The following is a 56,435-nucleotide window of genomic DNA, read 5'->3' on the forward strand; positions in this document are numbered from 1 at the left end:
CGGCTAACAGTTAATGGTTTTTCTTTCATATTGATTTGCTAAATTAAGCAAATCGACTGTCCGTATTTACTAGAGCATCTCATACACCCTGTCGGTGGTTTACGGGTTAAAGAGGTATAAGCGGTGCATCGCCGTCAAAGGCCATGGCTCGCCCGAGATGAGCGTCTTCCGCTATGGGCTCGACCTTTGGCAGAACCACCTGCAGAGCTTTGCACTTTTCCTCAAACACCTCTTTACCTATTATAGAGGGAGAGGAAAGCAGAAAAGTCTTGGCCTAAACCTAAATGTACCGTAGTATGGCTAGTATTATAAACGCTAAACCTTTTGGATGTACATCTGCCATAGGTTTTATAGAGCAATCCTTTGTAATATATAAAGAGGTTTAGTACTGCCAAGTAAATGCACTATTAACAATATAGTGCATTTACTTTAATCTAAATTTTAAATGATTTGGTCAACTACCAACGGTACTTGAGTTGCTGCCATTGCTATTGTTCTGTTTCCGTACAAATATCTTGTATGGACCATAATGTTGCTCAAAGATTGAATACAAGTACCTAAGTCTCCAGATGTTTGTAGTTATTCCATCAAACTTTTCTGCCGAACCATCATAAATAGCGTAAGAGTTCTTTAAATACATCCCACCTACAATTAAGGATTGTTCTAAATCTTTCGAAATTGGATCTTTGATGATTGCATAGTCAACCTGAAACAAAATTTTCTCAAGGGTTTTCTGGTTTAGAGGCTCGCCTATCCCAATATAAGGAGAGTACATTTCCCAGCCTAAGGAGCGGCCAGAGTAATAAAGTTCAGTTGTATGCAACAGCAAGACTTTATGATCGCCTGATCCAATCAGTGATTTGGCAGCTTGATTCAACAAATCCCTGTCTTGCCCTGTATTGGCATCAAAAGCCATGAAAGTGCGAACTACCAACGACAGCCCAACCGACCAAATTAAAAGTGCACTTATCATCCCCCGCCTTACCGGCAGGGGAAAAATTTTATTAGCTTCTTTTCCGAAAAGAGTAGAAACGCAAACTATTAAATAAGGCAATAGATACAATACTCGATGCATGTACACAATAGTCGAAATTAGCAACAGTATCGTAGTTATAAGCACCAAAGACGGTCCTATTAGCTTATTCTTTATAATGCCTACCAAGGACATAATTACCAACACCGGGGTAAACTTGAGGCATGTGATGATGCCTCTTAAAGGAGCAAACTTTACATCTGCTCCCCATTCAGGTCCTGCTTGAGTATTGACTTTGAGGCTTTCTATGGCATTACTTATCTGAATTGTAAGTTGTGATGCAATGGGTGCCAGCAAAAGAAGAGTAAAAAGTACTGCCCCAAAAAGGAATGTAATCACAAGCCTGATTAAATGGCTGCGGTTATCCCCATGCTCTCTACTGTTATAAACCAAGGAAAATAATTCCAGCGCAATCAGAGGAAACAGAAATACAGCAGAGGGCCAAACGAAGAAGGCTAAGCATGCCAGTGCACCCGACAGCAACAACCGGACATAAATATATATAGGAGTAGAGGATGGTAAACTGGTGCTTCTTAAGGTCCAGCAACAGGTTAAACATAAGGCTATTGTCCATCCATCTAGACGGCCTAAAGTAAATGCCTGAACAAACAGAGGATCCATCAGGAAAATCAAACCAATGAGAATGGATGCACCGCGGGAAGTGCCTCTTGCAAGCAGCCATCCTACTAAAGCTGTGGCTGCCGCAAGCGCGCCAACAAGCCCTGATATTCTCGGACCATACTGCCCAACATAATCAAAGGCAAACTCATGTAAAACAGTTCCTACATAAGAAAAAAGGAACACAGGCTGTTGCTTATCCACCAACCAATTAATAGACCAATTTGTGGTAGGGTTAAGAATAATCCTTCCAAGATCAACAATAATAAACTCATCCATGTGGAGGTAAGGAGCTACTTCCATCGTGGATATAAAGATAAGTGAGGGGAGGGCCAAAGCTAAAATCCACCTCAACCAGTACTGCCGAGCAATGCTGATATTGATGCGGGAAAAGGCAGTTATTCTATCTGAAGAATTAAAGAACATTGATTTTATCATTCCTTCATTTTACGCAATAATCATTTTAATCCTTATCTTGTATAATGCTCTTAACAAGGCTTGTCCATTATATTATATTTAAAATGAAACTATTTATGTCGTTGGGGAGAGGGAAAGAGATAAATAGTTCATGAATCATCTATATTCCGATCCCTATGTTGGTACACTAAATAAAGAAACGTGGTAAAGCTTAAGGAGAAAAATGAAAGCTACTGTTTAATAATAAAATACAATAAGAAGTAATAAAGGTTTAACATATTATTAAAAAAACTTATAAAAGCTAAAATTATATTAGTAAATAAACACAATATGGATATAAATTTCTTTAATAATGTATTTAAAGGTATAATGAGGGGCTGAACTATCCAACCATAACATCCCCCTTTAAAAATTAGCCAGTCGAGAGTAGAGCATAGGACATAGATTTCTCTATGTCAATGAACTCCTGCGGTGCTAAATCACCAAGAGAACTTGTGGCCGGAAGCAATTCTACTCCTGCCGCCAAGCCTCTATCTTCTCCTGTGCGTTCTGCAAAGACAGGAACCAGTGCACGATCAGGCACTCATCCCGGAAGCTGCCGTTGAAGGACTCAATAAAGGCGTTGTCTGTGGGCTTTACCGGTCTTGAGAAGTTTAAGACCACGTTGTTGTCATAGGGCCCACTTGTTTAATGCAATTGATATAAACTCGCTGCCGTTATCCACCAGCACTTTTTTGGGCTTGCCAACCATGCCGCACTTTAAAGCTTCCATCACCTCCACCACCTGATCACCCTTTATACTCTTGTCTATATGAATTCCTAGGCAGTTGCTGCTATAGTTATCCACTATAGTCAGTCAAGCCCGTCGAATAGCTGATCGGCCACATAATCCATGCTCCAGCACTCATGCATGCCAGAGGCCTCACGGTGGGCGGCGGCCCTGTTTCTCCTCGGGCGCTTGTTTCGCAGGTTCAGCCCCTCCAATTTGTATAGCCGGTGAACCCGCTCGTGATTGACCTTCCAGCCTTCCTGCCTGAGCAGGACTAGGATCCGCCACATCCCATAGCGGACGCGAGCGGAGGCAATCTCCCTCATCCGCAGAACCAGCTGTCGGTTGTCCCGCGGATGAGGTTTGTACTGGTAGGTGGTGCGCCTCATGTCCAGCACACGGCAAACACGGCGCTATGACATGCTGTAGTCCTCGATTAAGCTTTGGGCCAGTCCCCGCAGTTGAACTGGCCTCAAAGCTTTTATTTCAGCACGTCGTGTGAGCATCTGCTTGTCCAGGCTCAGGTCTGCCACCAGCTTTTTCAGTTGATAGTACTCCTCCTCCAACTGCCACAGTTTGCGCAATTCAATCACCCCTAAACCGCCGTATTTCTTTTCCAGTTGTATAAGGTGGCCTTTTAGATGCCCATCTTGCGGCACACTTCTTCAACAGAGACTCCTGTCTCTGACTACTTGAAGGCAAAGACAATCTGCTCCTCGGTAAACTTTGATTTCTCGATGGCTATTCGTTTTGTGTTAGTACGACAAATTACCCGTTTCCTCTACTTTACAATGGTCCGGTTTTTCGGGGAGAGGTCACTGGTATGGATGAGCCAAGACCGAGTCATTGAAAACTTCTACGTCCTGCAGAGAAAGCTATTTCAGCAAGTGCAGAGAGAATGCATTCAATACTAAGCATAAATCCAATGAAAAAAACATTTTATATTAATTTTTAAGCTTTAATTTATCTTTATCGTATACATTACAGTTACCACATTGAAAAATTCACTGTTTTGCCATTAAAGCTTTAATTTAATAATGCTAATAATGCTAAAATTTTATGTGAAGTTGCGTGAAATGTGATGGTGAAATGATAAAATTTTATTAAATATTAAATTGGCATTCGCTTTAATTTATTCATCATGAAAAACCTATTAATAAAATCTTTCATTCTTATAGCTGTTTTATTTATTACTGGAGTTTCAGATGTTGCCGCACAAAGAAAGGGCAACGGCATCCCTCCAGGGAAGAACAAACCAGGTAATCCAGGTACCTCAACTGGCGTACCAATAGATGGTGGTGCAAGCGTACTTCTCGCTGCAGGGGCAGCCTATGGGTTAAAAAAATTAAGAGACTATAGAAAGAACAATATGAAAAATGATCATTTGAGTTGATACCTATGGAATGGGTTTGCCCTCATTTGATGTAATATATATGAAATTATATATGAAAGAACACAGAAGTGTCCTGCGCTTCCTGCTTTATTCCTTGGGTTTATGCTTTGGCTGGTTTATGCTTTACGACTTTTGGCTTAGCAACTTTGATGGTTGGCTCACCCTGATGGTTGTTGATAGCAGTGTTTACTTTCTTAACCTAATTGGTTATAATGCTGAAGCAAAGAATGTAATGGTCCAGATAGATGGCAGGGATACTGTCTTTGTTTATCATGCCTGCAATGGAATGATATTGATGGCTTTGTTCACTGGATTCATTCTATCTTTCCCTGGCCCGTTTAGAAAGAAGCTTTTATTTATACCTGCGGGCATTCTTGTGATCAATATGCTTAATATCATACGGGTTGCGGCGCTAGCGTTAAACGCTTATCATTACGAACAGACACTCAATTTCAATCATAAATATACCTTTACCCTTATTGTTTATGCTGGCATATTCTTTCTTTGGATGCTTTGGGTGAAAAGATTTTCGGGGTTAGGGAAGCATGTCAGTAAAGATGAACACAAAGTCAAATCACAAGCTGCTTCAGTTTATTAGGTGGGCCCTGATAGCCGTATTAGTACTAGTTCTAATTATAATAGGCCACATTGAATCTTCTTTAAAAAGAGATTTTGCAGTTTTCCTGAATTCTTGGACCAGTTCGCCAAACCTGTTCCCATACAATCAATACCTAACCAGCAATGTGAGCAGGCTTGTGAATTTAGCCTATAGAATAGTTTACATAATTTTATTATTCTCTATTACGCATTTGTATTTCATGGATTTTAATATATCGAAGTTTGCTATGTTGTTTTACACATCGCTATTTATATTTACTTTTATACTATATGTAATTGCTTATGAAGCACAATCAGCTCCTCTCCATGTCGTAGCCTTCAGAATTGATTCATTCTTAGTCTCTCCTATGCCAGTTATTTTACTTATACCCGCTTTTTACTTGACCAAACATCATTAATAATAAATATATAGCATATATAATTACCAATATAATTATAAAAATCCACAATCAATTAGGTATAAAATCATTAAACAATCATATTATATTATTCTTATATATATCAATTTAAATGCCCCATTGATTCTGCAGTAACCATTCCACTAAGCTTTCCTTTTGCTTTATTTTATTCAAATTATTATTGATATAATAAAAAAAGATTCTTTTACCTCATTTTACCTGCCATTGACTAATTAATAGTCCTTTATTGAATCTCCTGTGCATAAGACATGTATATTGTATAAGGTTTTCTATTTATTTTTATAATATAATTATTTCACACCCTCCAATATAATTATATATATAAATATTAATTGTTATTCATATTCAATATATATAAACTTTTTATTATTGCCTGTAAATATTTATTGGTCTTGGATTTATAAATTAAATAGTTTGATATGGCTCATAAGTATGCTACCTTATTTAAATGGTTAAATGTTGTAGTGGATTATGTCCTCTTGAACGGTACTCTGTACGCATCTTTCCTTATGGCAGATCATTCTCCTGTCTGGGTAGACGTGTACGACTATAGACTTACGATTCTACTTCTTAATTTCTGTTGGTTTTTCAGTTCAAGCACTTTTGACCTGTACAGCCAAGTCCTTAAACGTGACGCAGTTCCAACTATGTCTGCCAACATCGGTTCACTGTGTACTTACATATTCCTGGCGATCCTTATAAAATTAGTGCTTCCATATATTTATATCCCCCCTACCCCCTTTGTTTACTATTTTGCTTTATTTCCTGCGCTACTCTTGATTTGGAGGCTTTCGTTTCTTTTGATAAGAAAGCATAAAAGAAAGTTCTGGTTGGGCGCGGACAGCATTGCAATTGTGGGAGCAGGCAATGTGGGTATAGACTTATATAACTACATTGTGTCTAATCCCGATATGGACTATCATATAGCAGGTGTTTTCGACGATAACCCTTTTAAGGTACCTCCTCACATACCATATTTAGGAAAGGTAGAGGATTGCATCAGTTATGCGAGTACCAACAAGTTAAGCGAGTTATATTGCGCACTGCCATACAACGAAGCCGACAGAATAGAAGCTTTGTTAGAGGATGCTGATAAGCATATGGTGCGCTTACGGCTTGTACCTGATGTAAAGGGCTCCATCCACCATGACTTTCTGGTAGAAATGTTTGGTTTTGTTCCTGTTCTTAAACCAAGGCAGGAACCATTGGAAAACAAAGCCAATGAGTTCCTGAAAAGATTGTTTGATTTACTTTTCTCATTTTTTGTAATAGTTCTGGTCTTGAGTTGGTTGATACCTTTACTTGCCTTGGTTATAAAGTTAGATTCGAAGGGGCCCGTTTTTTTCAAACAATTGCGTTCCGGAAAGAACAACAAACCTTTTTACTGCTTAAAGTTTAGAAGCATGGCGGTTAACAGTGATTCAGATAGTTTACAAGCCAGTAAAAATGACGCCAGGGTGACAAGAGTTGGAAAGATCCTAAGAAAGACAAGCCTGGATGAGTTACCTCAGTTTATTAATGTGTTTAGGGGTGATATGTCGGTCGTGGGGCCCCGCCCACATATGCTAAAGCACACCCAAGATTACTCCCATTTAATAAACAATTACATGGTCAGGCACTTTCTAACACCGGGTATAACGGGGTGGGCCCAGGTTAATGGGTTCAGAGGCGAAACAAAAGAGACATCCGCTATGCTCAACCGTGTCCAAGCAGATCTTTGGTATCTGGAGCATTGGTCGATTCTCCTTGACTTGAAGATTATTTTCCTTACTCTTTGGCAAGGTCTGAGGAATAATGACAACGCGTATTAATTTTTTTAAGTCTAAAACTCTGTCACATCACAGAAAACCATATCTGTACTTACCTTTTCTGCTGTGTTCATTGGGATAGACGTTTGATGAGCATCGAGATTGACAATTAAACGATGTAGTGTAAATTCAAATCAATCAGCATTGGCTAAAGCTTCCGGCTTCTTTTTCAGCCTCCAAAGCAGCTAAAAGCATTCAATCAGGATCACGATTGATGCTTTGGTTTGGTCCTTTTAAGGTCTTAATGAGGTATTCCAAAGCGATACCGACGCCGAATAGAAGTTAGTAGGAGTTTTGCTTAAAAAGGATACAGCTCGACTCTGCAATTGCTTCATCTACATTCATCTAAAGAGTGGCTGATAAAGTGTATACTTTAGGAAGATTGAATCGGCTGTATTAAGGCATATAAAGCATAGCCGATGCCACCATTTGTAGCTGCGGCACCTTCTTCCTCCTGGTTGGTATCCTGGAAATCCGGCACGCCGTCCACATCCTCATCTTTCGGGCAGCCTTTGTTATCGACTTTCACATCCCTTGGCGTGTCCGGGCATATGTCATCTTTCTCAACTACACCGTCACCATCCAGGTCATTGCTGGCTTTCGTGCCCTGACAGGATGTTAGGGGAGATACCGCACATACTTCCAGCAGCAGCAGTATATAAAAACACACGGTTTTCCTATTGATCATACAGAGCGGCAAATAAACGTGAGGTTATAATTCAATGATTATATAATAGGGAGTTATACATAACTAAGGCTGATAAGGTTGAGGGAGGTATAGACGCTCAGGTTTTAACCCTCTATCGAAAGCAATGCACAAGCGGGAAACTCAGCGGCGACCACTACTTCCCTTGCTACTGCAAAAGGTGATGAGCGAGGCGCAGCTCGAGCACAACAACTTAGAATCAATATACAGCGCCTGCGCTGTGGAATAGCCAATACAACCTTTCCAGCGTAATTCCCATATTGGCCTGGATTTTCAGCGAGCCCCGCGCATTTAATGCCACTGTGTAAGCCCTTCTTAAGATCCGGGACGGAACGCCCTCTTTCCTACCTGTGGAGGGGCATTGGATGAATGAACTGGTAATCCTGTATAAAGAATTCCTTACAGAAAATTTTCACATATCCATGGCCTTCCCTGTAGCCCTTACTATTTCAGTTTTGTGAAAACAGGAAGTCCTATTCAGACTCATCCACGCACAAGCCACCAGCATTGATATGGGCTTGCGCAGCCATATGGTTGCGTGGATCAGGTGAAGGAAAACGTTTGAGAATTTAGAATTGCAACAGTTTACAGGAAGGGTACACTACGAGAGCCAGCCCTTCCTGCGGAACCACAGGTAAATGGCGAGCGTCACCAGCCCCATCACGGCCAGCACCGCCGGGTACCCGTACGTCTTCTCCAGCTCAGGCATGAACGTGAAGTTCATCCCGTAGACCCCCACGATGAAGGTGAGCGGCAGAAAGAAGGCCGAGAAAACAGTGAGCACCCGCATCACCTCGTTGGTCCGCTGGGAGGAGAGCGAGAGGTAGGTGTTGATCAGGTTGTTGGTGCCGTCGTTGATCTCCTCGAACTGCGTCTCCAGGTGCACGTACAGGTCCCGGATGTCCTGGACCGCTGTGGGCTGGAAGCTCCCGTCCTGTTGCATGCCGCCGAGGATCACCTCCGAGAGGCGGAGCACCCGCCGGCACACCGTGGCCTTGCGCTTCAGGTGGTAGAGGCCCTTGGTGAGCGGCGGCATCCTTTGGTTGAGGAACGTTTTCGCCTCGTAGAAATCCAGCTCCCCGGCCAGCTTACCCGCCGGGGCCTCAAACGTCCGGAAAACCGCCTTGATCAGCTTGACGAGCAGGTCCGCGGGTGTCTTTACGAGCCCGGTTTCCACGTACTTCTCCATTACCTCCCGGATCGGGCCGGCCGGATGGCGATGGATGGTGATCACGAAGCGCCCGGAGAAGAAGATGGCGATCTTGTTGGTGAGCTCCTGGATCGTGTCCGCATCCCGGTGGGCACCGTCGTCATAAACCCGGGCGATCATGAAGGCAATCTCCCCGATAGGCTCGTACTTGGGCAGGTGCTCCGGCTGCAGGGAGTCGATGACGGAGGAGCGGTGCAGCCCGTACTGGGCGGCCACCTCCTGCAGTTCCTCGGCTGCGGGCCCCTCCAGGTCAATCCACTCCCAGCCCACGGCGTCCAAGGATATGAGTGTGTTCTTCATAAAAGTGTCTGTCTTTGTCGTGAAACCCGCCCGCCGAACCCGACTACCTGGGTTGGAAGGGGCCGTCTGCAGCGGCAGGGTAAGCAGGGAGCGCCGGGGGTATACCCCGGAGGTAAAGCGGCTTTCTATCTTCTGAAAAGCTTCCGTTCCAGTTTTATAACCAGGAAAACCAAACTACCCGCGGCAACCGAGATGAGCAGGTCCTCCACCGGCAACGGCACCAGCCGGAAGAAACGCTCCATGAAGGGCACGTAAATCACGGCGAGCTGCAGCAGGACAGCGGAAAAAACGACCACGGCCATCAGCGGGTTGGACGCGGCGGCAAACGCAGAGTGGGCGGAGGAGCGCAGGGCGAGCGCCTGGAACACCTGGGCAAACCCCACGGTGGCAAAGATCATCGTCTGCCAGGTAAGGTCTCCCGGATCCGAGGGGTTGTAGTAGTACAGCCCCAGGCCCAGCGAAACCGCGGCGATCGTGGCCCCGACAAGCCCCAAAGGCAGCGCGTCTTTCTTTTCCAGCGCCCCCTTCTCGGGGTTGCGGGGCGGCCTGCGCATGGTGTCCGCCTCCGCGGGCTCTGTCCCCAGGCCAAGCCCCAGCAGGCCGTCGGTCAGCAGGTTGAGCCACAGCAGCTGCAAGGGCTGCAGGGCGATCGTCATCCCAAAGAACGGGCCCACGAGCATGATCAGGACCTTGCCGATGTTCCCGGCCAGGGAGAACCTGATGAACCGGAGCAGGTTGTCGAAGATCACCCGCCCCTCCTCCACGGCCGCCACGATGGTGGCGAAGTTGTCGTCCAGCAGCACCATGTCCGCCGCCTCCTTGGCCACGTCCGTCCCGGTGATGCCCATGGCGACGCCGATGTCCGCCTTCCGCAGGGCCGGTGAGTCGTTCACCCCGTCCCCGGTCATGGCCACCACCTCGCCTCTTCTCTGGAGGGCGTCGACGATCCGGAGCTTGTCCTCCGGGGACACCCGGGCGTAGATGGCGGTTTTTCCGGCCAGGTCCATCAGCTCCTCTTCCCCCGCCTGCTGCAGCCGCGCCCCGGTTACGGCTTCCAGCTGCTCCCCAAAGTGCAGCTCCCTGCCGATCGCGGCGGCCGTCAGAGGATGGTCCCCGGTGATCATCACAGGCCGGATGCCGGCCAGCCTGCAGTTCTCGACCGCTGCCTTCACTTCCTCCCGCGGCGGGTCGATCATGCCCACCAGTCCGAGGAAGGTGAGCCCCTGCTCGATCGCCGCTCCGCCGCCGGGAGCATCCAGCGGACGAACGGCCAGGCCCAGCACCCGCATGCCGTTCCGGGCCATTCCCGTGTTTGCCGCCAGTATCCTTTCCCTCCACGCATCCCCCAGCGGCTCCTGCGCCCCCTGCACCCATACAAAGTCAGATACCGTCAAAAGCGAGTCCGGGGCCCCTTTGGCGCAGAGCAGAAAGGGCGCCTCCGCGAGGGATTGAAAATAACCCGGCACCCCGCCTTCCACCCGATGAACGGTGGACATTCTCTTTCTGTCACTGTCGAAGGGGACCTCGTTCACCCTTGGCAGCACCTGGTGCAGGTCTTCCCGATGGATGCCTCTGCCGGCCCCCGCTACCAGCAAGGCTGTCTCGGTGGGGTCGCCGATCAACTGCCCCGAACCGGGCTCCGCGCCTTTGGGCAGGGTGGCATCGTTGCAGAGCACGGAGACCGCGAGCGCCAGGTCAAGTGCAACCGCTACCTGCCCGTCGGGCTCGGTGTCGGTTGCAGGTTCGAGCCCTACTGTCTGGTCCGGCAGGTCCACCACCGTCACTGTCATCCTGTTCTGGGTCAGGGTGCCGGTTTTGTCCGAGCAGATCACAGTCACGGAGCCGAGCGTCTCCACGGCGGGGAGCTTCCGTATAAGGGCGTTTCGCCTCAGCATCCGCTGCCCGCCCAGCGCCAGCGTGATGGTGACCACCGCCGGCAAACCTTCCGGCACGACAGCCACTGCCACGCTCACGGCGGTCAGGAACATGTCCGCGGCGGCCTCCCCCAAGAGCACGCCGATCACCAGGATCAGGGCGGCGGCGGCTACGCCGAACAGGGCGAGCATTTTGCCGAGCTTGTCCAGCTTTTCCTGCAGGGGGGTCTTGCCCGACTGTACGGTGCCCAGCAGGTTGGCTATCCTGCCCAGCTCTGTTTCCATCCCGGTGGCGACAGCGACGCCCACCCCCCTGCCATAGGAGACCACTGTGCCCAGGTAGGTCATGTTCCTGCGGTCCCCGATCGGCACCTCCTCCCGCGCCAGCGGGTCGGCTTCTTTCTCCACGGGCTCGGACTCTCCCGTCAGGGCTGCCTCCTGCACCTTCAGGTTGTAGGCTTCCAGCACGCGCAGGTCCGCGGGAACTACGTTGCCAGCCTCCAGCTCCACGATATCCCCGGGCACCAGCGCTTTGGCCGGCATCTCCCGCACGCTCCCGCCGCGCCTCACCCGCACCGTGGGAACGACCATGCGCTGCAGGGCCGCCATGGCGCGCTCCGCCCGGTACTCCTGGAAAAACCCCAGGAGCCCGAACAGGAGCACAATGGCCAGGATGGCTACCGCTTCTGTGGTCTTGCCCAGGAAAAAGGAAAGGAGCGCAGCGACAATCAGGATAACCACCATGGTTTCCGTGAACTGCCGCAGCAGCATCCTGAAGGGGTTTTGCCGTCGTTTCTCAGCCAGCGCGTTGGGCCCGTGCTTGCTGAGTCGCTCCTCCGCCTCCGCTTCCGTGAGGCCCTTGGCTGAGGAAGTGAGTTGGGCTAATACTTCCTCTTTCGAACTTGTATGCCAGTTGTTCATCCTGATGCTTTGCCGTTAGCTGACTTTATCCACGTCATACGTAATTTTCAGCAAACGGAGGCCTCAAAGACACCACTTGTCCCAGCCAGGAGATTGACTAGCAGGCAAAAACAGACCGGCGGCGGGCACTGATCCCTTCCCATTGATAGGGGAGTTGCTTCCTTTGAATGAGGCTTTCGACAGGCAAGTTCAGGTAAATCACTTTTTTGGTTTCGTGAGCAAAGGTGTATTTGACGCCTCCTATAAGCGGATGGTCATTGGCGCGTCCTATGCGAGGGGCTCGCATAGGGGCAGAAAGAGTTGAGGCAGGCGCAGCGCGATATATAATAAAGCGGTGAGCATCATCTCCAGGAGAGACGGTCGGTAAACGGATTCATAAAAGGGCGCCGGAACTTGTTTCCACGTCTTAGGAGATATATAGAGCCTTAACTGTCAGCATCAGCGGGTACTACCGCAGGCTCGAGTACTCAGTGATGCGGGAGCAGGAATAACCATAACTCATGGGAGATACCAAAGATGTCTATGCGCAGAGCAAACGCCACTATGGTTGTCCTATAGTTCCCGCCGTTGTTGGTGTTATCACCAACAACTAAACCACGATAGCCCCGGATCTTTGAGCAACAGCATATAAGCTTCTTCACTGCAACCATACTGGAGTGGAAGCACCTGCTGAAGCCGGACAATTATAAAGATATCATCTTGAAGAGCCTGCGGTTTCTAATAGAACAGAAACTGGATTACATGCACAACAACCAGGTTCAGGAGAACCGGCAATTGGCGGCGCTGCCGGAAGAGTTACACAACTCATCAGCCCGTTATTATTTTGACAATGTAGATGAGTTTAGGTTCCTGACGCACTACAGGGACTAATATGATGGCTTGCGGATTAAGTTGTTGGTGATAACACCAACATCGGAAAAAATAGGTTCGGAAGAGGCAAGGTGCGCGTGGCGGCACAGGGAGTGGACAAGGCCTGGCAGTTGCGGAGCGACATGCTCACCTGCTACACCACCCGCTTTAGCGAATGTCATTCGGCTTATGTGAGGTAGGTACTCATGCAAAGCAGGCTGTCTCCTACCTCTGCTGCTTTCCTGGCAGTCTCTTTTAAATAATTGGGAGCGATGTTGCTGGCAAATTGTGTGCACAAAAAAAGCACTTACAAGTTTTATCTCATAAGTGCTTGATCATGAAGTGCCCCCCGATCCTGATCTTCTCTGTCCTGGACTCGGCAAAGCTGGTCAGAGAGGATAGCATCAAAGCCACGCTGGCCATAGCCGTGCGCTGCAGAAATTCCTAGCGGGAAATAGGTTTCTCCATTTCTAATAAGGTTTACCAAAAATTTAATCAAAGGGCAGGCTTGATAGGGCAACCTATCCTTGTATTGTTTTATATATACCGCAACAATTGTCAGTAAATCTATAGAGGCGATATCTCTGAATACTAAAGGTCACGGGTAGATCGATCTGCAGCGCCATCACTTTGTAAGTTTCTTTTGCTTAAAGCAGCTTTTGAAAAGGAATAAAGCCGGGCCGGATTTTTAATAAAGATATTATCGTAATACTGGCCTAACCCCATCTTTTGCAGCTCATCTTTGAAAGTGGTTAATAAAAAGTTCAGCCCTGGTTTGCCGCCGTAGGATTGCCAGTAGCTGGTTTTGGCTGCATCCATACCCATGGTAATCTGGTCCGGAAATTCAGGCAGTAAGGCCTCCAGAAGCTTATACGTCCAGTTAGGATTTTCTTTCCAGCGAAAGGCGCTGTCGTACTCCACCCTTACGCCTGTTTGCAATAATTCCCGGTTATACCCTAAATCCTGGTGCCGGTCTACATGGGAAATAACCACATGCTGCAGGTCGGCACCCAGTTTCACAAATAATTCTGCCTGGTCTAGGGCATGTTTGCCAAAATTGGTATGGGTTAAGATAGGTGCCCCGGTCTCTTTATGGGTATTGACAACCGCCTGAAATATTTTTTCCTGATGCCCACTAATGGGTTCGTCTCCGGTAGCCAGTTTGACCATACCGGCCTTATGTGTGGTACGCTGCACATAAGGCCCATTATAGTCGTGGGCATCAATGCCTGTTACCACATCTGCTATAAACAAAGCTGTTAACTGCTCTTCTGTATAAGCGTAGCGCCAATGGTTAGGCAGGTAGTACTGCTCGAGATGGATGCCGGTCGGGGCAATGATGTTTACCCTGGTGCGGCGGGACACGTCTGCCAGTTTAAGAACGTTTCTGCCACAATCAGCCGGCATAGTGTCTACCATCGTTCTTCCTCCCGCTTCATAGAAGCGCTGCAGTTCCTCCGATACTTTATCTGTATCATTGAGCAGGAACAAGGGGTTTCCAAGGGTAGGGTAGCTTTTCTCGATTATGATATGCTCGTGAGAATAGGTCAAGCCCATATCTTCAGGGGCTATATCCCCCAGCACCGTGCGTACAAATGGCAAGTCAGATAGCTGGTCCATATGAATAAAATCGATGTTAAAGTGCTGCTGCTTTTCCAGCAGGGAAATTGTTCAACCAGCCGTTCCGGCTGGTGTCTGCCACGGCATCGGGGTACTCCAGAACAGCTCCTAATTGCTCCAGTTTGGCCTGCAGTTCAGAAACTTCCAAGGCATTCGCAGCCATATCGGCATCCAATGAGAGCACTGCAGCCAAACCGGCTGCCTGCCCCATCGACATGGTCTGGGCCATTGACCTGCAGGAGGCATGCGCATCATGGGTAGCAGAAAAACAGCGGCCCACGACCCAGGCACGTTCGCTCCCTTTGGGGACAATTGTGCCATACGGCACCCCGTAAACCCCATTGTCAGGAATGTATTGCCAAAACGTTTCATCTTCCCCGTCTTTCCCTGCCCGATGGTCTTCAATAGGTGCTCCGCAAAGAAATATGCGGTCGGTCGGCATAAGTCCTGAAAGGCAGTCCTCTTTGGTCAGGCGGCTTTCGCCATATACACGCCTGGTTTCCCGTACCCCGATCTGATGGGAAAGGCCAATGATCTTAGATGCTTCATAACCCGGAACTTCCTGGCGGAAAAACGCCTCGTAAATAAAGGCCTGCCTTCTTCCTTCTATCTCCGCCTGGGTCAGTTCCTCTGCCTGCAGGGCCCTGAAATCGCTTACCTTAACAGCCACCGTAGAGATACACCCTGGCTGGCACATTTCATGCGCGGAGCCTTCTTTCCGGGGCAGCGGATGTTTCCCGGTCTCAACAGCTGCTTTCATCTTTTCCTTCAGCATTTGTTTGCCGCCCGCCTGCTTAAACTTCTCTAAGTCCACATGACACATGCGGAAAGTGGTGGTCATACTTTGGGCAGGTTCTGCTTCACCGGCCAGTTCATAGGGATATCCGGCTAAATGGCAAAAGTCAGCATCACCGGACGCATCAATAACCCTTTTGGCTCTTACCTTCCAGAAACCGCCCTTGTTCCAAAAGACACAGATCGTTTCCCCGGCTTCCTCTATTGCTACATCCACCAAAGTAGTGTGCAACAGCAATCGGATGCCAGCCGCGATTAATTTTTGGTCCCAGACCTGCTTCAAACGTTCGGGATTGTAATTGACCCCGGTGCCTGCCCCGTAGGTATTAGGCCTTAAAAAAACATCCCCTGTTCTATAGAGTTCATCCACAATGGTATCCGGTAACCCTGCCACAATCTTTCTGGGTGCCTCACCCGGCGTAAAAAACCCATAAAAGGTATCCAGCATCTGCGTGGACGTGCCGCCGGGAAACCCATAGCGTTCCACCAGCATCACCTTATATTTGCCGCTATGGCGGGCAGCCAACGCCGCCAGGCAGCCAGCAGAACCTGCGCCAATCACCAATATATCGGTTTCGGCCAGGAGGGGTATTTGTTGATGGTTGAGGAATCCAAGCATAGTGTTTGAAATGTTTACCGTTTATGTACTAGACACACCCGCCCCTACGGATTGGTATAAGCCCGCCAGGCGGTGGGCATGCTCATCGTACGCACTTTCAAATAACTGCACAGCCCTTTCAGCACCTACTATCACTGCACCACTGAGTACTTTTGGGGGGTGTCCGGCCTCGGTTAGCAGGCGGGCCACTTCTGCTTTGATAGCATTCACCAGGATAGCCCCGCCTACTGTAGAACCAGGGGATACCGGCGTATCCAGCTTAGGGATTTTCACCATCGCATCGCCTGCCGGTGCGCCTGTGTCCAGGACCAGATCAGCAAAATCACTCAGCTTTTTCCCGTCCTGCCTCTTGCTGGTGCTTCTGGCAGAGTGCTCTTTGGTAACTAAGGCTACTACTTTGATGCCTTTCATTTGAAAATTCTCTGCTATTTCAATGGGGACCACATTGCACCCACTCGAGGAGATAACCAGGGCGGTATCCTGACTGCTTAAGTCAAAGTTGCGCAATATCCTTTCTGCCAGGCCCGGTACATTTTCCAGGAACATCGCCTGCCGTTGCCCGTTGGCCCCCACCACCAGGTTATGAAAGGTAAGAGACAGTTCCACGATGGGGTTAAACCCTGGAAACGAGCCATACCGGGGCCACATTTCCTCTACCATGATCCGGCTGTGCCCGGACCCAAACACATGCACCATGCGCCCGGCAAGAATAGTAGCTGCAAACCAGGCAGCGGCTTCCCTTATTTCCTCCTGCTGTTTCTCTATTACCGCAATAATCTGGCGGCATTTATTAAGGTAATCGTTAACTACATCCATGTTGGCCTGATGACAAATTGTAAAGTTGGAAATTAAACACACATTTTGGCTGAAAACAGGCAGGAGTTACTCTAACTGGGAGCAGAATGCTCTGTCCAGGGCAAAACCCGCAGCGCCCACTGCGCCCGCCATATTAGTGTAGCGGGCTTGCTGAATTGGGGTACTTTTACCTGCGCTTTTCCACTCATATACCGCTATGAAATCAGCCAATGGTTTATAGAGTGCGTCGCCCGCCTGCGTGATGCCCCCGCCTAAAATAATCTGGTCAGGCGACAGTAAGTTACACAACGAACAAAGGCCGAGGGCAAGTTTACGCACAGAATTCAGCCATATATAGGTGGCAAATGCGTCTCCCTGCCGATAGGCCTCTACCAAGGCAAGTGTGGTCTGATATTTCCCAAAAGACCTTTTGGCTACGGTAGCATCCCCAATCGCACTTTCCAGCGTGCCGGGCATGCCGGTTATTCCGGCATCCTCCCTGTCAACATCCAGTGTCATATGGCCCAAGTGGCCAGCCATCTGGTAATTGCCCTGGTACAGTTCCCCATTGATGAGGATACCCCCTCCCACACCTGTTCCCAGAGTGAGCATGACGATATTCCTGAAGCCCTGGCCAACGCCAAACTTTGCTTCAGCCATCAAGGCGGCATGGGCATCGTTCAGTACCCACACTTCCTTTTCATGAAGGTAATCTGACCATATAAGATTCTCCAGGCCTTCGAGCCTTTCCGGCATAATGCGAATGGCCGAATTGGCATCGTTCGGAAGCCCGGGGGCGGCCAGCCCGATCGCGTCTACTTCCCCACTGCTTTGAGATTTGAGTACCCGGACTACCTGCGCCACCACCTGCTGCCAATGCCGCTCCTGTCCATTGCTGCTACCTGCAGGGAGGGCCGTGGCCTGTACTTCCTGGTGGAGGATCTCTCCGGTATCGTTCACCAGAACACCTTTCACATTAGTACCCCCTAAGTCAATTCCTATTGCTGCTGCCATAGCTATATAGGCTTTGTAGCTGTTTGCCCTTCACTCACACTCCACCCTCCATCAACGGCCAGTACCTGCCCCGTGGTAAAGAAAGAGCCGTCAGACATAAAGTAACAGGCTGCCTGGTCCAGATCTTCCGGCCTGCCGATCCTTCCGCCGTCCAGCGGCTGTTTGGTTTGTATATAATCCACAATGGCTGCATCCCGGGCGGCGCGTTGTGCCATGGGTGTTTCTACCAGACCAGGCGCTAACACATTTACTCGTATATTGTCTTTGGCATAATACGCAGCTATAGACTTGGAAAACCCGATAATAGCGGCTTTAGCGGCAGCATAGGCATGTGTGGCAAAGTATTGTGGTGCCGGTGAGTACCCCAGCACAGAACCCATATTTAAAATGGGTCCTCCTTTTTTAGCATCCAGGAACGCCCTCACCGCAGCCCTGTTCGAAAGCATGATGGAGGTAAGATTCAGTTCCAGAGTTTTTTGCCAGCCTTCCAGCGTTATTTCATGCAAGGGCCCGTCCCCCATCCGCCGGCCACTGCCGCCCGCCACATGGTAGAGACCATCGAAGCTCCCCCATTCCCGAAGACAGAGTTCAATTGCCTGGGAAGCCGTGTCTTCCTGTATGGCATCCCCCGTCAGCACCGTCCCCGAACTCCCGAATTCCTGCCGCGCTAGCTGGCTGCTCTCGGGATTCCGGCCAACGGCCACCACTTTTGCCCCCTGCTGAATAAATGCCTTTGCGGCCGAAAGCCCTAAGCCGGTTGTGCCTCCGATGATGACGATTTTCTTGTTCCTAAGCATTGGCGATTGATTTTAAACATGTACACCAGGGATTGCATATGGCTTTGAAGCATTCTATAGCTCCTGCCAATTCCTGCTACTCCGTCACGTGTTGCACCAATTTCCCTCCTGCTTTCTCTTTCAGGATGAGTTTTTTCCTGCCGTCAGGCAACAGCTCTTCCTTAATCAGGTAATGGTCCTGATCGTACTCTTTGTATTGTTCCTGCCTTTCTGCCCCCTCTTTCCCTCTCCAGACTACCAGCTCCACAGGTTCCCATTTTTTTGTTTTGGCCGATTTGTAGCAGGCGTCCATAATGGCATTGACGATATAGCCATCATAGAAGGTTTCCATCGGGGCAACGCCTTTGTCCATGGCATTAAACATATCTTCAAACATCTGGGGGTAACCCAGCGCATGGGCCTCGTCTCCTACCGGGAAAAGCCATCCGGTCTCACTTTCTGCTTTTTCCGCCACATATCCCTTTTCCCCTGTACTGGTAAACATCTCGAATCCTGTCCGCAGAAAATGATCCACCCGGACGGTGCCTTCTGTACCGGCTACTTCATCCCTTAAATCCATGCCGCCCCGGTATGTCCAGCTTACTTCAAACTGGCCCACTGCACCGTTGGCATATTTCACCAGCCCGATGGCGTTGTCCTCTGCCTCTATCGGTTTTACCAAGGTATCTGCCCAGCACATCACCTCCACCGGCCGTACGTCTTTGCCTATATAGTTCCGGCCGATTTCAATGCAATGGCAGCCCATGTCGATGATAGCGCCTCCGCCGGAGTATTGCGGGTCCCAGAACCAGTCGCTGTGCGGGCCCGGATGGGCTTCCCGGGAGCGGGTCCACAGCACTTTGCCCAAAGCACCATTCTTGATGGAGGCTAATGCTTTAAGCGTTTTGGAAGGGTAGGCCAAATCTTCCAGGTACCCATGAAAGACACCCGCCTCCTCTACAATTTTTAACATCTCCAACGCCTCCTGCGCATTCCTGCCCAAAGGTTTGGTGCATAAAATAGCTTTACCAGCCTGGGCGGCTAAACGCACGGCTTCTAAATGAAGGTGGTTTGGCAGGCCAATAACGACCACATCCGTGTCAGGAGATTGAATGGCCTGCGCCATGTCCCTTTGCCAGTGCGGAATATCCCATGCTTCGGCAAACTTTTGTGCCCTTTCCCCGGAACGGGAATAAACGGTGTGGACCCGATCTGCCTTCCGCTGCCCATGCAAACTCATCGTATAAAAAGTACCAATCAGGCCGGTGCCTAAAAGAGTGATTTTGTATGGTTTATTCCCCATGATAGCAAGGTTATGTGTTAGAATAAATTGTGACGATGGTTCCGTACAAAACAGGCATATATAAAAGAGACACTTCTCGCTTCTATATAGCCTACTTATTGAAAGAGGCAAAAACGCGGGAAGCGTATTGTCTATCTTTCTGATGCGCTGCCACCGCATCCATGGTGTTAGGCGATTGCTTCTCCACGCACTGCTCCAATACCAGGTGCGGGCGCACCTCCAATGCCAGAAGCTCTTTGGCTAACCTCATATAATCTATATCCCCCTCACCGAAGGTCTCCGCCCATATGCCGTTTTTTGACTGGCGCAGGTGCACTTCGGCAATCCGGCTACCGTACAGGCGCATGATATCAAACATGGCCAGTTGCGAGTCGCCTGAGCCTCTGTAAATCCAGTGCGCCTCCAGGCACAGCGATACATTTTCAGGATCAGTGGCAACCAGCATATGGTGGAACTCCCGCGCCGCGTGCCGCATCTCCACATCGTGGTTATGGTACGCCAGGGTGAGGCCTTGCTTCCGAAGCTCGGCTCCCATCCGATCCAGGTAAATAGCCTGAACTTCTAATTCCGCATCGGTTTTGTTCTCTGTTCCGCCCCAGCGGATCGGACTGGGGTTGGTTACGATTATCCTGACGCCCAATGGCTTAGCTGCCGCTGCTATCGCCTTCACCTGTTCCAGGCTTTGTTTCGCCTCCTGCTCCTTGTGCAGGGTGCAGCCCACATATATGGACCGCATCTCCAGCTTGTATTTCTTTAGCAGCGGTGCCAGCAGGGTCAGTTCCTCCGGTTTATTAACAGAAGGCTCATATCCTATTATGCCCGACTTGGCGAATTCGCGCAGGGAGGCATCCAGGTCAGCAAACCAATCACGCCCCTGCCGCTCATAAAAGGTGATCCAGGAGTACTCGTTCGAAGCAATGTGCAGTGGGTCGGATAGTGTATTTAGTGCCCACGCCTCCGAATCAGGGAGAAGGCCGGCTGCTGTCAGGCTGGCAAGGGCGCCAAGGAAAGTACGACGGTTCTGTATCATGCGCTTATGTTATAATGGGGAGAGTCTATCTCCTGCTTTCATGTTTTGTATTATCACCCTAAGGCAGGAAATGAACCCAGTTGAGGCTCAGATAACTGTTGCCGTCATGGCCTTCCGGGAAATCGGTGGCTACTATATAGATCGTGTGCTTGCCGCTAAGGGCCTTTATCCTGACAGCCTGTTCCTTCCAGTCGGTGATAACATCGGTGATGTTTCCTTTGGGTGCCTCCGTGGGCTGCAAATCCAATGCTCCTATTTCGGGGCCATCGAATTTATCCAACCTGAAGGACAGCCTGCAGGGGAAAGTAGTGGCAAAAGCCAGGTTCAGGTTTCCGATGCCCGTCATATCGATGTCCCGGAAGGTGATGTAGCTCTTTTCTGTTGGAAATCGGATATAGGCATTATTATACCGGACTGCCCCTGTGTTCTCATCGCAGTATATGGCCCAGACCTTCGCGTTGCGCAGCACATGGCTAGCCTGCCCCACCTGGGGGGAGGTTTTCCCAAAGCCTTTGTCTTTATATATAGCACGGAATATATAAAGCCCCTCCGCTTTTTCATCCGGCTGAAACGTGCCCTTCACCGGTAACCGGTTATCTGCCTGCTGCTCCTTTCCTATATCCAGGATGTATTTCACCATTTCAGACACCTCCTCCTCTTTCAGCTGCGGATGGGCCGACATGGCCGCCTGCCCCCAGTTGCCGCTCCCGCCCTTGATGATTTTTTGGGTTAAGGCATCCACCGCCTCCTCGTTATCTTTATAGCGTTCCGCGACTTGCAGCCACGATGGCCCAACAGACTTTGACTTTTCCTGATGGCAGCTCAGGCAGTCGCTTTGGCTGATGAACTGCTGCCCCGGATGCAGGTAAAGGGAAGCCGACTTCTCCTGTTCCTGGGCCAGTAACGTTAAATCAGTGCCCATGTCGGCTAAGTCAACCGTGACCAGTACCTCCTCAGGCGCAATTTTCCCGGTAGCCAGGCTTCCGTCTTCCTTGTCTTTCACATCCACCTGATAGGCGACCGGCTGCTGCTGCCAGTAGAAGCTCTTATTGCCCATGATGTTGATGGCTACCTCCGGTCGTTCATTCCCTGCCTCAATCCGCATCTCCTGGGTCGTGCTCAGGCCGTGGCTGTCGGTTACCTTCAGTCGTACTATATAGGAGCCTGGTTTGTCAAACTGGTAGCTGGCCTCAGGTCCCTGCCGGAGCTCTCTATCCTGCCCCACCAGTTGCCATTCATATGCCAGCTTATCGTTTTTGTCATAATCGAAGGACTCCGCTGCCGAGAACGTAACCTCAAGCGGCACCGCGCCGGCTGTTTTACTCGCCTGAAGCCTGGCTACCGGAGGCCGGTACCCTTCTATATAGTCGATCCGGACGAGGCGGGCATTCTGGTTTTGGGCAAACCACGCTGTGCCATACTCCAGCACATAGAGCGCTCCGTCAGGACCGAACTCCAGGTCAATCGGGTGGTCGAATTTAACGGACGGCATAAACCGCTCAATGTCCACCAACTTCCCGTTTTCGTCCAGGGTCACCACGTTAATCCAGTCGCGCATCCACTCCGCAATGAACCACTTCCCGTCGTAATAATCAGGGAACCTGCGTTTATCCTTCACCCAGGCAGGCTGCTGCTTATATAGCTCGGAGTGATAGAAAGGGCCGGCAATGGGGCTTTTGCCGCCCGTACCCAGGTTCTTAAAATCCTTTGACTCATCGTAGGAATACCAGATCAAAGCGCCTACAGCCGGAGGCAGTTCCTGGAGCCCGGTGTTATTAGGCGAATTGTTTACAGGCTTTTTGGGATCGAAGAACGGGCCGATTTTCTCGGTGGCGAAGTCAAAATCCGCATAGGGTTTGTTGTCCCCGGCAAAATAAGGCCACCCGAAAAAGCCGGGTTTCTTTGCCTGGTGCCATTCGTCATAGCTGATCGGGCCTCTGGCCGGATCGTCGATGGTGTTCTGCCCTACGTCGCCCCAGTACAACCACCCGGTCTTCGGATCAACTGTGATGCGGTATGGGTTGCGAAGCCCCATGGCATAGATCTCGGGCCGGGTCTTCGGGGTATTCTTAGAGAACAGGTTTCCTTCCGGGATAGAATAGGTACCGTCCGGCTCCGGTTTGATACGCAGCACTTTCCCCCGCAGGTCATTGGTGTTGCCGGCGGTCCGCTGCGCGTCCCAGTATGCACGGCCCTCTCTTTCGTCAATGGAATTGTAGTAGCCGGGGTTGTGCGGGTTGGTGTTGTCACCCACAGCTATATATAGGTTTCCGTCAGGTCCAAAGGCAAGTGAGCCGGCAGAGTGGCAGCATTCTGTGCGCTGCGTGCGAATCTCCAGCAGTATTTTCTCGGATTTCAGATCCAGTAAGTCGGGCTTCAGCACAAACCGGGACACCCGCTGCATTGGCTTCTCGCCTGCCGGGGAGTAGAAGAGATATATAAAATGATTGGAGGCAAAGTCAGGGTCTAAAGCCAGGCCCAGCAAACCGTCTTCCAGGTCATGAAAAACCGGTAGCTTTGCCAGAACACGCACCTTGCTTTCTTTAGAGTCATATAGCTTCACCGTGCCATGTCGCTCAATAAACAGGACATTCCCATCTGGCAGGACCTGAAGCTCCATAGGCTCATTCAGATTAGAAACCAGCTCTATTTTCTGGAAGCGGGTCTGGTCCGGCACTGCCAACGGTGTCTGCGTGCTGTCGCTCGTTCTTTTGCAGGAAGAAAGGCCTCCTGCCATGGAAATGCAAATACTAAGACTCACAACAAAATGGCTCTTGTAGATTCTGAAGATTTCAGAAGGTTTCATCCTGACTTATTTTATCCTTAAACTTTTATAGGTAGTGATAAAGAAGTAATGCTATGCCCTCGCTCGCCTCTGGCGAGTGTGAGTTATCAGGAGGCGTCCCGCCCGTTTAACTCTATGTTATGGTTTCTAAGCGGCCAGAGGCCGACCTATAGCTCACACTCGCCAGAGGCGAGCGAGGGCAGCCGTAGCTGTATTTTTGAACCAGCATTATTTCTTTATCACTACCCTTTTATAAAGATATATATGCTCCAGCACTCATTCTACATCAATTCTGTTCAAAACTGATACTATTCTAACATAAAAAGCCACATACAGAGAGATTTAAAGCAGAATTGTTTTATATTCATATATACGCAACCAATATGAAGCCCGCACTTGAACATTTACCCCTGGATTCAGGGGAATCTTTTGTAGCTAAGTTTTTTGATTACAACTACTATCCTACCCCCTGGCACTTTCACCCGGAGTATGAATTGGTGCTGGTAACCGAAAGCACCGGCAAACGATTTATCGGTGATAAGATAAGCGAGTTCGGACCGGGCAACCTTGCTTTGATGGGGCCTTATCTACCCCATTTGTACAGAAATGACCCGATATATTATGAGCCGGAATCGGCAAGAAGGGCAAAGTCCGTTGTCATTCATTTTTCTGAGCATTCATTTGGGCATCACTTTCTGTCTTTACCGGAAGCCAAAGCCTTACAAGGGCTATTTTCCCGCTCAGCAAGAGGCTTGGATATTATCGGGGAAACGAACAGGCTCACGAGCGAGAAGATGCTGGAGCTACTTCAATTAAACGGACTGGCCCGTTGGATGAAACTTCTGGAAATCCTTCACTTATTGTCTGTTTCAGATGAATACCAGTTTATTTCTGACGCTACCCTTACCGGCCGGAACGAACTGGAATCTGAGAGGCTGAGTAAAGTGTTTGAGTATGTAATGGAGAACTTCAGGGAAGAGATACACATTGCCCAGGTGGCGAACTTAGTAAACATGGCAGAAAACTCCTTTTCCCGTTATTTCAGCCTGCGGACCAGAAAGACCTTCAGCAGTTTCCTGACCGATATCCGAATAAGCCATGCGAGCAAACTGCTAATTGAAAATAAGATGAGTGTAGCCGACATTTGCTTTGGATGCGGCTTCAATAACCTTTCAAATTTTAACAGACAATTTAAAAAGCTATATAAAGTAAGCCCTTTGAGATACCGGCATCATTACACCAGCACCCTGCGCCGTTAATTATTCGGAGAAATATAATCTAACCAGGATGAGCAGACTCACAGATGATAATATGTCGTGGTCCTATAGATTCGCTACACCTAATGAACCGAATTTTTTAGTATTTCACCTTGCTTGCCATACTTCGGAAGCGCTCCCTCAGTGTATAGAAAGACTAAAAATCAAGTAATAATTGTGGGCTTGTGGGTAACTCGGCAGAGTTACCCACAAGCCCACAATTATAGCAATAGTAATAAATGAAGATGAAATTAAGGGGTAAAGTGTAGCGGATCAATTGAACCTTTACACGTCACGGGTTTTAACCATGTTTAAAACAAAAGGACTTACGTTTATTCGTAAGTCCTTTATTATGAAGTGGGCCCACCTGGAATCGAACCAGGCACCTACTGATTATGAGTCAGTTGCTCTAACCGAATGAGCTATAGGCCCGTTCCCGCTAAAAAGGCCCTTTAGGAGAGGCTTTCTTTGATTTGGGAGTGCAATTCTACATATTTGCATTCAATATTTCAAACAGAAAGGGAAAATTTTTACGTGGATCTGACGCAAATTAAGAATATAATTTTTGACTTGGGCGGGGTCATCATCAACCTCGACTACAACCGGAGCATTCAGGAGCTGCAGAAACTGTGCAAGGATAATTGCCATATCGCTTACAATCAGCGCGAACAGTCGCAGCTGTTCGACATGTTAGAGACTGGTGCCAGCTCCCCGGAGCAGTTCCGCGCCGGGCTGCGCGACGCTTACGGCATCACCGCGCCCGACGAGGAAATCGACAGGGCCTGGAACGCGATGCTGCTCGACATCCCGCAGCAACGCATCGACCTGCTGCTGGAACTGGGCAAGAAATACCGCATCTTCCTGCTGAGCAACACCAACGCCATCCACCAGAAGCGCTTCAACGAGATCGTGGCGCACAGTTTCACCATCCCCAGCCTCGACTCGCTGTTTGAGCAGGCGTATTACTCGCACCTGATCGGGAAGCGAAAGCCTGATGCCCTGGTTTTTGAGGAGATCATCGCCATGAACAAGCTCCAGAAGCAGGAAACCCTGTTTATAGACGACAGCATCCAGCACATCGAAAGTGCGAAAAAAGTCGGGCTCAAGACCCTGCACCTGCAGCCGCCGCTTACCATCAACCAGTTCTTTAAGGATGTTGTCTAAGCAGCAGCGCACCTATACCCTGCACCTGCTGCTTTTCTGCCTGACGCTCATCACCACCACCATTGCGGGCACGGAGTGGCGCTTCGGCAAGCTTTTTTTCCTTGGCCCGCAGGGATTCGACTGGACGGGCACCATTACCTGGGCAGAGTTCCTTGGCGGCCTCTACTTCTCGCTTCCATTTCTGGGCGTGCTGACGGTGCATGAGTTCGGACATTACTTTACGGCCAGATTTTACCGTACCAACGTCACGCTTCCCTATTATATCCCGCTGTGGTTCGGCATCACGTTCTCGCTGGGCACCATGGGCGCTTTTATCCGGATAAAGCAGCGCATCTTCTCGCGGCGGCAGTTTTTCGATATAGGCGTTGCCGGTCCGCTGGCGGGCTTTGTGGTGGCCATCCCGTTGCTGTTTTACGCCTTTACGCACCTGCCACCGCCGGAGTACATCTTCAGCATTCACCCGGAGTACGAGCGCTTTGGGCTGGATTACGCGCAGCATGTCTACGGCGATAACACTGGCAGCTTTGCCCTGGGCCGGAACCTGTTGTTTATCGCCTTTGAGCGCTTTGTGGCCGACCCCGCGCTGCTCCCCAACCAATATGAGGTGATTCATTACCCGCTGGTGTTTGCCGGGTACCTGGCGCTGTTCTTTACAGCCCTGAACCTGCTGCCCATCGGCCAGTTAGACGGCGGACACGTGCTCTATGGCTTAATCGGCTATGCGCGCTTCAACCGCCTCTCTCCCATCTTCTTCACCTTGTTTATCACGTATGCCGGGCTGGGCATCATCTCCCCGTACAGCGAGCCGGTATGGTCAGAGGAACTGCTGCTGGTGTTGGCGCCCTTCACGTACTGGGCCTTCAGCAAAATCTTAGACAATCAACGCTACGGCCTTATGGCAGCCATGTCTATGCTGTTGCTGCAATACAGCCTTGCGGGTATCCTGCCGGAATTCTCCGGCCATATATGGCTGTGGGGTTTTTATGTGCTGTACCTGGTGTTCGTGCTGAAGCCGGCTACCCCCAGACTGTCGTATACGCTGTACCTGGCCGGCACGGTATTGCTCGCCCAGGTGCTGATCTCCTTCGCCTTCCCGGAGGCTGATGGCTACAGCGGCTGGCTGGTGTTTGGGCTGCTGCTGTCGCGGGTGATGGGCATCTTTCACCCCTCCTGCCCCGACGAACGACCGCTCACGCCGCTGCGCAAGGCACTGGGCATCCTGGCATTTGTCATTTTCATTCTCTGCTTCAGCCCTTCTCCCTTTATAATTGAGTAGCGGTTTAGGAAGTTATAGTTTGCCATCATTCCCGTTTTGCAATGATAAGGCAGAAGCTAGCAAAAGGAAAGCGGCAGGTAGCATATAGACTATCTGCCGCTTTCCTTTTTAATGCTGCGCCTTATATATAAATCAGCGCCTATGTCGGCGTGTAGGGTTAAATTGGTTCGATGCCATTCCTTCCTTCATCCACCCCGAATGCTCCGAAGATGGGATTTTCGGCAATATATAATATACCTGGAGATCCTGAGGAGAAACCAAGTGTACGTTAGGTTGCCCTATATAGCAAGACACGCCTGAACAGGACTTGAAAATCAGCCATTATAAGCCAGGATCCCTCCCAGCAGGTTGCGGACGTTGCTGAAGCCCTGCTGCTGCAGAAACGCTTTGGCATTGGCGGAGCGCGCGCCGGAGCGACACTGCACAATCACTTCCTGGTCTTTGTAATCCTCTATATCGTCCATGCGCTGCGGCAGCATGCCAAGCGGTATGTTTTTAGCCCCGGCAATATTGGCTTCCTGGTATTCCCAGTCCTCCCGCACATCGATGATGATCGGGGTCTCGCCTTTGTTCAGGCGCTCCTTCAGTTCTTCTGCTGTGATGTCTGTCGATGAAGTAATCATAGTTTTGTCAGTATTAGTTTCTTGATGACAACTGCTTTCCTTGTTTGAATACGCAAAGTGTAGAGTCCTGGTGCCAGATGGCGCAGGATTATTGGCTGCTGAGGTCCTGCAAAGGTTTGGGCATATACCTGCTTGCCGGTGACATCGAAGACAGTGAGCTGCTCGTAAGGCTCGCTGATAAACACTTCCCCGCCGGATGGGTTCGGGAACACGCGCATGGCGGCGGCAAGCGCCTCCTCCTCGATGCCCAGGGCCTCCCCTACCAGCACAGGGCGCATCATCACGGCGCCTTCCAGGGTTGTCTCGGGTGTCCAGCCCTCGGTTGGGGTGTAGGTAAAGCGGCGGCCTTGGGCATTTTCGTTCCGATCAAACCCGATGTTCACGAAAGAGCTCCCGTTCTGCGACCAGCCGATATAGAAGCTCCCCTCCACCGGCACCAGCTTCGTGAGCTTTACCTCGTAAAACTCGTTGAGCGTGTCAGTGTACTGGATCTGGAAACTCTGCTGATGCAGCACCTCGCCGGGCACGCTGTCGTTGCCGGCCCACACCCGGAAGGAAAGCGGGGAGCCTGACATATCCCTGCCGCCAATGCGCGGGAAGTACACCCGGAAAGCGCTCAACTGGTCCGGCTCGTTCAGGCTGAAGCGTTGCGCCACCTGCGTGTTGCCTGTGCCCACAAAACTGAAGCCTGCCTCTGCCGTGCCGTCGTCGTAGGCGTAGTAGTCGGAGAACACTGTTTTGCGCTCGGTGCTGTCGTTGGCGCGCTGCAGCGGGTCCGGTTCCCTGGTGTCGAGCTGGATGCCGTGGAGCAGGGTGAAATGGCCTTCTCCGGGAATGCGGAGGCTGCTTAAGCCGGGGGTTCCTGTTATTTCGTACTGCCAGGCGGCGGCAGGCACCAGGTCCTGGCCGCGTAGAAACGTGTTTTCTGTGGCTTCGTCTACCTGCTGTATATAGCCGCGCCAGCTGATGGCGCCCGGCAGCCCGCCGAGGTTGTTCAGGGTAGCGCGCACTTCCTGCGCCAGCTCGCCTTCCGGGTTGGCCCGGAACTGCCGTGCGGGCATGGCCGTGTAGTGCTGCAGCAGCTTGCTCACGCCCTGGCTGATGGCAATGTCGCGGGATGTGTTCTGGCCTTTGCGGCGGTTTTTGGCGAACTCTATATAGTCCAGGTTCCACACATCGGCCAGGCCATTGCGCAGCCCCACATTCTGGAAACGGAACTGAAAATCGTTATGGAAATACGCTGCTTCCTTCAGGCCTATATATACCTGCGCAAACTCTGTCACAGCACCAACGGCTGGCTGCCGCCACACTTCGCGCCAGGCGCCGGCTTTGTCTTTAAACTCCAGTTGCAGGTAGCGCAGGTTGCTTCCGGTCAGGTCCGGCACATCGCCCAGCCCCCCGGACTGCCAGTAGAAGCTGAGATACACCGAATCCTGGGAGGTGAGGCTGCCCAGCTGGATGGGCTGCGAAGTAAGCGTATCGGAGGCACCGGCACTGGCTGAGCCCGGGGAATACGGCTGCCCGAGCCCATTCAAGCCGTCGAAGGAGGCCACATTGATGGTGACGGGCGCCAGGGCGTAGCGGTTGTTGATATATACGCCGCCATCTGCCAGCCAGCGTGCCTCGTCCGGCCTGACCGAGGCGGCCGCGAAATCATCGAAAAAAGGAAGAGAGACAGCCGCCATACGCAGGGGCACGCTGTTCCGCTGCGGCTGGCGCACCTCCTGTTGCAGCGGCTGCAGCACGGCCTGTGCCATGGCCGTTCCCGCCCCCCAGAGCATCAAAAGTAAAAGCGCCAGCGTTTTTCTCATCTTCCTGCTTTGCATGTACAACGAAAGCGCCCGCCGTTTTCGGGCAGGCGCTCCTACTATTTTCAGCTTATCTTACTCGATGCCCTGTACCGGCTCCTCGCCCGCCACCCAGAGGTCCACGAACTCCCCGACCCGGATCACGGCGCCCACCTCGGCAAACGGGCGCTGTTTCAGCACGGTGCCGTCCGGTTCTTCGCTGCCCTGCACATAGATGATGTTGCCGATCTGGAGCCCCTGCCCCACCAGCAGCACCGACGCCTCATCCACGGGCATGCCCACCACGTCCGGCACCTCAAACTCCGTGTTGCCCAGGCCGTCGCCCACGTGCAGGTCCACTACCGAGCCTTTCGGGATCAGTTCCCCCGGCTTCACTTCCTGGCCGTTCACAAACTGCTTGAGCACGGCGTTCTGCTGCAGGTCCGGCACCATCGTGACCTCGCCTTTCTTCAGGTCGTAGCTTTTGAGGATGAGCTCCGCATTTTTCACCGACCCGTCGATCAGCTTGGGCATTTTTATCATCGGCGGGTTCTTCATGTTCACGCTGATGTAGATCTTGCGGTTTTCCTTCACCTTCGCGTCCGGCGACGGGTCCTGCGTCAGGATGGTATAGGGCTTCAGGTTGGAGTTGTAACTGGAGTCGTTGATGAAATAACGCAGGTTCTGTTGCTCGAGAAGCTCCTCGGCATCCGTCAGCTGCATGCCTTCAATCCGGGGCACCGAAATGCTCTCGCCGTGGTTGGTGGCAGAGGGCAGGTATATATAAAAGAAGCCTACGATCATGGCAACCACAATAATTGCCATCAGGCTCAGATGTATGAGAACACCTACAAATGATTTCGCTCTAAACATGGGGGAATATAACTCCTAAATTTTTCAATGGTTAGCTTGCCGCTTGTTCACCGCAATTTTAAAATCGCTCCTAAACAACCACATCCATCTTTTCCTCTCTAACCTTCTGCTTTCATCCGGTTGCGCTCGATGCCGAACTGTAGAATCCGGTTGATAAAGTCGTAGGGCTTGTACCCGCTGATGGCCGTCTGGTGGAAGATGCAGGTGGCCGGCGTCATACCGGGAAGTGAGTTTACCTCGATGATGATGGTCTCCACCTCGTCGTTCTCCAGCACGCGCACAAAGGCGTCGATGCGGGCGTAGCCTTCTATCTGCAAAATCTGCGCCACCCGCCTCAGGTCCTCTTTTACTTTGTCGGATATTTTTTGGCGGCGCACCGGGTCGGCGGCATAGCGCGCCGGTGTGATGTTCTGCCCCTCGCCCGCCAGGAACTTCTCCTCCAGCGACAGCACCTCGCCTTCGGCCAGCGCCTCGGAGGCTTCAAACACTTCGTACTCCACCCCGCCGTCAGGGCCGTATTTGGTCAGCAGGCCGCCGGTCACTTCCAGGAAGTGCTTCGCCCCGTTTCGGGATATCAGCGTTTCTACCAGGAAGCCCGCCTTGTTCGGGAACTCCTCTTTAAAGCCAAGCGACAGCGTGCGAGCGCACTCCGTATCCAGTTCCTCCATGTCGCGGAACATCAGCGTGGAGAAGGCCTCCAGCTCGCGGCGGTTCTTTATTTTCTTAACGGCAGAACTGCAGCCATCGTCTGCGGGCTTCGCGATAAATGGATATGGGAAAGCTGCTTCTATCTGCTGGAAAAACGCTTCTTTGTCCTGCAGCCAGTCTTCTTTCAGCGCCATTTGGTGCTTGGCTACCGGCACGCCGTGCTTCGCGAGGATTTCGTTGGTGTCGTATTTGTTGATGGTGATGCGCGACGAACGGATACCGGAGCCGTTGTACGGGATATGCAGCTTCTCCAGTTCCGCCTGCAACGCACCGTCCTCGCCCGGGCGACCGTGCAGGGCGATGAACACCGCATCCACCAGGTTTTTCAGCTGCGCGTACGTAATGCGCTGCGGCTCCTGCAGGCTGCGGCCCGTGTACTTGCGGGTGATGCTCTCCGCCTCCTCTATGATCTGCGCCAGCACCGGGTGCGGCTTGCCCCCCTTCTCGAAGTGCTGGATCTTTTCCTTGATGTCGTCCGCGTTGTCCTTCAGCATGATATTGACCGGGATCGTGTACAGGCGGTGCGCCTCGTTGCTGCCGGTCAGGAAGATGGGCAGCGGCTCGTATTTGGTGGACGAGGAAAGCTTCTCATATATGTTGCGCCCGCTCTCCACGGATATATGGCGCTCCGAGGAGTAGCCCCCCATGATCACGCCCACGCGTATTTTGTCGTGGCGGTGCGCCTGCTCATCCTTGATCGCGCCATCAAGCTTTTGCAACAGCCGCGTCAGCTTCACAGTGTCCTTGCCCGACTTCAGGCGCTCGGCCACCGAGGTGCGGATGATATAGGTCAGGAACTGTGACGGGTTCAGCCCGATCTCCGCTGCCTGGTGGAAGAAGAACGACGACGGCAGCATGCCGGACGTGGTGTTCGGGTCGTTCAGGAAGATCTCGCCGCTGTCGGTGATAAAGCCGTCGAGGCGGGCATACACGTTAAAGCCAAAGGCCCTGAACAGCTTGCTGGTCGCCTGCCGTATTTCCTGTATCTGCTCGGTTGGCAGGTTGATCGGGGTGATCTTGCGGCTCAGGCCGGGCAGGTACTTGGAGCGGTAATCGAACACCTCGCTGCCTTTCACGATCTCCGTCGGAGGCAGCGCGAGCGGCTTGCCCGTCTCGTCCTGCACCACGATGCAGGAGAACTCCTTGCCTTTGATGAAAGCCTCCACCAGGATCTGCTGCTCGTGCTCCACGTTGGTGAGCGTGAGGCTGTCGGTGGCGGTGCTGCTGAAGGTGTAGTTGATATGATGCAGCAGTTCCTCCGGGTGGTATACAATCGTGCCGTCCTGCAGCAGGACCGGCATACCGATCCCCTCCCGGATGTCCACGAGCTGCTTCATGCTGGTCAGCTGCTTCTCCTCGCCCATCGCCAGCCACTGGCTCTTGTAAATGGTTTTGGTGAAGAAGCTGCGCTCCACGCCCGCCTCAAAAGCCGCGAAGTCATTTTCCTTGATGATGGAGACACCGATAGAGGAGCCCTGGTGCGGCGCCTTCAGCACCAGCGGCAGCCCGAGCTTGTCTACCAGTTGCTCGAATATTTTCCCGCGCCTGGTCTTGTCCGACCAGTCACCGTATTGGATGGTGCTGTAATCGGGGGTGGGGAAACCGTGCTGCTTCAGCATCTCCTTCTGCGCGGCCTTGTCGATGCCGATAGCGGAGGGCAGGATGCCGGAGCCGGAATAAGGGATATGGTACCACTCAAGCAACCCCTGTATGCTGCCGTCCTCGCCGTAGGGGCCGTGCAGCGCCAGAAACGCGAAGTCGAAATGGTTTTTGAACTCGTGGGGCAGCAGGCGCCTGCCCGCTTTGGCGATGATGGCGTCCTGCTCGGCAATGCTCAGCTCGCCCAGCGACTCCATATAGATCTGCAGGCCGTGCTCCGTCTCCGGCAGGGCGTCCACGGGCGGGTAAAAGTCCCGGATGGTGCCTTTGTATATATACTGCCAGTCGAGCAATATAAAATTGCCGAAGCTGTCAACAAATACCGGAACTGCCTCAAACAGCGCCTTGTCTAAGTTATCGAAAACCGTACGGCCACCTGCAAACGAAATCTCACGCTCCCGCGACGGCCCACCGAAAATTATTCCTACTTTCATTCCTGCAAAGGTAACAATTCAGGAAGTAAAGTTAAGATTTAAAATAATGAGTTTAAAGTTGTTTTCACGGTTGGCATTGCCCGCTGCTGCCCTTCTGAGGAGGTTACGCGGCAGCAAAGCCCCTGGCCAGCCGGGTATATACATTGGCTGATTTGCAGGCGCAGGAACAGCACCCCTGCTTACAAAATCATGCTCCGCCTCACAACTTATACCCATTTTGCTATATTTGCCGCAGCAACAAAAATTTCTAAATAACGAACAACGAGTATCGGATAACGAAACCAGACCACTTCATGAGAACCATAGACCAGTATAACTTTGCCGGCAAAAAGGCATTGGTGCGCGTAGATTTCAACGTGCCCCTCGACGAGAAATACCACATCACGGACGATAACCGCATCCGTGCGGCAGTGCCCACCATCCAGAAGATCCTCGACGACGGGGGCGCGGTTATCCTGATGTCGCACCTGGGGCGCCCAAAAAGCGGTCCTGAGGAGAAATTCTCACTCGTGCACCTGGTGGACCGCCTGAAAGATGAGTTTAACACCACCGTCTGGTTTGCCAACGACTGCATTGGCCCGGAGGCTGCCCAGATGGCGCATAACCTGAAGCCGGGCGAGATTCTGTTGCTCGAGAACCTGCGCTTCCACAAGGCCGAGGAGAAAGGCGACCCGGATTTTGCCAAAGAGCTGGCCGCTTTAGGCGATGTGTACGTGAACGACGCCTTCGGTACGGCGCACCGCGAGCATGCCTCCACGGCCGTGATTGCACGCTACTTCCCGAACGATAAAGTAGTGGGGTATGTGATGAAGGCAGAACTGGAGAACGCGCGCCGTGTGCTGGAGAACGTGGAGCGCCCTTATACCGCTATCATGGGGGGTGCCAAGATCTCAGACAAAATCCTCATCATCGAGCGACTGATGGACAAAGTGGACAACCTGATCATCGGTGGCGGCATGTCCTACACCTTCATCAAAGCAGACGGCGGCAATATCGGCTCCTCGCTGGTGGAAGAAGACAAGGTAGAACTGGCCCGGCGCCTGATTGCCATGGCCCGCGAAAAGGGCGTGCAGCTGATGATCCCCGTTGACTCGGTGGTAGCAGACGAGTTCAGCAACGATGCCAACATCGATACCTGCCTGAGCCACCACATCAAGCCCATGTGGATGGGGCTGGACATTGGCCCGAACGCCCGCGAAGAGTACGCCGCCGTGATCGCCAACTCGAAAACCATCCTGTGGAATGGCCCGATGGGCGTATTCGAGATGTCGAACTTCTCGGTTGGAACCGAAGCGGTGGCTGAGGCCGTGGTGGAAGCTACCCGCCGTGGCGCTTACTCCCTCATCGGGGGCGGCGATTCCGCTGCAGCCGTGAGCCAGCTGGGCTATGCCGACAAGGTATCCTATGTATCGACCGGCGGCGGCGCGTTGCTAGAGTATATGGAAGGCAAAGAGCTGCCGGGCGTGGCCGCCATCGAGCGGGACGATTATTAATTTATGCATTTAGAAAAAGCATATAAAACGGAAGCCCCTCTGACCAGAGGGGCTTCCGTTTTATATGCAAGCCATAATATGAACCATCCAGTGGAATGTTAAAAACTCTGGATTCACACTACAGTCTGAAGCTCCTGTACATTTAGGATATATGGAATATATGGATATGCTGACCTCGGCTTGTATGACTAAACGAGGCTGAGCCGCCAACTATATTTTCTTAATCTACAAGAACAATTACCTTCCCATTGGTTTTACGGGTTTCTACCTGCTGATGCGCTTTCGCCATATCCTCGAAAGGAAAGGTATAGGCCACATGCGACTTCAGGATACCTCGCTGTAGCAGGTCTGCCAGCTTTGCCATATCCTCGCCACTGGAATGCACGAGGTAATTCTTCGCCTCTATGTTTCGCTTGCTTGCCTCCGCCTGCACCTCCTCTTTTGCACCACCCAGTATGGAGATAATTTTGCCACCGTCTTTCAGCGTTTTCAAGGATCTGCGTGTGTTTTCCTCACCCAGCGAGTCGAGTACTATATCCACGCTCTGCACCACATCCTCCACTTGCTGACTTTTATAGTTAATCGACTCGTCTACTCCTAAGTCTCTCAAGAAGGCATGGTTTTCAGAAGAAGCTGTGCCTATCACGTAAGCTTTAAAGAATTTCGCTATCTGCACGGCATAATGTCCTACCCCACCCGCTGCAGCATGGATCAGCACGCGCTGCCCAGGCTGAATGTCTGCCTCGTGTACCAGCACCTGCCAGGCCGTAAGGGCGGCTAAGGTAGCGGCAGCGGCCTCTTGATGCGAGATGTTGGCCGGCTTATGTGCCAGATGGGCCTCCGGGGCCGCCACATACTCGGCGTAAGCCCTCCCGCTGCCAGGGAAGTTCACCATCCCGAACACCTCATCTCCCGCTTTAAAATACTCTACATCCTCGCCTACAGCCTCCACAATTCCTGAAATGTCCCAGCCTAAGATTACTTTGCTCTCTTCTTTCAGCTGGTTATAAAAGGCTTTGCCCTCGCGTGTTTTGGTATCGACAGGATTGATGCTGATGGCTTTTACTTTCACCAGCACCTCATTCTTCTGGAGCACTGGTTGTTCTATATTTTCAATCTGGAAATTTTCTACGCCCCCCGGCTCAGGTAAAGTAATTGCTTTCATAAGTTCAGTTTTATTTCATGGCTTTCTGTTTCAAACTGTATGAAGCGCAAAAGGTTGTAGAGAGCAGCTACATAGCTGAAATCCTGCAACTACCTTTATAGCTAACCTATTGGCTTTAAGCACAGGGCTTCAACCTATGCATGATCATCATTCACTTCTAGCCAGTAGCCGTCCGGGTCCTGGAAAAAGATCTGCCGGATTCCGTCTGAGCGCATGTTCGGGGTTTTGGAAGTCTCTTCGAAGTTTCCGTAGGGGATGCGCAACTCCTCCAGGTTCGCCATGAAATCCTCCAAACTCGCAACGCTGAAGCAGATGTGGGTGCTCTTCTGGTGCACGATATGGCTTGGGGCGCCTTCTATCAGGTGCAGCTGGCTGCGCCCTCCCATGCTGTACCACACGTGCCACCCGTCTTTGAACGGTTCGGGTATCTGCCGCAGCTGCAGCACCTCCTCATAAAACTTTGTGCTCCGGCTAAGGTCGTGCACGTGCAGGGCAATGTGGTTGATGGTAGCGGAAATCGGATGCATAGGCAAAAGTGTGCTGGGCTAAAAACGATGGTTTATATAGAGCCACAGGGATTATATATAAATCAGGCCTCAAATTTAAAAACAAAAAAGCCAGCAAAACAACCTGCTGTTCTCCCGCCTCTAAACACTTCGCCCAGTTTATAAGTATTCTAAGGTAGAATGGTGCTTCCTGAAAAGGACTTACCTTCTCACAGGCAGATCCTATATGCCTGCTGTTTCGTTTCATCTCTAACTGTACGTCTTATGCCACGATATCCCTCAAACAAATTTTTGAAAGCAGCTTTGGCATGTTTTCTCTTGCTCTTTGGCTTCAATGGCAGGGCGCAGGAGCCGGTGCATTCCAGTGAGCGCCAGATCGTTTTCCGCGCGGTCAACGTCATCCCGATGGACAGGGAGCAGGTGCTGCAGAACCAGGATGTGGTGGTCAAAGACGGAAAAATAACGGCCCTCGGAAGCTCAGGCAAAGTAAAATACAGCAAAGACGCCCTGGTGGTAGACGGCAGCGGGAAATACCTGATGCCGGGACTGGCCGAGATGCATGCCCACGTACCGCCCGTCGATGAGTTTGAGCCGATGGAAGAAGTGCTGCGGCTATTCGCCCTGAACGGCATCACCACGATACGCGGCATGCTGGGCCACCCGCGCCACCTGGAGCTGCGCGAGCGGATACAGAGTGGCGAACTCATCAGCCCCCGCTTCTATACCTCCGGCCCCTCCTTTAACGGCAACACCGTAAAAACCCCGGAGCAGGGCGCAAAGATGGTGCGCGCGCAGAAGCAGGCAGGGTATGATTTCCTGAAGCTGCACCCCGGCCTTACCCCCGAAACCTTTGCGGCAATCTCCAAAACCGCTAACGAAGTGGGCATTCCGTTTGCCGGGCATGTATCCTACAAGGTGGGCATTTGGCCTGCTATTGAGGCGGGCTATGCGTCCATCGACCATATGGATGGCTTTGTGGAAGGGCTGGTGCCGGGCCTGGATACGATTCCGGAGCAGCGGGCGGGCCTGTTTGCCATGTATATTGCGGATCAGGCGGATGAGTCCCGCATCCCCAAGCTTATGACCGCTCTCCGCGAAAACAACATATGGGTGGTGCCGACGCAGGCTTTGGCCGAGCGTTGGATAGCCGCCGATAAAGACCCGGAGATGCTGCGCAAGGTACCAGAGATGATCTATATGGACCCGGGCACTTTAGAAAAATGGACCACTTCCAAAAAGGATATGATGCAGAACCCGCAGTACGATGCTGCTGAAATTGCCAATTATATCAACCTCCGGCAGAAGCTTATATATGAATGCAACCGGAACGGTGTGGGATTACTGCTGGGCTCCGATGCGCCGCAGGTGTTCAACGTGCCGGGCTTCTCCACACACCACGAGCTGAAGTACCTGGTGGATGCAGGGCTAACGCCCTACGAAGCGCTCCGCACCGGCACCGTGAACATCGGTCGTTTTCTGAACCGGCCCGATATAGGCATCATCAAAGAAGGTGCCGCCGCCGACTTGGTTTTACTGGCTGGCAACCCGCTGGAGCAAATCGTACAAACACAAAAAATTGAAGGTGTGCTGGTGACGAAGCGCTGGCTTCCCAAAACCTATATAACGCAGGAACTGAAGAAACTGGAGAAACAGTAGCACCGGCTTTATCTCTGCCTATGCTTAGGTGTTGGGACTTTGGCCGCCCTTGTTGTGTCTTTTGACCAACAAGCTGTTGGTGAGAACACACAACAGCGGCGGATTTAAAATAACACATCGTGTTTCAGACACATACGATATATATAAAAAGCCCTTCTGGTTAGAAGGGCTTTTCTTAGCTTTTTACCGGGTTCAGAATCTTGTCAATCCGGACAAGGGCGTCATCCACGTGGTACCGGCTGAGGTCATTAGCATAGCGGCTTTGGGCACTTTTAAGCTGACGTTGCAGCTTCACCAACTCCCCCCACACAATAGAGCGAATATCGGACTGGCTGATCTCTACCGGCGTACCGTAACTGCTGCGGCTGCGTGGGGGCTCCTCGTTGAGCAGGTGGTGCATGCGGTCGAGGTACGCCTTCTGCAGGTTGCGCCGGTATATATCAATCTTGGCACCGCTGTACACCTCGCTCCAGATGCCGCGCTGGAGTTGGCGCACCATATCCAGCGCATTATAGTTGACGTTGTTCACCTCGTTTTCCATCAGGCGGGCCATCCTGTCTGGAGACAGGAGGTTGTTGAGGTGCCGCACCTGCAAACTACGGATGTTCTCCACATAGCTGGCGTGATGGATGTTGCGCGAGATGTTGGTCTGATTCAGCCACTCGGGCGAGGTAAAGGCGTTTTTCAGCAGCCAGTCCAGTGAAGCAGCCTGTGTTCTGGCCGCCACCGGGGTATATATAAATCCTGCCTGGTCTGGCTTCAGCCGGTTTTCATGCACCCCGCCCACGTTTGTCACCACATGGCCGATGTAGCGGCTCCACACGCCGAGCAGCTCACCATAAAGTTCGTCCAAGTCATCATAGTCGTTGGTTTTGCTTGCAGTCCAGTCATATAGCTTCGGGGCCACCTTTTTCAGGTTCGCCAGCCCATAAGTGCTGGACTTGATTACATCCGCCCCAATGCCCTCTGTCTGGCTCTCCGGGTCGTAGCCGCCGCTGCCGCTGCCAAACTGGTAGATCGGGTTCGCGGACTTTTCATTTATCCATTTCGATAGCGTCGGCACCTCGGCTTCGGCACTTTTCGCATCCGGCAGGAAGCGGTAGCCCCAGTTGATGGCGTAGTGGTCATATGGCCCCAACTGGCGCACAAACCGGATGTTCTTGTCGCCGGGCTGCGCCACGTAGTGGTAGCGGGCGTAGTCCATGATGGTGGCGGCAATACCGTATTCCTGCGTGAACTTGCCGGAGCGGAGCGAGTCGGTCGGGTAAGCAGCACTTGCCTTCATATTGTGTGGCAGACCAAGCGCATGGCCCACTTCGTGCGTGATCACCTCCAGCATCATCTCGCCCAGGTCATCCAGGGGCGTGTCGAGGGTGCGGGCGTTCGGGTTGGCTGCGCCTGTCTCCAACAGGTAGCGGTTGCGGTACGAGCGCAGGTGGTTGTGGTACCAGATGATGTCGCTTTCGATGATCTCCCCGGATCGCGGGTCCGACACGCTTGGCCCCACAGCGTTGCGGGTGGTGCTGGCCACATACCGGATCACGGAGTAACGCACATCCTCGGGGTTAAAATCAGGGTCTTCTGCCGGCGAAGGCGGGTCTTTGGCGAGGATGGCGTTTTTGAAACCTGCCGTCTCGAAGGCCTTGTTCCACTGCTCCACACCCGCTTTTATATAGGGCCGCAACTTAACAGGCGTGGCCGGGTCGAGGTAATACACAATCGGCTTCACGGGCTCCACCAGCTCACCGCGCTTGTAGGCCTCCACATCCTTCGGTTCCAGGCGCCAGCGGCGTATATAGGATTTCTCGTCTGCCTTCAGCGCCTCCGACCCGTAGTCAATCTGCCGGATGTTGAAGTAGCCCACGCGGTAATCGTTGAGGCGGGGCTGCATCGGCACCTTCGGCAACAGCACCATCGACTGGTTCATCATCAGGCTGATGGAGCCCGTGGCGGAGTTCGAGGGCGGCTCGGCGGCGTCGTAGGTAAAGTCCTGCTTCACCTCCAGGTTCAGCGGAAAGCTTTTGGCGCTATATATAAAACTGCGGCTCTCGTCCAGTTTGCTCACTTTGTAATTCTTCCGCATCTCCGCATCCAGCCCACTGAAGGCTTTTATATCGCTGGTGAGGAACTTGGTCACGTCGATCACAAAGCCTGCGGAGTCCTTTGACAGCGCCGCAATGTCAAAGGCATATAGCGTAGGCTGGTAATTGTTGGCCTGCACCGACAGGCTGATGGGCAGCGAATCGGCGGCAAAGGCATTGTAAGACTTCGTTTTCAGCACGATCTTGTTCTCGAACTTCTGCCACACCACCATCTGCTCGTTCACCGAAGAGCCGGCGTTCACGTAGCCGTTCCCGAGTCCGGACGGGAGATTCGCGAACCGACTGATCCACAGGAAGTCGCGCTGCAGCAGCGAATCCGGTATCTCGTAGTAGTACTTGTCCCCAACTTTGTGGATGGTGAACAACCCCTCGTCTGAGATGGCTTCTTTCGTGATCACGTCGCCGTAGTTCCTGATGCCGCTTCTGGCAGCAGGCTTTGGCTTTTCGTTATTCTCGGTTTTAGCAACTTCATTGGTGACTTCAGTCTGCAGCTGCTGTGGCACCTTGGAACCGGAGCAGGAGATATGGGTAGCCGTCATAAGCAGGGAGAAGCCTATGACCTGGTAAATTTTTGGCATTGGTAAACGCAGTATATAAAATTGGATAGAAAGCCGCACAAACCTGACTTGCACTGGTGCAGGTCGGCACTCCAATTTAAGGGTATTTTGAAAATTTATTGTATTATTTTCAAGATACCTGCATCCTCAACGTGTCCTCATTTCTCGCTTATCTGCCCCTTTGGACCTGTATAATCGGTTATGGCCGCCTATATCGTTTCACTCTAATAAGTGCGCAGGTCATAATTCAACCCTACCCGTGCGCTCACGTTCTTGTTCAGGTACGGATTTCCTGCCTGCCAGCCTCTTGTTTTGCCTGCCACGTTTACGAACGATGAAAAATGCCGCCCTAAGCTGTATTTTAGGTTGAGTTCAGCCGCACCGCCTGCTTTACCCTTTTCGTCGAAGAAGCTTTGGTTTTCGGGCTGCACCCACGCATGCAGCACCAGCGAGCCTTGCAACCTGTCGCGTTTGTCCAAGGCTTTCTCAAGCAAGCCTATTTCCAAACCGCCGAAAGTTTGGCGCCGGTTGTTGTACGTGTGCAGGCCCAGCAACAGGTTGCTCTTCCTGTAGCGCACCGGCAAAAGCATCCCAATATCGTTTCCGAAATGCGTGGGCACATACTGCCCAAAGAAGTTAAAGGAAACATGCCGGCCCAGGTTGATGCTGTTCACAAAAAAGACAGCCGGATTAATGAAGTTAATCAGCGACAGCCGTTCCTGCTTTTCCAGGTAGTCCTGTGCCTCCGGCGACAGATCGCTGAAACCAACTCTTCGGTTTACCCCTTCCCCGTTCGGGAACGGGTCGCGGGTTGTATAAGGCTGGTCAGGGCTGAACATATCATATGCCCAGGCAGTAAAATCAGCGCCCGCATAGTCACGCTGCACCGGATCAAGGTTCTCATGGGGCGGGGCATCCACTTTCACAGTGTTGGAGGCGTTGCTGGTAGAGAACCGGAGGTAGTGCCAGGTATACCAGGCATTATAGAGGTACAAAGCGTTTTTATAGATGATGCGCTTGTGGTAAAAGTCGTTCAGCAGGTTCGTTTGGGTGCTCAGGCTTTGGGCATGCACCCCTGCCACATACGAATACAGCAACCCTTTCAGATCATGCGCTTTCAGTTGAGACAGCTGCCCGTCGCTGACGCCATACACGGTGCCGTCCCAGCGGCTGAGGAGCCAGTTGCCATTCGTGGCGTTTACGCCACTCACCCCCAGCACAGCCCGATGAAACTCTTCGTGCGCCCATATCCCCAGAGTAATGGGTAGCTCGCTCCCATACCGCACAAAACCCAGGCTCAGGAGATACTTTGCGGTTTTGTTCAACAGGAGCTTGCCTGGCGTGGCCCCTGCTTCATCTACTCTTATCAATTTATCGCCCAGCAGATCGATTCCCCTGTAACCAAGGTCGTAAAAGTTGTTGCTCAGTTCCAGGCTTTGCTGCATCGTCGGGTACCTGTAAGGCAAATCCTGGTTCTGAGGCAGGTCGGGCAGGGAGAGCGACAGGCGCAGTTTATAGAGCGCGGTGTCCTGCGCCAGTACCGCAGGGCTGCCTATAGCCAAAGCCAGGGCAGCAGCCAGCATGGCTGTCATGATCTTTTTCATAGTTTTATTTTGTAGGAATTTACAGGGAATAGAGAAGCTGGTGAAGCTATATAGAGCCCAACCTGTTATTCGAAGTTTTTTCTGAAATCAGTAAGTAAGTGCTGCTGTTACTTTGAGTTTGCCTGGGAGGCGGCTTTCTTCCTGATAAGTTCCAGGGTATATAGCAGCTCGCGGTCTGTACCCGTCAGCACATCCTGCACAGTAGGCTCCACGATATGGTGCGGGATGATGCCGCGGTCTTTCACAGGCTCTTTGGCAATGGCCGTGTAGTAGGCCCAGAGCGGGATGCCCAGGTCGATGTTCGTGTTCGGCAGGGGCAAGATAGAGAAGTACCCGCTGTTATCGCCCTGGTATGCGCCGCCCGTTTCCTGCCCTACAAAAGTGGCCCGGCCCATGTGATGCACCACGGAGGCAAACTCTCCTGTTACCGAAAAGCTCCAGCCATTCGTCAGTACATAGACATCACCGGTAAAGGCATCCCTGGCAGGCTGTATTTCCTTCAGATACTTTCGTGGCTGCACATCGTAGGTCCCCTCGTCGTTCTTCCGCATCCTGCTCCGGAAGTAGCCGTAATACCACGGCTCATGTGCCCGATCGGAGAAGCTGAATTTCTTGTTTGACTTTGAGACCACTTTTTTAAAGTACTGAAAGGGTTTATCCGCCAGGTAAGAACTCAGCAGCATGCCGTAGCTGTCCATGCCGCCCTCGTTGTAGCGCAGGTCTATCACCAGCGCCTTGGGGTTGCGCTCTTTGATGGTCTTGAAGGCTTCCGCCATAAACTTTTTGAACTTGGCCTCTTCGCTGTTCATGAACCAGTCCACGTTCAGCACCGCCACGTTCTCCTCGTTAAAAGTGAGGCTGAAGGGAGATTGTTTTGGTTTTGCCTCCTCTTTCTGCTGTTCCGATGCCTTCAGCGTTTCCAAACGGATGGCAGGGTATTCTGCTGTAACCTCCTTGCCATCAGCACCGCTGTATGTGACGCTATATACCGGGGTGGCCTCTATAAAGGAGGCATAGTAACCGCTGAAGTACTTACTCAATTCTATATACTTGGAACTCTGCACCAGCCCATCGGCAAACGACACGTTCGGGAGTAGCTTTTGCAGTATATCACCAAAAGGCTTCCCGTTGATCGCGCGCAGCTCGGCACCGGCAGGAGCCTCGGCTGCCCCGTCATAGCTATATAGGATGTGGGCTTTGCTGCCTGTGATATATAGCTTCAGCGGGAACAACTGACCGGCATGGAACCAATAATTGTACTCTCCTTTTGGGAGGAATTTGGTATGGCCACAGCGGATGAGCGTCACCAGCGGCTTTAGCGCAACATAGAACTCCTGTTCCGATTTGGGGTTGCTGAGCGTAGCAAAGGTGCTGTCGAATTTCGCATCGAATACTGCTTTGGGCGTGTAACGGTACAGGCCGGGGTGCGCTTCTTCGAGGGCGCTTCGGAAGCGGGTGAAATCCTCTCGCAAATGCTCGGGTGTAAACGTCTGCTCCTGCTTCTGGGCGGACTGTGCCACAGAAAGCAAGGGCAAGTATACCAGCAACACAATGGGCAGCAACACGGTTAAAAATTTAGTTTTCATGGCTTTGATGGCTTAATGTTGCTGCAAATCTAAGGGCTGGATACACAGAGATCGTCTGATCCGCTAAGCTCAGACAGGTATTTTTGCTTGCGAGACAAAGGCCGTTGGCGTCAGGCCTGTTTGCTTTTTAAAAACAGCGTTGAAGGTGGGCTTGGAGTTGAAACCTGCCTCCAGGGCTATGCCCAGGGTGGAGTAATGGCTGAAGGCAGGATCGAGCAACAGGCGCTTCGCCTCCTCAACCCGGTAATCATTTACGAAGTCGTAAAAGTTTTTACCAAGCCGCTCGTTCAGGATGCGCGACAGATGGTGTTTGGGTATCGCTACCGCCGCTGCCAGTTCCTGAATCGTCAGCTCGTTTTGCAGGTAAGGCTTCTGCTCCTGCATATAGCCGAGCAACTGCTGCAGGTACGTGTCGGCCGCCTCGTCGCGCAAGCCTGATTTCTGGTACTTTACAGCAACCGTTCCCTCTTTTTCATCCACTGGGCTTTCCTCCTGTATATCCGGACGGACATCATATAGCGGTACAGGCTCTGCTGCTTCCTGCGTTATGGGCTGTACCTTACTGAAAATGGCGGGCTGCGACAAAGCTTTATATCCTATCCAGTAGATGCAGACGATCACACCCAGGTAATGGTAGTGGTATATATCCGTCATCCACGGCACCTGCCACAAACGGGCGTAAAAAACCGCTACGCCGAAAAGAATGATCCCAAAAACCAACCACACAAACTGCCTGAGCCACCGGAGGCGAATTTTGTGCAGGGAAGAAAAATTTTCCTTTATACGCTGCTCGTGTTTCCTGATCAGCAATAAGGCGGCTCCTGTGTAGCCCAGGTGCAGGAAGTTCAGCAGCTGGTTCAGGGTTCCGAAATCGTCTTCCGACGCCTTTTCAAAATCACTCAGGTAAGCGAGCTTCGCTGCCGCAGGCTGTGCAAAGTAAGGCAGGAGGTAAAGCAGGCACAGCACGAACGGGATGAAGTGAAGGAAGTCCCTCCTGTGCCAGGCGGGTTGCTGGCTGGTGAGTTTGGCGGTGAAAAGGTAGACCAGCGGCCCGAACAGCGACGGCAGCAACCACGACACTTTGCTCAGGTGCGGAAATGCCAGGAAAAATTCGCGGGTATCGAAGGCCACCAGCACCGACTGCAGGGACAGCAGCAGCATCAGAAAGCCCAGCATGCGGTTTGCCAGCCTGTTTTGCGGGCGTGTGAAGAGCAGCACAGCAAGGAATAGGCCCTGCACCGCCCCCGCCACCAGAACTACCTGAAGAGCAAATAAAGACATAGCCGTTTATTTCCTCTAAAATAAACTTTTTTCAGATATTTTTGATTTTACCGCCTTTGATAAAAATCAAGCACATCACCTATACCTAAACCCGCCTTTCCCGTTTTTTTCAGGTTCATCGACTTTTTTGAGAGAGCGCGCAATTCTATATATAACTAAGGTTGCGATTTCCGTTCGCAGTTGAGACAAGACCCACCCCTAACTCCTCCGTTAACAAGGGTCCACAACCCCTGGAGGGGAATCTCACATACATGGAATTTCCCTCTTGGGAGGGGTCAGGGGCGGGTTCTCAGTCTTCGAAACCCAAGCAATTTTATATATCGCAGCTTGAGTTATATATAAAATGGTAGAGCGCGATGGGGAAATAAACTGAAGTGCGGCAACAGGGGTTTGCTGCTTTTGCTACAGTTAAGTATTCATACGCTGCTGGTCCTGCTCGCTGTGGTTGAAGGCAGCGTGAGTAGGAAGCGGCTCTAATGCACCTGTGCTCCTCTGCCAGCTCGGGAAATAGTGTTTCTCTCTGTGTCTAAACCGCATGCCATTCTCGAATTCGTTCTGCGACACGATCACGCTGAACTCGTGCAGGTGCAGCTTTTCTTTTTTGTGCTGAAGAATACGCAAAGGCACTTTTCCGTAAAATGAGGCCCACATCGAAAAAGCGCTTGGCACCCCCATGATATAATCCGCCAGACCCAAAGCGTAAAGGTCTTCTATGTCTGCGCGGCGGTTTATACGGAAAGTGTTAAACTGGCTGAAGTGCGCCAACTGAAGCGGCTCGTCGGAGCACAGCAGAAACACCACGGATTTGCCCGCCTCCTTCAGTTCCAGCTCCAGGTTGGCCATATAGGCGCAGTAGGTGGCGTCGTCGAAATAATAGGCGCCCCGCAGGAACCGTTTGTAGTCGCTGCGCCGGATGTGCACGCCCACAACCACATCGTACTTTTCGCGCTGCTCCTGTACCAGTTGCGTCACCTTCTCCACATACACCTGCTTGGGGCGAAACAGCTGCCTTATCTGCTCCTGGTACTCCGGCAGCAGGGCGTTGCGCCTCACGTTCTCCCGGTTCCTGATGAAGATGATATTGGTATTCCGGTCTGCCAGCGCCGCGTGCCCCTGCTCCCAGAACTCGTTATCAGGGTATACATTGAAATAATGCAGCAGGCGCAGCGGCAGCGGCTTCGCGATATGCAAGAAGAGCCATTTCCAGTAGTGGTTCTTCTTGACGACATAGGGCTCTCCTATCCGGATGCCGGGCAGCACGCGCAGGTTCTCGAACTGATGGTAGTACTCATCAAAATGCAGGATAAGCAGCTTGTGATTGTCTTTCAGGCTGAGGGTGATATATGGCACGTAAGCCCAAAGTCTGTTACACAACTGGCCGGGATGTTTATTCAGAACAATCATTTTCTCAGTTTTTAGAACCTATGGGCAGCGCATCAGAATGGGATTAGTGATAATAAGAAACAGCAAGGGGCGGCTACGGGTCTCATCAGCCTTACTATAAACATAATGCATAATTAGCAGAAATGCATATAAACAGGCCATTAAGTTCAAAAAAGCTGCTGCAATTCCGCCAAGGCCTATAAAGATCTCAAAAATACATCCCCAAACTTCAGAAACACTTTTCCATGTTTGCCTAAATACCAGTAGCTTTACATTAGTCTAAAACACGAATACTGCCCATGCGCCCCAGGATTCTCCCGGTTATATATAGCTTGCTCATTCTCTTCCTGTTCCACAGCTGCACCACGCCGCCACACACGCAGCAAACCGCCGCTTCTAAAAAGAAAGCCCCTTTCAGTGTGCAGGAGGCCACCATCGCCGACATACACAAGGCGTTTGAGGCGGGTACCTGCAGCTGCGAGCAGCTGGTGACGGCCTACCTCGGCCGCATCAAAGCCTTCGACCAGCCGACCAAACTCAACGCCATCATCCTCACCAACCCCGAAGCGCTGGCCACCGCCCGGCAGCTGGACCAGGAGTATGCCCGGACAAAACAGCTCCGGCTGCTGCACTGCATCCCTGTGATCGTGAAGGACAACTACAACACCAAAGGGCTACAAACCACCGCGGGCTCGCTGGCGCTGAAAGGCTTTGCTCCCGCCCGCGACGCCTACCAGGTAAAAGCCCTGAAAGAGGCTGGCGCCATTGTGCTGGCCAAATCGAATATGGCAGAGTGGGCTTTCAGCCCGATGGTGACGATCAGTTCCATAGCCGGAGAAACGCTGAACCCATACAACCTGAGCCATGTGCCGGCGGGCTCCAGCGGGGGCACGGCGGCGGCAGTGGCGGCCAACTTCGGCACGGTGGGCTTGGGCACCGACACGGGCAATTCTATCCGCGGGCCTGCCTCACACAATGCGCTGGTAGGTTTCCGCTCCACCCTCGGCCTCACCAGCCGCAGCGGCATCGCGCCCCTGTACCTGCGCAACGATGTGGGCGGCCCCATGGCGCGCACCGTGGAAGACGCCACCAAAGTGCTGGAGGTAATTGCCGGCTACGACCCTACCGACCCCATCACGAGCCACAGCCAGGGCAACGTGCCGGACAGCTACCGCCAGTTTCTGGACAAAAATGGGCTTAAGGGCGCCCGCATAGGCGTGCTACGCACGCTGAGCGAGGATAACCCGGACCCGCAGGTGAAGGCGCTATTTGAACAGGCCATCGCCGACCTGCGCCGGCTGGGCGCGGTGGTAGTGGACTCCGTGGAGATAGAGAACTTTGCCGAGCTCAGCGAGGACCAGTGGTGCTCTGTTTTCCGGCACGACATCAACCAGTACCTTTTTGCCTTGGGAGACAGTGTGCCCGTGAGCAGCCTCGAAGAGATCATCGCCTCCGGCAAATACGCGCCCTATATAGCCCAGAACCTGAAGCGCCATTTAGAGGAGGAAGACGCCATGGACGAAACCTCCTGCGGGGACGCCTATACTGACCCGAGGCGAATCGCCTTCCGGGAGGCAGTGGTAGCCGCCATGGACGCACAGCAGGTGGACGCGCTCATTTACCCGACCTGGAATAACCCGCCTGCCAAAGTAGGAGACTTTGAAGGCTATAAAGGCGACAACAGCCAGGTAATTGCCCCGCATACCGGGCAGCCCGCCTTTACGGTACCCATGGGGTTTACCTACCAGAACCTGCCGGCGGGCCTGCAGTTCCTGGGGCGTATGTTTGATGAACCGACCCTGATCCGGCTGACCTATGCTTATGAGCGAGGCACCGGGCACCGCAAACCACCGGCCCGGTTTAGCGGCAAGTCGCCGGAACCGGTGACAAAAAAGTAGCGTTCGCCCATTCCTCATTTAGAGTGAATTTCGTAAAACAGAAGGCCTGGCATGCATAACTGAATACAGGTGATACCGCCAGGAACCTTTTACCGGGCAAAACGGGGGTGAGATTTTACCTTATTGCCGGTAACACTTTTTCAGTAAAAGAGATTTTTTTAACTTATGCTTTCATACTTTTTTCGCCGGCCCTATATGTCCTGCGTTTGATTTGCAGGCGGCATCATTTGCAACGTATACAGCACCCTTCGCTTGTACCACTTCTCCATCATAATGAAAACAATTCTGATATTGCTGTTTGCCCTTGTCGCCATGCCCACCGTCGGACAGGAGTTCTCGTTCACCTACCACACCGACTACCCGAAGCTGCTGGTCCGCACGCAGGAAAAGGCAGACAGGCTTTATTACCCGAAGCAGCTGAGGCGGTTTGTGCAGAACGACACCAGCCTGACCGATTTTGAGGTTCTGGCCCTGCTGATCGGTTTTACGGCAGACAAAAACTACCTCGCCTACCCGGACCTGGCGGTGGAACGGAGCCTGTACAAACTCAACGACCAGGGCAAATACCGCGAGGCGGCCAGCAAAGGGAGGCTCTTCAACAAAACGCACCCCCTCCACCAGATGACCCTGATCGAGCTCTCGTTTGCGTACCACCAGTTGCACAAGCCCGATTCATCGGCTTACTTCGGGCGGCAGTTCCACCGCATCATGGTTGCCATGGCGCAGTCCGGCTCCGGCCTGCACCCCGACTCTGCCCTGTTCTCACTTACGCCCATCGACGGGCATAATTTCATCAAAAAATACCTTGGCGCAGAAATCGGCAGCATGAGCGCCGGCACCGATTCGCACGGGAACTACCTGGATGTACTGGAGTATGTTTCGGAGGAGGACGGCGCCCGGCTGCCCCTCTACTTTAACATACAGCATGCCGCCAAACAACTGAAAAAACAACTGCGGGAGAGCAACGACAAAGCCGATGCCACAGGGCAGTACCCGGATAGAACCAAAAAACTGTAGATAGCCCCCGTGGCAACTCAACCCGATTATTGAGATACTCCTAACCTAAAGCCAGATTTATGTCAGCCTACGTCCTTGTTGAAGTTGAAGTAACCGACCCGGCCACCTATGAAGATTACAAGCAGCTCACGCCAGCCTCGCTCGTCCCTTACGACGGCAAATTTGTTGTGAGAGGCGGTGCCTACGAAACGCTGGAGGGCGACTGGAAGCCTCAACGCATCGTGCTGCTTCAGTTCCCGAGCGTGGAGCGGGCGAAGGCCTGGTGGAACTCACCGGAGTACGCCAGGGCAAAGGCCATCCGGCAGCGGGCTGCCAACACGAAGATGCTTGTGCTGGAGGGCTTTGAAGGATAACAGGCAGCGGCATGATTGCCTGGTTCCTATATAAGGTGCATATATAAGATAGGTGGCTGTCGTAACAGACCTTAGTACACAAAGAACTGTCGTTCGGAAGCCCTCTCAATTCCATGTACTGGGCAGGAAAGGGTTAAGGGGATGAAGTACGGTAAGGGCCAGGCCTCTGCCTTCCAACGAAAGGAAAAGGCAGCGGACGGCAGGAGACATACCCTGCTCTGAAGCGGAGGCTTACCGTACGATACCGTACGGTAAGCTGTCTGAATCCGAACATCACAGCGCTGCCAAAGCGCCCGTACGCCATATCAGGACAGGTTACAAATGTGGCACATGTATTGGATATAGCCATATATAATAAATCTATATTTGCCACACCTGCCTAACAAGTGCTACCATGTTCCGCCACAGCCTCCTCCTCATCTACCGAAACTTCAAACGGTTCAGAAGCACGTTCTTCATAAACCTGATTGGCCTGTCCACCGGTTTGGCCTGCACGCTGCTCATATACCTGTGGGTGAACGACGAGCTGTCGGTGGACAAGTTTCATGAAAAGGACAGCCAGCTTTTCCAGGTGATGACGAACCACGACAACGCCGAAGGCATCAGGACCTGGGAGGGAACCCCGGGGCTCATGGCCGAAGCGCTGAAAGAAGAAATGCCGGAGGTGACATATGCCGTCAGCTCTTCTATTATCCCTGATATGTTCACCATTTCTGAGGGGCGGAACCATATCAGGGCCGCAGGTCAGTTTGTAAGCAAGGACTTTTTTAATGCCTTCTCCTATCCCCTCATCCAGGGAGACAAAGACCAGGTGCTGTCGGATAAAAATGCCATCGTTATATCCGAATCACTGGCAAGAAAGCTGTTTAACACCACTGAAAACGTTGTTGGCAAAACCATCTCGTGGCAAATTCTGCACTACGGCAAACCAGTGACCATTACTGGTATTTTCAAAGACGCCCCTTCTAACTCCTCCGAGCAGTACGATTTTTTACTTTCGTTCGAAGAGTTCAGAGACATGATCGGAGGCGGCATACATTGGGGCAACCAGAACGCCAAAACATACCTGATTTTAAGGGAAGGCACGGATCCGAAGCAGTTCAACCGCAAGATCGCCGGGTTTATCAAGCGCAAATCCGAAGGCTCCAACGTCACTCCTTTTATCAAGCCCTACTCTGATAACTATTTGTATGGCCACTACGAGAATGGAGTGCAGGCAGGCGGCAGGATAGAATACGTCAAGCTGTTTTCGATGATCGCCCTCTTCATCCTGGTGATCGCGTGCATCAACTTCATGAACCTGTCCACGGCGAAGGCATCCAGGAGGATAAAGGAGGTGGGCATCAAAAAAGCAATGGGTGCCAGCCGGGAGTCGCTTGTGTTGCAATACATGGGCGAAGCGATGCTGATGGCCTTTGCCTCGCTGGTACTTGCCCTCGTGCTGGTAGAGCTTCTACTGTCACCGTTCAACCAGATTATAGGGAAGCAGCTTGCGCTTTCTTTTGACACGCACTTTGTTTTAGCCGCCTTGGGCACCACGTTGCTGACCGGGTTGCTGGCCGGCAGCTATCCAGCCCTGTACCTGTCCGGGTTTAAGCCCGCCGCCGTGCTTCGCGGAAAGCTCGATGGCCTGGGCGGTGAGCTCTGGGCAAGAAAGGGGCTGGTCGTTTTCCAGTTTACGCTTTCGGTGATCCTGATCGTATCGGTGCTGGTGGTATACAAGCAGATCGCCTACGTGCAGACCAGGAACCTTGGCTACAACAAAGACAACATCATCTATTTCAGTGTCGAGGGCAACGTGCAGGAAAGCCTGGAGACTTTCCTGGCCGAGGTAAGGAGGCTGCCCGGGGTTGTAAGCGCCTCGAGCGGGGGCAACATCATCAGCGACTACGGCTCCACTATCGGGCTGGAGTGGGAAGGGAAAAACCCTGACGATGCTGTCGCCTTTCAGACCGTGGCTGTAAATTACGGCATGATCGAAACGCTCGGCATCAGCCTGAAAGAAGGGCGGGCGTTCTCCCGTGACTTCGGAGCCGACACCTCAAAGCTAATTTTTAACGAGGCGGCTGTTAAAACCATGGGCATGAAAGACCCGATTGGCAAAGTGGTGAACCTGTGGGGAGAGGACAAGCAGATCATAGGCGTGGTGAAAGATTTCCATTTCCAGTCGCTGCATGAGCACATCAAGCCATTGTTCTTTAGGTTAGAGACAGAAACCTCCCCAAAGGTAATGGTCAAAATAAAAGCCGGCAGGGAAAGGGAGGCCATTGAGCGGTTGCAGGAGTTTTACACCCGTTTTAACCCTGGCTATGTGTTCGACTACAAGTTTCTGAACGAGGATTACCAGGAACTTTATGCCGCAGAGCAGCGCGTAGCCGCCCTGTCCAGGTACTTCGCCGGGCTGGCGATCATGATATCCTGCCTCGGCCTGTTTGGCCTGGCAGCCTTCACGGCCGAGAGAAGGCTGAAGGAAATAGGAGTCCGGAAAGTGCTTGGGGCGAGCGAGTTTAACATCGTGTACCTGCTGTCGAGCGACTTCACGAAGCTGGTGCTGGCCTCGATTCTGGCTGCGTTGCCCCTGAGCTTCCTCCTCGTCAGCTACTGGCTCGACAATTTCGCGTACCGGATAGAACTGGAGGCGTGGTACTTTATAAGCGCGGGGCTGGCGGCGCTGCTCATTGCCTGGTTCACGGTGGGCATGCAGGCGATAAAAGCCGCGCGGATAAACCCGGCCCAGTGCCTGAAAGATGTGTAGAGGATTCATATATGGCGCGAACATGTCCGCCGGTGACTACTTATTCCTGCGCCTCTGGCCCGACCATGTTTTAAACTTTTATGATGTTCAGCTATAAGTTTAAAACCTGCATCATATAGGGAGGCACGCGTTGCAAACCCGCGCCAGCAAAACATTTGTTCGCAGGTGTAATCATCCCCCTACCCCCTCCGAAGGATACAGAAATTTCATACAAACTATATCAGAGTTTCAGCTAAGTAAGTGGCACCAAATAATATGGGACCATATATCATATATAAGAAAGTATCACATTTAATTCTGCACGAAGTGAAAGCTTCTCCAGTTTTTCCTGGAGGCCCCTACCCCCGGCAGCTTCACTTACACAGCGCCGAGAGGGAAAACGGGGCCGCCCGGACTGAGAGCACCAAAGCCAGCTATAAAACATACCCGATGGCATATACACCGGTTAACAGCATCAGCTAAACAATTACAGCCTTAACCAAAATTTACATTTCCCCTGCCGCTGTACATATTCCGCCGGATTTAATTAATTTTGTGCGGAATATGATGGAAGAGCAAAAGAACAACCCGCTGCATGGCAAAACGCTGGAGATGATCCTCGTGCTTCTGGTGGATTATTATGGATGGGAAGAACTGGGGTATAAGATCAACATCAACAGCTTCAACAAAAACCCCAGCATCAAATCCAGCCTGAAGTTTCTACGGAAAACCCCCTGGGCGCGCCAGAAAGTGGAGGACCTTTACGTGCGTACCTTTCATAGAAATTAACCTTGGCAGCTCAAGGCACTCACACTGTAACGCAGGGAACAACTCCTATATAAACAGCCTGTATCGCACAAACGGGCGGCCCGGTATAAACTATCTTCCCCGCTTTATATACCCGGAGGACGAAATCCGTAGATTAGTAAACAGCGCCCCCTGCATTACCCTCAATTAACCCGGCTCACCCGCCAACATTTTAGATCAGAGACACATAGATATGACCACAGATACCACCACACGCCTGAACAAATTCATTTCCGACTCCGGCTTTTGCTCCCGCAGAGAAGCCGACCAGTACATTGAGGAAGGCCGTGTCACCATAAACGAAAAGCAGGCGCGCATGGGCGCCACCGTGAAGGCCGGCGACAAAGTGGCCGTGGACGGCGAGCCCATCAAGCACCGCAAACCCACTGACCGCCCCGTTTATATCGCCTTCAACAAGCCGGCCGGCGTGACCACCACCACCGATACGAAAGACAAGAACAACATCATCGACTTCATCGGCTTCCCGAAGCGCATCTTCCCGATCGGCCGCCTCGACAACCCCACCGAGGGCCTTATCCTGCTCACCAACAACGGCGACATCATCAACAAGATCCTGCGCGCGGGCAACCTGCACGAGAAGGAGTACATCGTGACCGTCGACAAGCCGGTTACGCCGGAGTTCATATCCCGGATGAGCGGCGGGGTGCGCATCCTCGACACCGTCACGCAGAAATGCTTTGTGCAGCAGCAGGGCAAAAACACGTTCCGCATCATCCTGACGCAGGGCCTGAACCGGCAGATCCGCAGAATGTGCGAGGCGCTGGAATACAAGGTGGTGAAACTTAAGCGCACCCGCGTGATGAACATTAAACTCGGCAACCAGCCGGTGGGGAACTGGCGCCACCTGACGCAGGAGGAAACCGACACGCTGCACCAGCTCCTATCCGAATCTGTGAACACCGAAGACGCCTCTTACCTGGATACAGCGGAAGCCCCGGCACCACCGAAGCGCAGATCAGCCAGGCCGAAAACTGCGGGGGCCGGCAAGCCAAAGCCTGCGTCCGCCAGATTGAAGGGAGGGCCTGTTAAACCAAAAGAGGAGTTATTGAATCCGAAGTCGGCTTCGCTCCGGAAAAAAGGCGCGGGCGGCAGAGGTACCCGAGGCGCCAGCAAGGCAGCCCCTGCCGGGCGCAGCAAAAGCGCACCTGGCAAACCAAGAGAGAACACCGGCAGGCCCAAAGGCAGACGCGGCTAATCAGCCGCCATCTGCTATAGCCCCCTATATACCTGCATCCCCTGCCGCTCCTGAGCGGCAGGGGATATTTGTTGGGGTGAGTGCAGGCAAAAACTTGGGTTCGTTGTTTTATGCAGACAACCGGCTATATTGACAGAGCAAAATCTTATGTATTTAGGGGTGGTCTTAAAAAGGTCAAAGGCTAACCGAAGGACCTCTATATATAGGGTAGATAGCTTGTATTAGAACCATGAAGAAAACGAATAACATCTACTTGTACTTAACAATAGGAGTCGTTCTTCTTCTCGTAATTTCCTTTTATTACCTAACTGATTTCTCTACCAACTGGAAACAACCAGCCTTTCAAAAAGATAAACAAATAGGGAGTACGAGCTTTGAGTTATTAGATTACGAGCAATGCTCCAGCCAGTGCACCCATGTGTCGCCATGTGAGAATTTCTACTTAGTCTCAGTTGACGTTGCTGAAGAACAAGCACTTTATCAGTTCTTGAAGGAGTTCAAGCCAATTAATGGTTGTTCAACAAGGATTCTCTTCCAAATTGGAAATACCACTAATAAGGATTGGAAAGCAGTAATAACTGCAAAGCCGAACGAAGTAGAATTCGATGAAAACTACTTAGCTCTAAGTTACATTGACATCAGTAGCTTTAGCATTGTCGATTTAGCTAATGGAAAAGCAAATGGGAAGTTCAGGAAGTATGGATCGGATGGTAAACTATTCATAGAGCAGGAGTTGGTAAACAACATTTCCGAAGGGAAAAGAATAGTCTATCATCAAGATTATAGGGTTGAGCAAGTTTGGAAGAACAATACTTTAGTATCAGAAGACACGATAAAATAACAAAGGCTAACCAAGCACATGAGCAAAGCTTCGGCTTAGCCTCGCTCACCTCATGTACGAGACCGTTGGGCGGGATGCAAAAACAGATAAACTAAAATAGCGTATCTTTGTATAGGATAAATAATCAAAATCATGGCTACACCAATCCAATTTATTGTAGATAATGAAGGACACAAGAAATCAGTAATTGTGCCTTATAAGCAATGGGAAGAACTGAATCAGCGATATGAGAAGCTGAATAATAAAGTGCATATACTAACAGGAATTAAAGAAGCATTGGAAGAAGTGGCACATTCTCGGAAAACAGGTAAGAAGTTACAAACCCTCAGTGACTTTCTGAATGAAAACAGAGATTAGGCTTACCAAAAACTTTAGTAAACGTGCAAAATCCTTAATAAAGAAATACCCTTCTTTGATAAATGAACTGGAGTTCCTACAAAATGAACTTATTAGTAATCCTCACTTAGGCACACCTCTCGGAAGTAATTCGTACAAAATTAGGTTATCAATCCAAAGCAAAGGAAAAGGAAAAAGTGGCGGAGCAAGAGTGATTACCCATCTTGAAAGCGAAATAGTAGGAATAGTTGAAAAAGATACAGCTGGAAAGGTCACAGTTTATCTGCTGACCATTTATGACAAATCAGAGACAGCAACAATATCCACTAAAGAATTAAAGGAGCTTATCAAAAATAAGGTTTAGTGGAGGCTGTAAAACTAACTGTGTCAAAGGTTCTTGAGTAATACCTTTAACGCAGCTAACATGGAAGAGAAAAACGAGCTGGAT

The 56,435-nt window shown here is 51.7% G+C and carries 43 protein-coding genes, 1 tRNA gene and 1 pseudogene; 20 read left to right on the forward strand and 25 right to left on the reverse strand.

Translation table 11 applies throughout. The features are described 5' to 3' along the window. Positions 1-454: 454 nt before the first annotated feature. Both ABD920_RS17580 and ABD920_RS17585 read right to left on the reverse strand, forming a co-directional pair. Positions 455-2,089, reverse strand: a complete 1,635-nt coding sequence (locus tag ABD920_RS17580) for a hypothetical protein (protein WP_345160826.1) — start codon at positions 2,087-2,089, stop codon at positions 455-457. Positions 2,090-2,581: 492 nt separating this feature from the next. Further along, positions 2,582-3,576, reverse strand: a pseudogene (locus ABD920_RS17585) (IS3 family transposase); the annotation flags it as partial. A gap of 402 nt (positions 3,577-3,978) precedes the next feature. Between ABD920_RS17585 and ABD920_RS17590 the strand changes: the two are divergent. The 4 genes from ABD920_RS17590 (at position 3,979) to ABD920_RS17600 (ending at position 7,078) form a co-directional block, all read left to right on the forward strand. Continuing rightward, entirely contained in the window at positions 3,979-4,230 is a 252-nt protein-coding gene (locus ABD920_RS17590) for a PID-CTERM protein-sorting domain-containing protein (protein WP_345160827.1), read from the forward strand. Between the two features lie 52 nt (positions 4,231-4,282). After that, positions 4,283-4,828, forward strand: a complete 546-nt coding sequence (gene xrtX, locus ABD920_RS17595) for an exosortase X (protein ID WP_345160828.1) — start codon at positions 4,283-4,285, stop codon at positions 4,826-4,828. Continuing rightward, positions 4,788-5,246 carry an XrtX-associated membrane protein gene (locus ABD920_RS24990; RefSeq protein ID WP_425568636.1) on the forward strand — a complete coding sequence of 153 codons (459 nt, stop codon included), beginning with the start codon at positions 4,788-4,790 and terminating at the stop codon, positions 5,244-5,246. The genes xrtX and ABD920_RS24990 overlap by 41 nt, the downstream gene beginning before the upstream one ends. Positions 5,247-5,686: 440 nt before the next feature. Beyond that, positions 5,687-7,078 (forward strand): undecaprenyl-phosphate glucose phosphotransferase, encoded by a 1,392-nt coding sequence (locus ABD920_RS17600; protein ID WP_345160829.1) that lies wholly within the window; start codon positions 5,687-5,689, stop codon positions 7,076-7,078. Between the two features lie 370 nt (positions 7,079-7,448). On the opposite strand, the gene ABD920_RS17605 is transcribed toward ABD920_RS17600, so the two are convergent. The 3 genes from ABD920_RS17605 to ABD920_RS17615 form a co-directional block, all read right to left on the reverse strand. Beyond that, complete coding sequence (locus ABD920_RS17605; protein ID WP_345160830.1) at positions 7,449-7,763, reverse strand: hypothetical protein; 315 nt, start codon at positions 7,761-7,763, stop codon at positions 7,449-7,451. A 619-nt stretch (positions 7,764-8,382) separates the two neighbouring features. Then, positions 8,383-9,291 (reverse strand): magnesium transporter CorA family protein, encoded by a 909-nt coding sequence (locus ABD920_RS17610; protein ID WP_345160831.1) that lies wholly within the window; start codon positions 9,289-9,291, stop codon positions 8,383-8,385. Positions 9,292-9,416: 125 nt separating this feature from the next. After that, positions 9,417-12,086, reverse strand: coding sequence for a cation-translocating P-type ATPase (locus ABD920_RS17615; RefSeq protein WP_345160832.1), 2,670 nt, complete (start codon positions 12,084-12,086; stop codon positions 9,417-9,419). A 741-nt stretch (positions 12,087-12,827) separates the two neighbouring features. On the opposite strand from ABD920_RS17615, the gene ABD920_RS17620 reads away from it, so the two are divergent. Together ABD920_RS17620 and ABD920_RS24995 are read left to right on the forward strand one after the other, a co-directional pair. Continuing rightward, positions 12,828-12,956: a hypothetical protein gene (locus ABD920_RS17620; protein WP_345160833.1), complete on the forward strand. Its 129-nt coding sequence runs from the start codon at positions 12,828-12,830 to the stop codon at positions 12,954-12,956. A 41-nt stretch (positions 12,957-12,997) separates the two neighbouring features. Further along, positions 12,998-13,135 carry a DUF4113 domain-containing protein gene (locus ABD920_RS24995; protein ID WP_425568637.1) on the forward strand — a complete coding sequence of 46 codons (138 nt, stop codon included), beginning with the start codon at positions 12,998-13,000 and terminating at the stop codon, positions 13,133-13,135. Between the two features lie 391 nt (positions 13,136-13,526). Here the strand turns inward: ABD920_RS24995 and ABD920_RS17625 are convergent, their stop codons facing one another. From ABD920_RS17625 to ABD920_RS17660, 8 genes are all read right to left on the reverse strand, one after another. Beyond that, positions 13,527-14,555 carry a phosphotriesterase family protein gene (locus tag ABD920_RS17625; RefSeq protein ID WP_345160834.1) on the reverse strand — a complete coding sequence of 343 codons (1,029 nt, stop codon included), beginning with the start codon at positions 14,553-14,555 and terminating at the stop codon, positions 13,527-13,529. Positions 14,556-14,571: 16 nt separating this feature from the next. Beyond that, the gene (locus tag ABD920_RS17630) at positions 14,572-15,969 is read right to left on the reverse strand and encodes an FAD-dependent oxidoreductase (RefSeq protein ID WP_345160835.1); all 1,398 of its coding nucleotides are present in this window, start codon (positions 15,967-15,969) and stop codon (positions 14,572-14,574) included. A gap of 21 nt (positions 15,970-15,990) precedes the next feature. After that, complete coding sequence (locus tag ABD920_RS17635; protein ID WP_345160836.1) at positions 15,991-16,785, reverse strand: sugar isomerase domain-containing protein; 795 nt, start codon at positions 16,783-16,785, stop codon at positions 15,991-15,993. A gap of 66 nt (positions 16,786-16,851) precedes the next feature. Further along, complete coding sequence (locus ABD920_RS17640; RefSeq protein ID WP_345160837.1) at positions 16,852-17,778, reverse strand: ROK family protein; 927 nt, start codon at positions 17,776-17,778, stop codon at positions 16,852-16,854. Positions 17,779-17,780: 2 nt separating this feature from the next. Next, on the reverse strand, positions 17,781-18,575 hold the full coding sequence (locus tag ABD920_RS17645; protein WP_345160838.1) for an SDR family NAD(P)-dependent oxidoreductase: 795 nt from the start codon (positions 18,573-18,575) through the stop codon (positions 17,781-17,783). Positions 18,576-18,651: 76 nt separating this feature from the next. Continuing rightward, positions 18,652-19,857: a Gfo/Idh/MocA family protein gene (locus ABD920_RS17650; RefSeq protein WP_345160839.1), complete on the reverse strand. Its 1,206-nt coding sequence runs from the start codon at positions 19,855-19,857 to the stop codon at positions 18,652-18,654. 91 nt (positions 19,858-19,948) lie between these two features. Further along, on the reverse strand, positions 19,949-20,887 hold the full coding sequence (locus ABD920_RS17655; protein WP_345160840.1) for a sugar phosphate isomerase/epimerase family protein: 939 nt from the start codon (positions 20,885-20,887) through the stop codon (positions 19,949-19,951). Positions 20,888-20,945: 58 nt separating this feature from the next. Beyond that, positions 20,946-23,624: a PQQ-dependent sugar dehydrogenase gene (locus ABD920_RS17660; protein ID WP_345160841.1), complete on the reverse strand. Its 2,679-nt coding sequence runs from the start codon at positions 23,622-23,624 to the stop codon at positions 20,946-20,948. A gap of 431 nt (positions 23,625-24,055) precedes the next feature. Between ABD920_RS17660 and ABD920_RS17665 the strand changes: the two genes are divergently transcribed. Then, positions 24,056-24,931 carry a helix-turn-helix domain-containing protein gene (locus tag ABD920_RS17665; protein WP_345160842.1) on the forward strand — a complete coding sequence of 292 codons (876 nt, stop codon included), beginning with the start codon at positions 24,056-24,058 and terminating at the stop codon, positions 24,929-24,931. Between the two features lie 355 nt (positions 24,932-25,286). Here the strand turns inward: ABD920_RS17665 and ABD920_RS17670 are convergent. Beyond that, positions 25,287-25,360 (reverse strand) — tRNA-Ile (locus tag ABD920_RS17670). 102 nt (positions 25,361-25,462) lie between these two features. Between ABD920_RS17670 and ABD920_RS17675 the strand changes: the two genes are divergently transcribed. Continuing rightward, positions 25,463-26,092 (forward strand): HAD family hydrolase, encoded by a 630-nt coding sequence (locus ABD920_RS17675; protein WP_345160843.1) that lies wholly within the window; start codon positions 25,463-25,465, stop codon positions 26,090-26,092. After that, positions 26,082-27,368: a site-2 protease family protein gene (locus ABD920_RS17680; RefSeq protein WP_345160844.1), complete on the forward strand. Its 1,287-nt coding sequence runs from the start codon at positions 26,082-26,084 to the stop codon at positions 27,366-27,368. Before ABD920_RS17675 ends, ABD920_RS17680 begins: the two co-directional genes overlap by 11 nt. Positions 27,369-27,682: 314 nt before the next feature. Here ABD920_RS17680 and ABD920_RS17685 read toward each other — a convergent pair whose 3' ends face one another. From ABD920_RS17685 to ABD920_RS17700, 4 genes are all read right to left on the reverse strand, one after another. Further along, on the reverse strand, positions 27,683-27,991 hold the full coding sequence (locus tag ABD920_RS17685; protein WP_345160845.1) for a rhodanese-like domain-containing protein: 309 nt from the start codon (positions 27,989-27,991) through the stop codon (positions 27,683-27,685). After that, positions 27,988-29,802, reverse strand: coding sequence for a T9SS type A sorting domain-containing protein (locus tag ABD920_RS17690; protein ID WP_345160846.1), 1,815 nt, complete (start codon positions 29,800-29,802; stop codon positions 27,988-27,990). Before ABD920_RS17690 ends, ABD920_RS17685 begins: the two co-directional genes overlap by 4 nt. Before the next feature lie 72 nt (positions 29,803-29,874). Beyond that, positions 29,875-30,603: a PASTA domain-containing protein gene (locus ABD920_RS17695; protein WP_345160847.1), complete on the reverse strand. Its 729-nt coding sequence runs from the start codon at positions 30,601-30,603 to the stop codon at positions 29,875-29,877. 146 nt (positions 30,604-30,749) lie between these two features. After that, on the reverse strand, positions 30,750-33,452 hold the full coding sequence (locus ABD920_RS17700) for a D-alanine--D-alanine ligase family protein (protein WP_345160848.1): 2,703 nt from the start codon (positions 33,450-33,452) through the stop codon (positions 30,750-30,752). A gap of 293 nt (positions 33,453-33,745) precedes the next feature. On the opposite strand from ABD920_RS17700, the gene ABD920_RS17705 reads away from it, so the two are divergent. Beyond that, positions 33,746-34,945 (forward strand): phosphoglycerate kinase, encoded by a 1,200-nt coding sequence (locus ABD920_RS17705; RefSeq protein ID WP_345160849.1) that lies wholly within the window; start codon positions 33,746-33,748, stop codon positions 34,943-34,945. Positions 34,946-35,165: 220 nt separating this feature from the next. Here ABD920_RS17705 and ABD920_RS17710 read toward each other — a convergent pair whose 3' ends face one another. After that, positions 35,166-36,110 carry an NADP-dependent oxidoreductase gene (locus ABD920_RS17710; protein ID WP_345160850.1) on the reverse strand — a complete coding sequence of 315 codons (945 nt, stop codon included), beginning with the start codon at positions 36,108-36,110 and terminating at the stop codon, positions 35,166-35,168. Positions 36,111-36,244: 134 nt separating this feature from the next. Then, a complete protein-coding gene (locus ABD920_RS17715) occupies positions 36,245-36,637 on the reverse strand; it encodes a VOC family protein (RefSeq protein WP_345160851.1) in 393 nt (130 codons plus the stop codon). Positions 36,638-36,919: 282 nt separating this feature from the next. Between ABD920_RS17715 and ABD920_RS17720 the strand changes: the two genes are divergently transcribed. Beyond that, positions 36,920-38,272, forward strand: a complete 1,353-nt coding sequence (locus tag ABD920_RS17720; protein ID WP_345160852.1) for an amidohydrolase family protein — start codon at positions 36,920-36,922, stop codon at positions 38,270-38,272. Positions 38,273-38,447: 175 nt separating this feature from the next. Here ABD920_RS17720 and ABD920_RS17725 read toward each other — a convergent pair whose 3' ends face one another. From ABD920_RS17725 to ABD920_RS17745, 5 genes are all read right to left on the reverse strand, one after another. Continuing rightward, the gene (locus tag ABD920_RS17725) at positions 38,448-40,952 is read right to left on the reverse strand and encodes a zinc-dependent metalloprotease (protein WP_345160853.1); all 2,505 of its coding nucleotides are present in this window, start codon (positions 40,950-40,952) and stop codon (positions 38,448-38,450) included. 203 nt (positions 40,953-41,155) lie between these two features. After that, complete coding sequence (locus ABD920_RS17730; RefSeq protein ID WP_345160854.1) at positions 41,156-42,535, reverse strand: hypothetical protein; 1,380 nt, start codon at positions 42,533-42,535, stop codon at positions 41,156-41,158. Positions 42,536-42,642: 107 nt separating this feature from the next. After that, positions 42,643-44,121 (reverse strand): S41 family peptidase, encoded by a 1,479-nt coding sequence (locus ABD920_RS17735; RefSeq protein WP_345160855.1) that lies wholly within the window; start codon positions 44,119-44,121, stop codon positions 42,643-42,645. Between the two features lie 69 nt (positions 44,122-44,190). Beyond that, entirely contained in the window at positions 44,191-45,402 is a 1,212-nt protein-coding gene (locus tag ABD920_RS17740) for an AraC family transcriptional regulator (protein ID WP_345160856.1), read from the reverse strand. Positions 45,403-45,810: 408 nt separating this feature from the next. Further along, entirely contained in the window at positions 45,811-46,806 is a 996-nt protein-coding gene (locus tag ABD920_RS17745) for an O-fucosyltransferase family protein (protein ID WP_345160857.1), read from the reverse strand. Between the two features lie 278 nt (positions 46,807-47,084). Between ABD920_RS17745 and ABD920_RS17750 the strand changes: the two genes are divergently transcribed. The 9 genes from ABD920_RS17750 (at position 47,085) to ABD920_RS17790 (ending at position 56,351) form a co-directional block, all read left to right on the forward strand. After that, positions 47,085-48,683, forward strand: a complete 1,599-nt coding sequence (locus ABD920_RS17750) for an amidase family protein (protein WP_345160858.1) — start codon at positions 47,085-47,087, stop codon at positions 48,681-48,683. A gap of 273 nt (positions 48,684-48,956) precedes the next feature. Next, positions 48,957-49,700, forward strand: a complete 744-nt coding sequence (locus tag ABD920_RS17755; protein ID WP_345160860.1) for a DUF4919 domain-containing protein — start codon at positions 48,957-48,959, stop codon at positions 49,698-49,700. A 59-nt stretch (positions 49,701-49,759) separates the two neighbouring features. Continuing rightward, the gene (locus ABD920_RS17760) at positions 49,760-50,053 is read left to right on the forward strand and encodes a DUF1330 domain-containing protein (protein WP_345160861.1); all 294 of its coding nucleotides are present in this window, start codon (positions 49,760-49,762) and stop codon (positions 50,051-50,053) included. A gap of 394 nt (positions 50,054-50,447) precedes the next feature. Next, positions 50,448-52,808 carry an ABC transporter permease gene (locus ABD920_RS17765; protein WP_345160862.1) on the forward strand — a complete coding sequence of 787 codons (2,361 nt, stop codon included), beginning with the start codon at positions 50,448-50,450 and terminating at the stop codon, positions 52,806-52,808. Positions 52,809-53,351: 543 nt separating this feature from the next. After that, a complete protein-coding gene (locus ABD920_RS17770) occupies positions 53,352-53,576 on the forward strand; it encodes a VF530 family protein (RefSeq protein WP_345160863.1) in 225 nt (74 codons plus the stop codon). Between the two features lie 211 nt (positions 53,577-53,787). After that, a complete protein-coding gene (rluF, locus tag ABD920_RS17775) occupies positions 53,788-54,810 on the forward strand; it encodes a 23S rRNA pseudouridine(2604) synthase RluF (RefSeq protein WP_345160864.1) in 1,023 nt (340 codons plus the stop codon). Positions 54,811-55,039: 229 nt separating this feature from the next. Beyond that, positions 55,040-55,651 (forward strand): hypothetical protein, encoded by a 612-nt coding sequence (locus ABD920_RS17780; protein ID WP_345160865.1) that lies wholly within the window; start codon positions 55,040-55,042, stop codon positions 55,649-55,651. Between the two features lie 132 nt (positions 55,652-55,783). After that, positions 55,784-56,008: a hypothetical protein gene (locus ABD920_RS17785; RefSeq protein ID WP_345160866.1), complete on the forward strand. Its 225-nt coding sequence runs from the start codon at positions 55,784-55,786 to the stop codon at positions 56,006-56,008. Beyond that, positions 55,992-56,351, forward strand: coding sequence for a hypothetical protein (locus ABD920_RS17790; RefSeq protein ID WP_345160867.1), 360 nt, complete (start codon positions 55,992-55,994; stop codon positions 56,349-56,351). Before ABD920_RS17785 ends, ABD920_RS17790 begins: the two co-directional genes overlap by 17 nt. Positions 56,352-56,435 lie beyond the last annotated feature (84 nt).

It is taken from the genome of Pontibacter saemangeumensis (genome assembly GCF_039541895.1).
GTDB lineage: Bacteria > Bacteroidota > Bacteroidia > Cytophagales > Hymenobacteraceae > Pontibacter > Pontibacter saemangeumensis.

Excerpts from the sequence above, each read along its gene's own strand:
- ABD920_RS17750 (WP_345160858.1), top strand. The coding sequence starts at position 47,085 with ATGCGCCCCAGGATTCTCCCGGTTATATATAGCTTGCTCATTCTCTTC.
- ABD920_RS17790 (WP_345160867.1), top strand. The coding sequence starts at position 55,992 with ATGAAAACAGAGATTAGGCTTACCAAAAACTTTAGTAAACGTGCAAAA.
- ABD920_RS17725 (WP_345160853.1), bottom strand. The coding sequence starts at position 40,952 with ATGCCAAAAATTTACCAGGTCATAGGCTTCTCCCTGCTTATGACGGCT.
- ABD920_RS17590 (WP_345160827.1), top strand. The coding sequence starts at position 3,979 with ATGAAAAACCTATTAATAAAATCTTTCATTCTTATAGCTGTTTTATTT.
- ABD920_RS17765 (WP_345160862.1), top strand. The coding sequence starts at position 50,448 with ATGTTCCGCCACAGCCTCCTCCTCATCTACCGAAACTTCAAACGGTTC.
- ABD920_RS17760 (WP_345160861.1), top strand. The coding sequence starts at position 49,760 with ATGTCAGCCTACGTCCTTGTTGAAGTTGAAGTAACCGACCCGGCCACC.
- ABD920_RS17685 (WP_345160845.1), bottom strand. The coding sequence starts at position 27,991 with ATGATTACTTCATCGACAGACATCACAGCAGAAGAACTGAAGGAGCGC.
- ABD920_RS17640 (WP_345160837.1), bottom strand. The coding sequence starts at position 17,778 with ATGGCAGCAGCAATAGGAATTGACTTAGGGGGTACTAATGTGAAAGGT.
- ABD920_RS17745 (WP_345160857.1), bottom strand. The coding sequence starts at position 46,806 with ATGATTGTTCTGAATAAACATCCCGGCCAGTTGTGTAACAGACTTTGG.
- ABD920_RS17650 (WP_345160839.1), bottom strand. The coding sequence starts at position 19,857 with ATGGGGAATAAACCATACAAAATCACTCTTTTAGGCACCGGCCTGATT.
- ABD920_RS17580 (WP_345160826.1), bottom strand. The coding sequence starts at position 2,089 with ATGATAAAATCAATGTTCTTTAATTCTTCAGATAGAATAACTGCCTTT.
- ABD920_RS17625 (WP_345160834.1), bottom strand. The coding sequence starts at position 14,555 with ATGGACCAGCTATCTGACTTGCCATTTGTACGCACGGTGCTGGGGGAT.
- ABD920_RS17740 (WP_345160856.1), bottom strand. The coding sequence starts at position 45,402 with ATGTCTTTATTTGCTCTTCAGGTAGTTCTGGTGGCGGGGGCGGTGCAG.
- ABD920_RS17785 (WP_345160866.1), top strand. The coding sequence starts at position 55,784 with ATGGCTACACCAATCCAATTTATTGTAGATAATGAAGGACACAAGAAA.
- xrtX (WP_345160828.1), top strand. The coding sequence starts at position 4,283 with ATGAAAGAACACAGAAGTGTCCTGCGCTTCCTGCTTTATTCCTTGGGT.
- rluF (WP_345160864.1), top strand. The coding sequence starts at position 53,788 with ATGACCACAGATACCACCACACGCCTGAACAAATTCATTTCCGACTCC.
- ABD920_RS17730 (WP_345160854.1), bottom strand. The coding sequence starts at position 42,535 with ATGAAAAAGATCATGACAGCCATGCTGGCTGCTGCCCTGGCTTTGGCT.
- ABD920_RS17660 (WP_345160841.1), bottom strand. The coding sequence starts at position 23,624 with ATGGCAGGAGGCCTTTCTTCCTGCAAAAGAACGAGCGACAGCACGCAG.
- ABD920_RS17620 (WP_345160833.1), top strand. The coding sequence starts at position 12,828 with ATGCACAACAACCAGGTTCAGGAGAACCGGCAATTGGCGGCGCTGCCG.
- ABD920_RS17610 (WP_345160831.1), bottom strand. The coding sequence starts at position 9,291 with ATGAAGAACACACTCATATCCTTGGACGCCGTGGGCTGGGAGTGGATT.
- ABD920_RS17600 (WP_345160829.1), top strand. The coding sequence starts at position 5,687 with ATGGCTCATAAGTATGCTACCTTATTTAAATGGTTAAATGTTGTAGTG.
- ABD920_RS17710 (WP_345160850.1), bottom strand. The coding sequence starts at position 36,110 with ATGAAAGCAATTACTTTACCTGAGCCGGGGGGCGTAGAAAATTTCCAG.
- ABD920_RS17700 (WP_345160848.1), bottom strand. The coding sequence starts at position 33,452 with ATGAAAGTAGGAATAATTTTCGGTGGGCCGTCGCGGGAGCGTGAGATT.
- ABD920_RS17645 (WP_345160838.1), bottom strand. The coding sequence starts at position 18,575 with ATGCTTAGGAACAAGAAAATCGTCATCATCGGAGGCACAACCGGCTTA.
- ABD920_RS17635 (WP_345160836.1), bottom strand. The coding sequence starts at position 16,785 with ATGGATGTAGTTAACGATTACCTTAATAAATGCCGCCAGATTATTGCG.
- ABD920_RS17705 (WP_345160849.1), top strand. The coding sequence starts at position 33,746 with ATGAGAACCATAGACCAGTATAACTTTGCCGGCAAAAAGGCATTGGTG.
- ABD920_RS17695 (WP_345160847.1), bottom strand. The coding sequence starts at position 30,603 with ATGGCAATTATTGTGGTTGCCATGATCGTAGGCTTCTTTTATATATAC.
- ABD920_RS17655 (WP_345160840.1), bottom strand. The coding sequence starts at position 20,887 with ATGATACAGAACCGTCGTACTTTCCTTGGCGCCCTTGCCAGCCTGACA.
- ABD920_RS17665 (WP_345160842.1), top strand. The coding sequence starts at position 24,056 with ATGAAGCCCGCACTTGAACATTTACCCCTGGATTCAGGGGAATCTTTT.
- ABD920_RS17770 (WP_345160863.1), top strand. The coding sequence starts at position 53,352 with ATGATGGAAGAGCAAAAGAACAACCCGCTGCATGGCAAAACGCTGGAG.
- ABD920_RS17735 (WP_345160855.1), bottom strand. The coding sequence starts at position 44,121 with ATGAAAACTAAATTTTTAACCGTGTTGCTGCCCATTGTGTTGCTGGTA.
- ABD920_RS17755 (WP_345160860.1), top strand. The coding sequence starts at position 48,957 with ATGAAAACAATTCTGATATTGCTGTTTGCCCTTGTCGCCATGCCCACC.
- ABD920_RS17680 (WP_345160844.1), top strand. The coding sequence starts at position 26,082 with ATGTTGTCTAAGCAGCAGCGCACCTATACCCTGCACCTGCTGCTTTTC.
- ABD920_RS17690 (WP_345160846.1), bottom strand. The coding sequence starts at position 29,802 with ATGAGAAAAACGCTGGCGCTTTTACTTTTGATGCTCTGGGGGGCGGGA.
- ABD920_RS24990 (WP_425568636.1), top strand. The coding sequence starts at position 4,788 with ATGAACACAAAGTCAAATCACAAGCTGCTTCAGTTTATTAGGTGGGCC.
- ABD920_RS17715 (WP_345160851.1), bottom strand. The coding sequence starts at position 36,637 with ATGCATCCGATTTCCGCTACCATCAACCACATTGCCCTGCACGTGCAC.
- ABD920_RS17615 (WP_345160832.1), bottom strand. The coding sequence starts at position 12,086 with ATGAACAACTGGCATACAAGTTCGAAAGAGGAAGTATTAGCCCAACTC.
- ABD920_RS17780 (WP_345160865.1), top strand. The coding sequence starts at position 55,040 with ATGAAGAAAACGAATAACATCTACTTGTACTTAACAATAGGAGTCGTT.
- ABD920_RS17630 (WP_345160835.1), bottom strand. The coding sequence starts at position 15,969 with ATGCTTGGATTCCTCAACCATCAACAAATACCCCTCCTGGCCGAAACC.
- ABD920_RS17605 (WP_345160830.1), bottom strand. The coding sequence starts at position 7,763 with ATGATCAATAGGAAAACCGTGTGTTTTTATATACTGCTGCTGCTGGAA.